Annotated in this window: 50 protein-coding genes (1 of these 50 running past the window's edge); 30 read left to right on the top strand and 20 right to left on the bottom strand. The window is 70.0% G+C overall.

The genetic code is table 11. From position 1 onward, the window contains the following. The 4 genes in view from QH470_RS37585 to QH470_RS37570 are tightly spaced (each overlapping or abutting the next) and all read right to left on the bottom strand, a layout consistent with a single transcriptional unit that may run on beyond the window. Positions 1-959 carry the 5' portion of a VWA domain-containing protein gene (locus tag QH470_RS37585; protein WP_280277156.1) on the bottom strand. It extends 229 nt beyond the left edge of the window, so 959 of the gene's 1,188 nt are visible here — the first part of the coding sequence; it begins with the start codon at positions 957-959; the stop codon falls past the left edge of the window. Beyond that, entirely contained in the window at positions 956-3,145 is a 2,190-nt protein-coding gene (locus QH470_RS37580) for a DUF5682 family protein (protein WP_280277155.1), read from the bottom strand. The genes QH470_RS37585 and QH470_RS37580 overlap by 4 nt, the downstream gene beginning before the upstream one ends. Further along, positions 3,142-4,245, bottom strand: a complete 1,104-nt coding sequence (locus QH470_RS37575) for an ATP-binding protein (protein ID WP_280277154.1) — start codon at positions 4,243-4,245, stop codon at positions 3,142-3,144. The genes QH470_RS37580 and QH470_RS37575 overlap by 4 nt, the downstream gene beginning before the upstream one ends. After that, positions 4,242-7,148 carry an SWIM zinc finger family protein gene (locus QH470_RS37570; RefSeq protein ID WP_280277153.1) on the bottom strand — a complete coding sequence of 969 codons (2,907 nt, stop codon included), beginning with the start codon at positions 7,146-7,148 and terminating at the stop codon, positions 4,242-4,244. Before QH470_RS37570 ends, QH470_RS37575 begins: the two co-directional genes overlap by 4 nt. 98 nt (positions 7,149-7,246) lie before the next feature. Here QH470_RS37570 and QH470_RS37565 point away from each other — a divergent pair, with 98 nt between their 5' ends. From QH470_RS37565 to QH470_RS37540, 6 genes are all read left to right on the top strand, one after another. Continuing rightward, entirely contained in the window at positions 7,247-7,765 is a 519-nt protein-coding gene (locus QH470_RS37565) for a DinB family protein (protein ID WP_280277152.1), read from the top strand. A gap of 333 nt (positions 7,766-8,098) precedes the next feature. Next, on the top strand, positions 8,099-10,519 hold the full coding sequence (locus QH470_RS37560; RefSeq protein ID WP_425302854.1) for an AAA family ATPase: 2,421 nt from the start codon (positions 8,099-8,101) through the stop codon (positions 10,517-10,519). After that, the gene (locus tag QH470_RS37555) at positions 10,504-10,914 is read left to right on the top strand and encodes a hypothetical protein (RefSeq protein ID WP_280277150.1); all 411 of its coding nucleotides are present in this window, start codon (positions 10,504-10,506) and stop codon (positions 10,912-10,914) included. Before QH470_RS37560 ends, QH470_RS37555 begins: the two co-directional genes overlap by 16 nt. A 7-nt stretch (positions 10,915-10,921) precedes the next feature. Then, positions 10,922-11,323, top strand: a complete 402-nt coding sequence (locus QH470_RS37550) for a YchJ family protein (RefSeq protein ID WP_280277149.1) — start codon at positions 10,922-10,924, stop codon at positions 11,321-11,323. A 19-nt stretch (positions 11,324-11,342) separates the two neighbouring features. Continuing rightward, positions 11,343-11,615 (top strand): Rdx family protein, encoded by a 273-nt coding sequence (locus tag QH470_RS37545; RefSeq protein WP_280277148.1) that lies wholly within the window; start codon positions 11,343-11,345, stop codon positions 11,613-11,615. Between the two features lie 80 nt (positions 11,616-11,695). Beyond that, positions 11,696-13,270 (top strand): carboxylesterase/lipase family protein, encoded by a 1,575-nt coding sequence (locus QH470_RS37540; RefSeq protein WP_280277147.1) that lies wholly within the window; start codon positions 11,696-11,698, stop codon positions 13,268-13,270. On the opposite strand, the gene QH470_RS37535 is transcribed toward QH470_RS37540, so the two are convergent. The 3 genes from QH470_RS37535 to QH470_RS37525 all read right to left on the bottom strand — a co-directional run bounded on the left by QH470_RS37535 (position 13,263) and on the right by QH470_RS37525 (position 16,795). After that, the gene (locus QH470_RS37535; protein ID WP_280277165.1) at positions 13,263-14,564 is read right to left on the bottom strand and encodes a cytochrome P450; all 1,302 of its coding nucleotides are present in this window, start codon (positions 14,562-14,564) and stop codon (positions 13,263-13,265) included. The two genes, QH470_RS37540 and QH470_RS37535, sit on opposite strands and share 8 nt — an antisense overlap. 108 nt (positions 14,565-14,672) lie before the next feature. Then, positions 14,673-15,389, bottom strand: a complete 717-nt coding sequence (locus QH470_RS37530) for a TIGR03089 family protein (RefSeq protein ID WP_280277146.1) — start codon at positions 15,387-15,389, stop codon at positions 14,673-14,675. Next, positions 15,377-16,795 carry an LCP family protein gene (locus QH470_RS37525; protein WP_280277164.1) on the bottom strand — a complete coding sequence of 473 codons (1,419 nt, stop codon included), beginning with the start codon at positions 16,793-16,795 and terminating at the stop codon, positions 15,377-15,379. Before QH470_RS37525 ends, QH470_RS37530 begins: the two co-directional genes overlap by 13 nt. Positions 16,796-17,052: 257 nt before the next feature. On the opposite strand from QH470_RS37525, the gene rfbD reads away from it, so the two are divergent. From rfbD to QH470_RS37500, 5 genes are read left to right on the top strand one after another with little or no spacing between them, the layout of a single operon-like run. After that, entirely contained in the window at positions 17,053-17,928 is an 876-nt protein-coding gene (gene rfbD / locus QH470_RS37520) for a dTDP-4-dehydrorhamnose reductase (protein ID WP_425302856.1), read from the top strand. Between the two features lie 11 nt (positions 17,929-17,939). Next, a complete protein-coding gene (locus tag QH470_RS37515; protein ID WP_280277144.1) occupies positions 17,940-18,839 on the top strand; it encodes a glycosyltransferase family 2 protein in 900 nt (299 codons plus the stop codon). A 57-nt stretch (positions 18,840-18,896) separates the two neighbouring features. Beyond that, complete coding sequence (gene manB, locus QH470_RS37510) at positions 18,897-19,967, top strand: mannose-1-phosphate guanylyltransferase (protein ID WP_280277143.1); 1,071 nt, start codon at positions 18,897-18,899, stop codon at positions 19,965-19,967. Between the two features lie 57 nt (positions 19,968-20,024). Further along, positions 20,025-20,603 carry a TetR/AcrR family transcriptional regulator gene (locus tag QH470_RS37505; RefSeq protein ID WP_280277142.1) on the top strand — a complete coding sequence of 193 codons (579 nt, stop codon included), beginning with the start codon at positions 20,025-20,027 and terminating at the stop codon, positions 20,601-20,603. Between the two features lie 21 nt (positions 20,604-20,624). After that, on the top strand, positions 20,625-22,097 hold the full coding sequence (locus QH470_RS37500) for a phytoene desaturase family protein (protein WP_280277141.1): 1,473 nt from the start codon (positions 20,625-20,627) through the stop codon (positions 22,095-22,097). Positions 22,098-22,110: 13 nt separating this feature from the next. On the opposite strand, the gene QH470_RS37495 is transcribed toward QH470_RS37500, so the two are convergent. From QH470_RS37495 to QH470_RS37475, 5 genes are all read right to left on the bottom strand, one after another. Further along, positions 22,111-23,031 (bottom strand): cation diffusion facilitator family transporter, encoded by a 921-nt coding sequence (locus QH470_RS37495; protein WP_280277140.1) that lies wholly within the window; start codon positions 23,029-23,031, stop codon positions 22,111-22,113. Between the two features lie 133 nt (positions 23,032-23,164). Next, positions 23,165-24,424, bottom strand: a complete 1,260-nt coding sequence (gene manA, locus QH470_RS37490; protein WP_280277139.1) for a mannose-6-phosphate isomerase, class I — start codon at positions 24,422-24,424, stop codon at positions 23,165-23,167. After that, the gene (locus QH470_RS37485) at positions 24,424-25,620 is read right to left on the bottom strand and encodes a tobH protein (protein ID WP_280277138.1); all 1,197 of its coding nucleotides are present in this window, start codon (positions 25,618-25,620) and stop codon (positions 24,424-24,426) included. The genes manA and QH470_RS37485 overlap by 1 nt, the downstream gene beginning before the upstream one ends. A 103-nt stretch (positions 25,621-25,723) precedes the next feature. Beyond that, positions 25,724-27,115, bottom strand: a complete 1,392-nt coding sequence (locus tag QH470_RS37480) for a phosphomannomutase/phosphoglucomutase (RefSeq protein ID WP_280277137.1) — start codon at positions 27,113-27,115, stop codon at positions 25,724-25,726. A gap of 180 nt (positions 27,116-27,295) precedes the next feature. Next, positions 27,296-27,688: a DUF3499 domain-containing protein gene (locus tag QH470_RS37475; protein WP_425302855.1), complete on the bottom strand. Its 393-nt coding sequence runs from the start codon at positions 27,686-27,688 to the stop codon at positions 27,296-27,298. A gap of 116 nt (positions 27,689-27,804) precedes the next feature. Between QH470_RS37475 and QH470_RS37470 the strand changes: the two genes are divergently transcribed. Next, positions 27,805-28,281, top strand: coding sequence for a metallopeptidase family protein (locus QH470_RS37470; RefSeq protein ID WP_280277135.1), 477 nt, complete (start codon positions 27,805-27,807; stop codon positions 28,279-28,281). Between the two features lie 53 nt (positions 28,282-28,334). Here QH470_RS37470 and QH470_RS37465 read toward each other — a convergent pair whose 3' ends face one another. Next, positions 28,335-28,568: a WhiB family transcriptional regulator gene (locus QH470_RS37465; RefSeq protein WP_024799873.1), complete on the bottom strand. Its 234-nt coding sequence runs from the start codon at positions 28,566-28,568 to the stop codon at positions 28,335-28,337. Between the two features lie 446 nt (positions 28,569-29,014). Here QH470_RS37465 and cofD point away from each other — a divergent pair, with 446 nt between their 5' ends. Genes cofD through QH470_RS37450 form a run of 3 tightly spaced genes read left to right on the top strand, consistent with a single transcriptional unit; the run spans position 29,015 to position 32,033 of the window. Continuing rightward, positions 29,015-30,148, top strand: coding sequence for a 2-phospho-L-lactate transferase (cofD, locus tag QH470_RS37460; RefSeq protein ID WP_280277134.1), 1,134 nt, complete (start codon positions 29,015-29,017; stop codon positions 30,146-30,148). Continuing rightward, entirely contained in the window at positions 30,145-31,500 is a 1,356-nt protein-coding gene (locus tag QH470_RS37455; protein ID WP_280277133.1) for a coenzyme F420-0:L-glutamate ligase, read from the top strand. The genes cofD and QH470_RS37455 overlap by 4 nt, the downstream gene beginning before the upstream one ends. 14 nt (positions 31,501-31,514) lie before the next feature. After that, positions 31,515-32,033 (top strand): NUDIX hydrolase, encoded by a 519-nt coding sequence (locus tag QH470_RS37450; RefSeq protein WP_280277132.1) that lies wholly within the window; start codon positions 31,515-31,517, stop codon positions 32,031-32,033. A gap of 100 nt (positions 32,034-32,133) precedes the next feature. Here QH470_RS37450 and QH470_RS37445 read toward each other — a convergent pair whose 3' ends face one another. Beyond that, complete coding sequence (locus QH470_RS37445) at positions 32,134-33,486, bottom strand: cation:dicarboxylate symporter family transporter (RefSeq protein ID WP_280277131.1); 1,353 nt, start codon at positions 33,484-33,486, stop codon at positions 32,134-32,136. 198 nt (positions 33,487-33,684) lie between these two features. On the opposite strand from QH470_RS37445, the gene QH470_RS37440 reads away from it, so the two are divergent. The 15 genes from QH470_RS37440 (at position 33,685) to QH470_RS37375 (ending at position 50,326) form a co-directional block, all read left to right on the top strand. Beyond that, positions 33,685-35,211, top strand: a complete 1,527-nt coding sequence (locus tag QH470_RS37440) for a sensor histidine kinase (RefSeq protein ID WP_280277163.1) — start codon at positions 33,685-33,687, stop codon at positions 35,209-35,211. After that, positions 35,208-35,903 carry a response regulator gene (locus QH470_RS37435; protein WP_280277130.1) on the top strand — a complete coding sequence of 232 codons (696 nt, stop codon included), beginning with the start codon at positions 35,208-35,210 and terminating at the stop codon, positions 35,901-35,903. Before QH470_RS37440 ends, QH470_RS37435 begins: the two co-directional genes overlap by 4 nt. Positions 35,904-36,277: 374 nt before the next feature. Beyond that, positions 36,278-37,387, top strand: coding sequence for an alkane 1-monooxygenase (locus tag QH470_RS37430; RefSeq protein WP_280277162.1), 1,110 nt, complete (start codon positions 36,278-36,280; stop codon positions 37,385-37,387). Between the two features lie 101 nt (positions 37,388-37,488). Next, positions 37,489-38,964, top strand: a complete 1,476-nt coding sequence (gene ahcY, locus QH470_RS37425; RefSeq protein WP_280277129.1) for an adenosylhomocysteinase — start codon at positions 37,489-37,491, stop codon at positions 38,962-38,964. 210 nt (positions 38,965-39,174) lie between these two features. Beyond that, a complete protein-coding gene (locus tag QH470_RS37420) occupies positions 39,175-39,822 on the top strand; it encodes a dTMP kinase (protein WP_280277128.1) in 648 nt (215 codons plus the stop codon). Between the two features lie 78 nt (positions 39,823-39,900). Then, complete coding sequence (gene mtrA / locus QH470_RS37415; RefSeq protein WP_228824209.1) at positions 39,901-40,578, top strand: MtrAB system response regulator MtrA; 678 nt, start codon at positions 39,901-39,903, stop codon at positions 40,576-40,578. Between the two features lie 29 nt (positions 40,579-40,607). Continuing rightward, entirely contained in the window at positions 40,608-42,521 is a 1,914-nt protein-coding gene (mtrB, locus tag QH470_RS37410; RefSeq protein WP_425302853.1) for an MtrAB system histidine kinase MtrB, read from the top strand. Next, positions 42,518-44,371 carry an MtrAB system accessory lipoprotein LpqB gene (gene lpqB, locus QH470_RS37405; protein WP_280277127.1) on the top strand — a complete coding sequence of 618 codons (1,854 nt, stop codon included), beginning with the start codon at positions 42,518-42,520 and terminating at the stop codon, positions 44,369-44,371. Before mtrB ends, lpqB begins: the two co-directional genes overlap by 4 nt. 34 nt (positions 44,372-44,405) lie before the next feature. Continuing rightward, on the top strand, positions 44,406-45,050 hold the full coding sequence (locus QH470_RS37400; protein WP_280277126.1) for a ComF family protein: 645 nt from the start codon (positions 44,406-44,408) through the stop codon (positions 45,048-45,050). Positions 45,051-45,311: 261 nt separating this feature from the next. Then, positions 45,312-45,992, top strand: a complete 681-nt coding sequence (gene hpf / locus QH470_RS37395; RefSeq protein WP_280277125.1) for a ribosome hibernation-promoting factor, HPF/YfiA family — start codon at positions 45,312-45,314, stop codon at positions 45,990-45,992. 248 nt (positions 45,993-46,240) lie between these two features. Further along, positions 46,241-46,378: a keywimysin-related RiPP gene (locus tag QH470_RS38415; RefSeq protein ID WP_425302852.1), complete on the top strand. Its 138-nt coding sequence runs from the start codon at positions 46,241-46,243 to the stop codon at positions 46,376-46,378. Between the two features lie 105 nt (positions 46,379-46,483). Further along, positions 46,484-48,268 (top strand): asparagine synthase-related protein, encoded by a 1,785-nt coding sequence (locus tag QH470_RS37390; RefSeq protein WP_280277160.1) that lies wholly within the window; start codon positions 46,484-46,486, stop codon positions 48,266-48,268. Then, positions 48,265-48,546, top strand: coding sequence for a lasso peptide biosynthesis PqqD family chaperone (locus QH470_RS37385; RefSeq protein ID WP_280277124.1), 282 nt, complete (start codon positions 48,265-48,267; stop codon positions 48,544-48,546). The genes QH470_RS37390 and QH470_RS37385 overlap by 4 nt, the downstream gene beginning before the upstream one ends. Then, complete coding sequence (locus QH470_RS37380) at positions 48,543-48,962, top strand: lasso peptide biosynthesis B2 protein (RefSeq protein WP_280277123.1); 420 nt, start codon at positions 48,543-48,545, stop codon at positions 48,960-48,962. The genes QH470_RS37385 and QH470_RS37380 overlap by 4 nt, the downstream gene beginning before the upstream one ends. A gap of 71 nt (positions 48,963-49,033) precedes the next feature. Further along, the gene (locus QH470_RS37375) at positions 49,034-50,326 is read left to right on the top strand and encodes an acetyl-CoA C-acyltransferase (RefSeq protein WP_280277122.1); all 1,293 of its coding nucleotides are present in this window, start codon (positions 49,034-49,036) and stop codon (positions 50,324-50,326) included. Positions 50,327-50,410: 84 nt separating this feature from the next. Here QH470_RS37375 and bluB read toward each other — a convergent pair whose 3' ends face one another. The 6 genes from bluB to QH470_RS37345 all read right to left on the bottom strand — a co-directional run bounded on the left by bluB (position 50,411) and on the right by QH470_RS37345 (position 57,267). Then, entirely contained in the window at positions 50,411-51,040 is a 630-nt protein-coding gene (gene bluB / locus QH470_RS37370) for a 5,6-dimethylbenzimidazole synthase (protein ID WP_280277159.1), read from the bottom strand. Between the two features lie 122 nt (positions 51,041-51,162). Then, on the bottom strand, positions 51,163-52,413 hold the full coding sequence (locus QH470_RS37365) for a fatty acid desaturase family protein (RefSeq protein ID WP_280277121.1): 1,251 nt from the start codon (positions 52,411-52,413) through the stop codon (positions 51,163-51,165). 97 nt (positions 52,414-52,510) lie between these two features. Next, complete coding sequence (locus tag QH470_RS37360; RefSeq protein ID WP_280277120.1) at positions 52,511-53,911, bottom strand: fatty acid desaturase family protein; 1,401 nt, start codon at positions 53,909-53,911, stop codon at positions 52,511-52,513. A gap of 127 nt (positions 53,912-54,038) precedes the next feature. After that, positions 54,039-55,202, bottom strand: coding sequence for a ferredoxin reductase (locus QH470_RS37355; protein WP_400179695.1), 1,164 nt, complete (start codon positions 55,200-55,202; stop codon positions 54,039-54,041). A gap of 84 nt (positions 55,203-55,286) precedes the next feature. Next, positions 55,287-55,799 (bottom strand): DUF6912 family protein, encoded by a 513-nt coding sequence (locus QH470_RS37350; protein ID WP_280277157.1) that lies wholly within the window; start codon positions 55,797-55,799, stop codon positions 55,287-55,289. A gap of 58 nt (positions 55,800-55,857) precedes the next feature. Then, positions 55,858-57,267, bottom strand: coding sequence for a WS/DGAT/MGAT family O-acyltransferase (locus QH470_RS37345; protein ID WP_280277119.1), 1,410 nt, complete (start codon positions 57,265-57,267; stop codon positions 55,858-55,860). Positions 57,268-57,671: the final 404 nt, after the last annotated feature.

Genomic DNA, 57,671 nt, shown 5'->3' with positions numbered 1-57,671 from the left:
ATCTCGTCGCGGATGCCGCCCTCGTACAGATCGGAGATCAGTACGAACAGGGTGTCCGCCGGCCGCGTGATCAGTTGACCGCAGTAGGCGAGGGCGCGATTGATGTCGGTGCCGCCGCCGAGCTGGGTGCCGAACAGCACGTCGACCGGGTCGGTGAGTTGTTCGGTGAGGTCGACGACGGCGGTGTCGAAGACCACCAGCGAGGTCTTCAGTGATCGCATCGAGGCGAGCACGGCCGCGAACACGGAGGCGTACACCACGCTCGAGGCCATCGAGCCGGACTGGTCGACGGCCAGCACCACGTCGCGGCGCACCGCCTGCGCCCTGCGCCCGTAGCCCACGAGCCGCTGCGGGACCACGGTGCGGTGTTCGGGCAGGTAGTGCGCGAGGTTGCGGCGGATGGTGCGGTCCCAGTCGATATCGCGCAGCCGCGGGCGGGACACGCGCGCGGCCCGGTTCAGCGCACCCGATACGGCGGCCACGGTGCGGTCGGCGATGCGGCGCTCGATCTCACGGACCACCTTCTCCACCACCATGCGGGCGGTGGACCTGGTCGATTCCGGCATCACCCGGTTCAGGCTCAGCAGCGTGCCCACCAGGTGCACGTCCGGCTCGACCGCCTCCAGCAGCTCCGGTTCCAGCAGCAGCCGGGTGAGGTTCAGGCGCTGCACGGCGTCGCGCTGCATCACCTCCACCACGGTCGACGGGAAGTAGGTGCGGATGTCGCCGAGCCATCTGGCGACCTTCGGCGCCGAGTCGCCGAGTCCGGACGACCGCTTCTCGGCCGTCGACTGCTCGTCGGCGTTGTACAGCGCCGACAGCGCACGATCCATCGCGGCGTCGGTCGCCGATGCCAGCCCGCCCAGGCCCTCCTCGGCCGGTGCGCCGAGCACCAAACGCCAACGGCGGGCCTGTGTTTCGTCCGGAAGCGGCAGGTCCGGCGCGGGGTCCGCGGTCATACGGCTACCTCCAGGATCTCGGTGATCGCCGACAGGGCGAGCGTGCCCCGGTACGGGTCTGTGGCCGCGACGCCGGGACCGGTGGCGGCCGGTGCGCCGTCCCGGACGGCGTGTGCGATCGCTTGCCGCTCACCGGTTTCGAAGGCGCCGAAGGTGCGGCGGAGCAGCGGCAGGGTGGTGACGAACTGCTCCTCGCCGAGCCCGCGCAGCCAGGTGTCGACCAGGCGCAGCAGCTCGCGGTCGTGCACCAGCAGCAGACCGCGGCCGCCGAGAAAGCCGTCGATCCAGGCCGCCTTCTCGGCCGGGGTGTGCCCGACCGAGAGCGCGGCGGACAGCCGGTCGGAGGCGACGGAATCGTCGAAAACGCCTGCGTCGCAGAGTAGTCGGACGACGCGGCCGATCAGTGTGCCGTGCACGTCGTCCCGGTCGGCCAGGGTACGCAGGGCGGCGAGCCACGCGGCGGTCGTCCGGGGATCGTCTCGGGTGGCGATAGCCAGATGGGCGGCCTCGAGCAGCGCTCGCATCCGGTCGGCCGCATCGGTATCGAGCCCGGTGACCGCGCTCGGCAGCCCGGCACAGATGCGCACGAGCAGGCCGTCGGCGACGCGGGTGAGTGCCGCGGTATCGGTGCCTCGCACATTGCCGTAGCGCAGCGTGCGGATCAGGCCGGGGAGGGCGTCGAGCAGATGGGTGACGTCGTGATCCAGTGCCGCCACCGACTCCAGCCGCGACACCAGGCCGTCGATGGCGCCGCCGAGATCCGCCAGTAGCGCCCGTTCCAGCGCCGTGCTCAGATCGGCGACGGTGACCTCCGCGGCGGAGGCGGTGTCGAGCAATCGCGCCTGCGCGGCCGTGCGGATGGTGGTGCCCCAGCGGGAGGCCTCGATGACGGCGACGGACAGTTCCGGCTCCCATCGCAGCGTCCAGCTCTCCCGGAAGGTGCCGGTGTTGCGCACCTCGCCGGTGATCGGTGTGCCCCAATCGATTCCGAGCAGCCGCAGCCGGTGCAGCAGATGGGAGCGTTCGACGTCGAGGTCGCGGCGCAGGTCGAGATCGAGTTGCCGGTCACCGGCCTCCGGTTTCAGCCGCAGCGACCGGGACCGGGCGCGCAGGTCGGCGTCGAGCGGCACCGCGGGCGTGCTGTCGGGCACCGAGCCCAGCGTCTCGCCCACCACCAGTTCCGCGACGACCAGCCGGAGCATGGTCTCGTCGCCCTCGCACAGCACGGCGCGGGTGGCGTCGGTGACCTCCGACAATCCCGGCAGCGGTCGCCCGCGCAACGCGGCCAGCGTGTCGGCCAGCCGGACGGCTTCGATGATGTGCGCGCTCGACACCGGCAGATCGTGGGCGCGCAGCGTCGCGGCCACCTTGGTCAGCCAGCGCACGATCGGCTGCTCGGTTTCGGTGAACAGGTGGTGGTACCAGCCCGGCGAGGTGATGCCCGCGCCGTACCCGGACGACCCCGCCAGGCGCGAGTGCGTCCACGGCACCCAGGTGAGTGTGGCCTTGGCCTTCGGCATGCCCTTGAGCAGCCGGGCATCCGGGGCCGCCGGGCCCAGCCTGCCCGTCAGGGCGGGTGCGTGCCACGCGCCGCACACCACCGCGAGCCGTTTCGCCCCGTCCTTCAACGTTTTTCGCATCACTTGGCGCATATACGCCTCGCGGCGGAGGGTGTGCGGGTCGACGGGAGCGATCTCCGCGGACTCGCGCAGGGCGGCCATAGCCTCGGTCACAGCCTCGAAAGTGTCGGCGTCGGCGCCGGATTCGATGACCGCGTCCCACCAGCGTTCCGGATCGTCGTAACCGGCCGCGGCGGCCAGCTCGGCGAGCGGGTCGGACCGATCGCCCGGTTCGGTGTCGTGGGCCAGCACTTGGGTGGCGGGGAGGTCGCAAAACCCCACGGCCACATCGTGTTCCACGGCGTAACGCAATGCCTGCCATTCGGGTGAGAACCTGGCGAACGGCCAGAACGCCGCGCGGGACGGAGCGTCCGGCACATAGGCCAGCAGCGCGATCGGCGGCCGCATCTCCGCACACGAGACATAGGCGACCAACGGGTCGGCGTCGGCAGGGCCCTCGATCAGGATCGCGTCCGGCTCGAATCGTGCCAACGCCAACCGCAACGACCGAGCCGAACCCGGCCCATGGTGCCGAATCCCGAAAACGCGGGTCTCGGGGACGGTCATCCGTGGACCTCGCGGCAGGCTCGGTAGAAGTCGGCCCAGTCCGGGCGTTCGCGTACCACGGCTTCCAGGTATTCCGTCCAGACCACCGTGTCGGCGACCGGGTCCTTGACGACCGCGCCCAGTACCGCGCCCGCCACATCGGCCGCGCGCAGGACGCCGTCGCCGAAGTGGGCCGACAGGGCGAGGCCGTTGGTGATGACCGAGATGGCTTCCGCGGTGGACAGGGTGGCGGAGGGGGATTTCAGTTTGGTCCGGCCGTCGGCGGTGAGGCCCGAGCGCAGTTCGCGGAACACTCGCACCACCCGCCGCACCTCCTCGGCCGCGGCGGGCACGGCGGGCAATTCCAGTGCGGCGCCGAGCTGTTCGACGCGCCGGACGACGATGGCGACCTCTTCGTCCTCGTCCGACGGCAGCGGCAGCACGACCGTGTTGAAGCGGCGGCGCAGCGCGGAGGACAACTCGTTGACGCCGCGGTCGCGGTCGTTGGCGGTCGCGATGACATTGAAGCCCTTGGCCGCCTGCACCTCGGTGCCCAGTTCGGGGACCGGCAGCGTCTTCTCCGACAGCACCGTGATCAGCGCGTCCTGCACGTCGGAGGGGATGCGGGTGAGTTCCTCGACGCGGGCGATCGCCCCGGCCCGCATGGCCGTCATGATCGGGGAGGACACGAGTGCGCCGGTGCTCGGCCCCTCGGCCAGCAGCCGCGCGTAGTTCCAGCCGTAGCGGATGGCCTCCTCCGCGGTGCCGGAGGTGCCCTGCACCAGCAGCGTGGACGTACCGCAGATCGCTGCCGAAAGATGTTCCGACACCCAGGTTTTCGCGGTTCCCGGCACGCCGAGCAGCAACAGCGCGCGGTCGGTGGCGAGGGTCGCCACCGCCACCTCCATCAGCCGGCGCGGTCCGACGTACTTCGGGCTGATCACGGTGCCGTCGGACAGGGTGCCGCCGAGCAGATACGTCACGACCGCCCAGGGCGACATCCGCCACGACGGCGGGCGGGGGCGGTCGTCGGCCGCGGCGAGGAGGCGCAGTTCCTCGGCGAAGGCCTGTTCGGCGTGCGGGCGCAGCAGGTCGTCGCGGGGAGATTCGGTCGTGGTCACTGCAGCTCCTCGAGCATCGTCGTGCGTTCGGTCAGGTCGTGAGCGAGTTGTTCGAAGGTGCGCTGCCAGTGCGCATCACCGCAGCGGCGCGCGGCGACGGTGACGACCGCGCCGGCCTCGACGGGGAAGTGCGCGGCCGCGGTCCGGAACAGGGTGCGGTACGAGGCGGGCGACAGGCCGGGCGCGCCCGGCCGTGCCGCCGCCAGCTGCGCACGATCGAGCAGCAGCCGGACCAGATGTTCGGCCAGCGGCATCGGCCACGGCCGCGGCACCGCCCCCACCAGCAACTCCACCTCCGCCAGCCAACTGCTGTCCAGCCGCCGCAGATACCGGACCCGCTCGTGCAGCGGCAGCAGCGCGAACAGATCGCGGCGCAGGTCGAGGTCGGCGCCCAGGGTCGGGGTCGCGGTCAGGATCTCGAACAACGTTGCGGCCCAGCGGCTGTCGCGTTGTGCCAGGGCCGCCTCGGCCCAGCCGGTGAACATGGGGCCGAGCAGTTCCTCGGCCATGCGCGTCCGGACGGCCCGGTCGGGCGCGGCGAACAGCGCCTCCCAATGCCGCAGCGGGGTGGCGGCCACGGTGCGGCGCAGCCATTCGGCGGCCACGTCGGGCGCGCCGTCCACTCGGTACGCCGTGGTGCCGGGGCGGTCGGCGATGCCGTCGCGGCGGTCGGCGTCGCCGAGCGCGCGGGGGAGACGAGCGACGAGGCGGTTCTGTTCCAGCGTGAGCCAGCTCGCCGCCCGCCGCTCCATGCGCCGGGCGAATGCCGAATCGGGAAGGCGGGCAAGGAGATCCGCGGCGAGGCGGCGCACCTCGGCCCGCGAGTCGTCGAGCGCCGACTCCAGCAGCGGCTCGTCGGCGAGGTCCAGCCCGTCGGCCAGGACGGTGAGCAATTCGGCTCGCGCGGCGGCGGGCTCGGTGCGCCAGCCGGCGGTCAGTGTCTCCCGCGCGGCCTGAGGATCGTGCGCGCGCAATGCGGCCAGCCAGGCCCGGCGTTCCGCGGGGCGGCCGTGCGTCCACACGTCGGCGGATTCCAGCCCGGGGCTCGCCAGCTTCCGCCATTGCGGATTGTGCCGCGCGAGCCAGCTGCCGCGCACCCCGGCCAGGCGCAGCAGCGGTTCCCGCAGTGCGGCTTGGGTTCTGGCCTGTTCGAGCAGCAGCGCGCAGAGTGCGTCGGGCGCGCGATAGTCGCGCGGCGCGACGGCCTCGAACCATTCGTCGAGAAACGGCGAGCGCTCGGTCACCATCCGCGCGAGGCGCGTCGCGGCGAGTGGCGGCAGCGTCGGCCGGTCGTCCTCGGCGGCGGGAGCGGGCAACTCCGCGGTGCCGGGAACCACCCCGCCCCGCTCGAAAAGATCCTGTAGACAGGCGGTTTCGAGCAGCACGGCGGCCGGATCGCCACGCAATCGCGCGGCCGTGTCGGCAATGGCGGCGGGCAGCCGGGCCGGATCCAGCGCGCGCCGCGCGGTGCCCAGCAGCGCCGCCGACGTCAGCTCACCGGTCGGCGCGCTGACGGCCCTGCCCACGGGCTCCCCGCCGACGTCGGTGATATCGCCCGCGGTGAACGCCGACAGCGGCACCAGCCCATCGGCGGTCCACTCACCGATCACCGTCACCGGATGCCCGCCGGACAACCCCAGCAACCGCCACGGCGGCTCCGCGAGCAACGCCATCGGCACCGCGCCCCCATCGACTTCGGCCACCCACCACCCATCCTCCCCAGCCACCGGCACCACTTCCGCCAACACCACCGGCCACGCCCGCAACCACGGATCCGCCCCCAGCGCCCGAGCATGTCCCTCCAGCGCCCCCGCGATACTCCCGGGCCGGACCGCATCGTCTCCGCCTGCGGTGCTGGGGGTTTCGGGGGGCGGGGGTGGGGTTGAGGGGATGGTGGTGAACGGTGTGGGGGTGCCGTGTCGGGTGCCCCAGAGGGCGCGTAGGGGGGCGGCGGCGGGGTAGAAGTGCAGGTCCGCGTCTATGAGGGTGCCGGGGGTGGGCATGTCGGCGGGGAAGGTGGGGGTGCCGTAGTTGTGGTCGATGATCTTGGCCCAGCGGGCGGTGTGGCGGCCGCGCAGCCATACTCGGCGGGTGTACAGGCGCTCCTCCTCGGTGATGCGGCGGGCCAGCACCATCCAGTGGTCGCGGATCGGGGGCTCGCCGCGCACTGTCTCCGCGGGCATGGGGTATCCGAGGTGGGCGCGGGTGGCGGCGGCCAAGGCGGGTGGCAGCTCGTCCAAGCGTCGGTGTGCCGCGGCCAGGAGATGCAGTCGGCCGTATTCGCGTAGCAGCAGGGTCGGCCAATCCTCGCGCAGCACGACATTGCGAGGAAGTTGCCGTAGAGCCGATGCCGCTCCGGGCGCCTGGGCGTCCACCATGCGCGCGGCGACCGACTCGAAGGTTTCGAACGAGCGCTCCGCCTGCGCCAGCCCCGTTCGCACCTGATCGCACAGCCAGACGTCCAGCTCCTCGAGCCCCGCTGTCACGCGGGTTCGGCGCTGCTGCGTCGTCGCGGCGCGGGCGGTCTTCTTCGCCGCGGCGGCGGGGGCGGCGGCCGCGCGGGCCCCGATCCACTCGGCCGCGAAATCGGCCGGTTCGCCGACCTCGCGGACTTCCCCCTCGGACCAGGTCAGCAGCAGTGACAGCGCGTGCTTGCACGGGAACTTCCGGCTCGGGCACGAACACTTGTAGGCCGGGCCGGACAGGTCCACGATCGTCCGGTACGGCGTGGCCCCGCTGCCCTGGCACCGGCCCCACAACGCCGCCCCGTGCCACCCTGTGTCCTGCCACCGATGCCGCAGCTTGCGGGCGGCGGTGAGCGCGGCGGCATCGGGCGCCAGCGCGGCCACCTGCTCCGCCGTCCAGCGCACGGGCTGCGCCCCCACCTGCGTCGTCGTCCTCATCGGCCATCCCCCGTTCGCTCGCCTGCCCGGATTTGTACTCCATCCCACCGACAAGAAATTCCCGATCGCCGCGGGCCGAGTTGTGCGATCATCGCCCGATGTCCGTCTCCCGCTGTGACCTGCTGCGCTGGCAATTCGATATGACCTGGGCGCTGCTCGACCTGCACCTGCAAGCACTCGTCGCCGAGGACTACCTTTGGGAGCCGGCACCGCTGGTCTGGACGGTACGCCCCGGCCCGGACGGGTCGTGGATGCCGGACTGGTCCGACATCGAACCGGACCCCATCCCGGTACCCACGATCGCGTGGCTCACCTGGCATATCGGCTGGTGGTGGTCGGTCACGCTGGACCACGCCGAGGGCCGCCCGGCCCGCGATCGCGTCGACATCCACTGGCCCGGCGCGGATCAGGTCGTCGAGTGGCTGTCCGGCCTGCGCGACCGCTGGCGGCGGGTGCTGGATGCCTACACCGACGCCGACCTCGATCGGCCCGCCGCCTTCCCCTGGGGCGACACGCCCGAACGGACCGCCGCGCACACCGCCGGTTGGGTGAACGCCGAGCTGATGAAGAACGCCGCCGAAATCGGCCAGCTCCGGCTCGTCCGCGCTGCCCGGTAGGTTCGCTGGCCGGTAGCGAACTCAATTACGGTGCCGCAGAGGACGATTCCGGCGTCAAGAGCGCTTGCGCGGCCCGCACAGTTCTGGCATTCTGATCTGTTCGGTTGATCCGAGCCACCCGAGATTCGGGTGAAACCCGTGGAACTGCCCGGCCGGGACGGCCGAGGGGTGGACATCGGCCGGATCGAACCGTATCGATGACCATTGCGTCCCGCCGGGACGGTTCGCCCGGATGTACTGTCGCGGGGGCGGATTCGTCGGCTGTCCGGTAGCGTTCGACACGGCTGTGGGTTCTCGCCGGGCCCGCGGAGCAGGTGGCCGAACGTCGAGGGAGTGGCTTTGGGGGAAGGACCGCAGGATGTCGCGCCGCGCCTGATCGAGCTTGTGTCGCGCCGTCTGGATTCCGACCCGGCCATCACACCCGAAGTCGCTCGCGCCGTGCTGGACGCACTCGGCGCCGAGCCGGACCGCTCCCGATCCGAACCCGGCCCCAGCGGAATCTTCTTGCGCGCCATCCGAGTTCGCGGCTTCCGCGGCATCGGGCCGGTGGCCGCGCTGGAATTGCGGCCCGGCCCCGGCCTCACCCTGGTGGTGGGCCGCAACGGATCCGGCAAATCGAGCTTCGCCGAGGCCGCCGAACTGGCGCTCACCGGGGTCAACCGCCGCTGGGAGGGCCGCTCCGCGGTCTGGCGCGAGGGCTGGCGCAACCTGCACGAGGGCGCCGTCTGCCGCGTCGACCTGGAACTGACCACGGCGGGGTCCGACGGCGAACTCACCATCACCCGGGAGTGGCCGGAGGGCGCCGACCTCGCCGGCGGCACCTGGACTCAGCAGCGAAAAGAGCAGCCCCCCACCGAGTTTCACGCCGAGGACTGGGCCCGCGCGCTGGAACTGTACCGGCCGTTCCTGTCCTACAGCGAGCTCGGCGCCCTGGTCGACGGCCGCCCCAGCGACCTGTTCGACGCCCTGCATCAACTCCTCGGCCTGGACGATCTCACCGCGGCGCAGGAACGCACCCGCGTCCGCAGGCTCGAACTGGAACGGGCCGCGCGGCAATCCCGCGACGAACGCAACGCACTGCTGGTGGCGTTGTCCACCGTGGCCGACGAGCGCGCGGGTCGCGTGGCCGAGCTACTGCGCAGCACGCCACCGGATCTGGTCGGCATCGGCCGCGAGCTGGCGGGCGCGCGGCACGATCCGACCGGTGCGGCGGCCCTGCAGTCCATCCTGCGCCTACGCCTGCCGGAGTCGGCCGAGGTCGATGCCGCCGCCGTCGAGGTGGACAGGTGCGCCGCCGAACTCGCTGCCCGCTCCACCGGCGATACGGAATCGGAACTGCGCGTGCTGGACCTGCTGCGCCGCGCCCGCACCCACAGCGACGCGGCCGGGGACTGCGCGTGCCCGGTCTGCGGCCGCGGCACGCTGGACCTGGCCTGGCAACGCGAGACCGATGCGCAGATCGCCCGCCTGACCGATCGCGCCGCCGCGCTCACCGCCGCCCGCGTCGCCCTGGACCAGGCCGTGCGGCAGGCCCGGCAGTTGGTGAAACCCGTTCCGGCGGAGCTGGATCCGCCGCCGCCGGAGGCGCCGAACGTCGACACCGGCCCGGCCCGCCGCACCTGGACGGCGTGGGCCGCACTCGCCGACGCGGACGAGGGGGAGCTGGCCGATCGGCTGCGCCTCGCGCACACCGACGCGATTCGCGGCCTGGAGACCCTGCGCCGCTCGGCCCGCAAGGAACTGGACCGGCTCGACGCGGTCTGGACCCCGCTGGTGCCCCGCATCGCCGCGTGGCTGCAGGAGGCGAAGCTGGTCGCCGCCGCCGATCCCGAACTGCGCACCGTGCGCCGGGCCGAGGACTGGCTGAAATCGGCCGCCGCGGGGCTGCGCGACGAGCGGATGGGGCCGCTGGCCGACCACGCTCGCCAGATCTGGCGCGGCCTGCGCCAGCAGAGCAATGTGGACCTCGGCGCGATTCGCCTGCAGGGCAACGCGGGAGCCACCCGCAAGGTCCTGCTGGACGTCACCGTCGACGACACCGGCGGCACCGCGCTCGGCGTGATGAGCCAGGGCGAACTGCACGCGCTGGGGCTGGCGCTGTTCCTGCCGCGCGCGACCGTGCCGGAGAGCCCGTTCGGTTTCGTCGTGATCGACGATCCGGTGCAGGCGATGGATCCGGCCAAGGTGGACGGTCTGGCGCGGGTGCTGTCGGCCGCGGCCCGCAGCGGGCGGCAGGTCGTGGTGTTCACGCACGACGAGCGCCTGGCCGAGGCGGTGCGCCGGCTGCGCCTGGACGCCACCGTGCTGGACGTGCAGCGCCGGGAGCGTTCGACGGTCGAACTGCGGGTCGCCGAGGATCCGGTGCGCCGCTATCTCAGCGACGCCAACGCCCTGCTGCGCACCAGACAGCTGCCCCGCGCCATCGCCGCCGAACTGGTCATCACGTGCTGCCGCTCGGCGATCGAGGCGGCGGCCCTGGCCCGCGCGCGCCGCACCCTGCTCGGCGCGGGCGTCGATCATCGGGAGGTGCAGCGGCGCGTGGACGCCGCCCGGACCACGTGGGAAAAGGTGTCGCTGGCGGTGTTCGGCGACCCGGACCGCGTGGACGACCTGAACGCCCAGCTGGATCGCGAGGCGCCTTGGGCGCGATCGGTATTGCGCGATGCGGCCGCGGGCGCCCACATCCGCATCGGACGCAACGGCGGCGAATTGATCTCCGGCACCAGGAAAGTCGTCAAGTGGCTGAATCCGTGACGCCGACCGTGGCGCAGCGGCTGGCCGCCGCCGACGAACTGCTGCGCGGCTCGGTGACCGATGCCGGCGGGCTCTGGTCGCGCGCCACGGTGTGGATTCTGCGGATCGTGCTCGAGCAGTCCATGGATCAGCTGTGGTCGCGAGTCGCCCCGCCGGTGGCGCGGTGCAGCATGCGAGCCCAGCTGCTGGCGCTGGCGCCATACGCCGGTGAAGACACGGCCGCCCGGATCGCCACGCTGTGGGCGGCGTTGTCGCGGGCGGGCCACCACCAGGATTACGAACTGGCGCCGACGGTGGACGAGTTGCGCGGCTGGTACGACGAAGCCACCTGTCTCGCAGACGAATTGGCGATGCTCGGCGAGGGGGAGGAGACGCCGGCCGCCCGCCACGGATAATCGTCGAATGCCCGACAACTCGACCGGTTCCGCGCCGTGCCCCTGCCGCAGCGGCGAGACGCTCACCGACTGCTGCGGCCCGCGGCTGGACGGAACCCGCCCGGCGCCCACGGCGGAGGCGCTGATGCGGTCGCGCTACACGGCATTCGCCGTCGGTGATGTGGACTACCTACTGCGGTCCTGGCATCCGCGGACCCGGCCGCGACGGCTGACGCTGGATCCGGAACAGCGCTGGCTGTATCTGGAGATCGAACGGACCGAGCACGGCGGTCCCTTCGACGACAGCGGCGTGGTCGAGTTCCGCGCTCACTACCGATCGGACGGAAAACGCGCGGCACTGCACGAGTGCAGCCGATTCACGCGCGTCGCGGGCGCGTGGGTCTACGTGGACGGTGACATCGCGCCCTGATGTCTTACTGTGTCCGGGTATGCCACATATCGCGATCGAGTACTGCACCCAGTGTCGCTGGCTGCTGCGGGCGGGCTGGATGGCCCAGGAGCTACTGAGTACCTTCGGCACCGAATTGACACAGGTCGCGCTGGTTCCCGGGGAGGGCGGCGTCTTCCGGATCACCCTCGACGGCGAGCAGATCTGGGAACGAAAGGCCGACGGCGGCTTTCCCGAGATCGCGGTACTCAAGCAGCGGGTTCGCGACCGCATCGATCCCGATCGCGATCTGGGCCACATCGATCGGGCCTGACGGCGTCGCCGGGTCGATTACGCGGGAAGAAATGATCTCCGACGTACTCTCGATATCAGGGAAGTACGAGGAGGTGCGAGATGAGCACGCAATTCTTCGAGCCGGCCCCGAGTGTGGCCGAGCCGGGCCCCGCCCCTGTTGCCCGGACGACCGCGGGCGATGTGCGGGGTGTGCGGGAGGGCCGGGTCCACGTGTGGCGCAGCATTCCGTATGCCGCCGCGCCCGCGGGCCCGAAGCGTTTCCGCCGGCCCGAGCCGCCGCGGCCGTGGGAGGGCGTGCGCGACTGCACCGCTTTCGGCGAGATCGCCCCGCAGTCCATGGGCGCCATGGTGCCGGTGGATTCCGGGTTGCGCATGGGCGAGGACTGCCTGTGGGTGAACATCTGGGCGCCCGCCGCGACCTCCGACGAACCCCGCCCGGTGCTGGTCTGGCTGCACGGCGGCGCCTACTGCCTGGGAACCGCGGCGCAGGGCATCTACGACGGCCGCAAGCTCGCGGAGACCGGCGGCGTCGTGGTGGTCGGGGTGAACTACCGGCTCGGTGCGCTCGGCTTCCTGGACCTGTCCTCGCTCGGTGACGACTTCGTGCCCAACCTCGGCCTGCACGACCAGATCGCCGCCCTGCAATGGGTGCGCGACAACATCGCCGCCTTCGGGGGCGATCCCGGCAAGGTCACCGTGTTCGGGGAGTCCTCGGGCGCGGGTTGCGTGACCGCGCTGCTCACCTCGCCGTCGGCGGCCGGACTGTTTCATCGCGCGATCGCGCAGAGCCCGCCCGCGACGACGGTCTTCGGGCTGGAGCGGGCCGCGGGCGTGGCACGGCGGTTCCTGGAACTGCTGGAGTTGCCGCCCGAGCGGGCGCGCGAATTGCTGGAATGCCCGATCGAGCGGATCACCGACGCCGCCGGCATCCTGCTCGACGAGGTGCCGCTGCAATCGCCGGGCCGGCTCGCGGCCGCGCCGGTGGTCGACGGGGACCTGCTACCGGGGTACCCGACCGATCGCTTCCAGGAGGGCCGCTCGCACCGGGTGCCGTTGATCATCGGCACCAACAAGGAGGAGTCCTCGCTGTTCCGGTTGTTCCGCTCGCCGATCATGCCGGTCACGCCGGACGCGGTGAACGCCATGCTCAACGCCGTCGCCGCCGACCACCCGGAGCTGCCGGCCGAACGGATCGCCGAGATCACCTCCGCCTACCCGGACCTCGCCAAGACCCGTGGCGCCCTGGCGATGTCCACCGACGCCGCCTTCCGGATGCCGGCGCACTGGGTCGCCGACGCGCATTCCCGGCACACCCGCACCTGGATGTACCGCTTCGACCACGCCACACCGATGCTCAAGGCCGCCCGGGTCGGAGCGGGCCACGCCACCGAATTGCCTTACGTCTTCGGCAATTTCGGCACCCTGAACCACGATCCGACCTTCTGGCTGGGCGGTCGCAAGATCGCGACGGAGGTGTCGGGGCGGATGATGCGCCGCTGGCTGGCGTTCGCCGAGCACGGCGTGCCCGCAGCGCTCGACGGGTCCAAGCACTGGCCGCCCTACCACGAGTCCACCCGCACCACCCTCGTCATCGATGCCGTCGACCGCGTTCTCGACGACCCCGATCACGACCTGCACACCGCCTGGGGCGATCGGGTGGTCGGATTCAGCTGACGGCCGCAGGGTGTCCGGCGCGATCGCCGAGCAATACCGGCAGATGGGCATAGCCGTGCAGGGTGAACAGCGGCCGGTGCTGTGGTTCGCCCGCCAGCTGTAGATCCGGGAAGCTCTCGAACAGCGACCGTAGCGCGTAGGCGCCCTCCATCCGGGCCAGGCTGGCGCCGAGGCAGACATGGATGCCCGACGAGAACGTCAGGTGGTCTTTGGCATTGGGCCGGGTGATGTCGAAGCTGTCTGGATTCTCGAAGACCGCCGGGTCGCGGTTGGCGCCTGCGAGCAACAGGACGACGGTGTTACCCGCGCGCACCGGCGCGCCACCGAATTCGGCGTCACGACCGGCGATGCGGGCGGTGCTCTGGACCGGGGCGTCGAAGCGGAGGATCTCCTCGACGGCGTTCGGCCACAGCTCCGGCTCCGCTCGCAGCCGGGCCAGCTGCTCGGGATGGCGCAGCAACTGGACGACGCCGTTGCCGATCAGGTTCACCGTGGTCTCGAAACCCGCGCCCATCAGCAGCGTGGCCGACGCCTTCAGCTCGCGGTCGTCCAGATCGCCCGCGCTCACCAGGCCGGAGAGGATGTCCTCGCCCGGCTCGCGGCGTAACCGGGCGATGTGTTCGTCGAGGTAGCCGTCCATCTCCAGCAGGGCGGCCGAGGCGGCCCGCGTGGTGCGCCAGCTGGTACCCACGTCGAGCAGCGGTGAGGCGGCATCGCCCCAGGCGAGGAACCGCTCGCGCTCGGAATCGGGGAAGCCGAGCATCTCGGAGATGATCGCGATCGGCACCTGGGAGGCGTAGGCGGCGATCAGGTCCGCCGAGCCGCCGGCGGGCAGCGCGTCCAGCAGCTCCGCGGTCACCGATTCGACGCGGTCGCGCAGCCGGGCGATCGCGCGCGGGGTGAACGCCGACGCCACCGGCTTGCGCATCCGGGTGTGCTCCGGCGGGTCGATCACCAGCATGGACGGCGGGCTGACCGGGTTCGGCGGCAGCTCGGCGAACTCCATCAGCCGCCGCAGCGGCCGCGGCACGAAGCCCTCGGCGGCCGCGACGCCGAAGGTGTTGTCGCGCAGGATGGTTCGGCACAGCTCGTGGTCGGTGGTCGCCCAGCCCAGCGGAGTGCGCACCATTCGGCCCTGGACGCGCAGTGAAGCCAGTAGCGGTATCGGATCGTCGGCCGCGTCGGGCGCGGACATCAGTCGGGAGAGCGTGTCGCCGCGGCGCGAGTAGGTCTGCAAGACCAGGCGCGGCGCGCCCTGCACCACCAGCCAGCGGAACCAGTACCTAGGCTTCATCGCCATCCCCGTTCGTCGTCAGATCCTGCTCCAACCGTACGGAAAGACGCCTCGCCGTGAAACGTGCCGCGGGCGGACCGCCATGACCTACCGCGGTAGGACCGCGCCTCAGGCGCGGGTGGTCGTGACCCGTTCGGACCGGACGCGGTCGGCGCGCTTGGCCGGGTCGGGATTGACGACCTGGACCAGCGACGCGCCCGCGGCGTAGACGGCGAGCAGGCCGTCGACGAGTTCGGCCGGGGTGTCCCAGGTGGACTCCGACAGCACCCGGTCCTCGGCCGAAAAACCCTGTCCCGCAGCAGATTTCCGGGCGCCGGCGAGAACCTCGGCGACCGGCATGCCGGCCAGCGCGACGCCGACGCCGCCGGGCAGGAACTGGTCGCCGTGGACGCGCACCGAGGTCGCGAAGTCGGTGACGCCGACCGGCAGCTCGCGCACCGGGGCGCCCAGCGCGTCGAGCGACAGCGCCGCCACCTCCGGCACGTTCTCGACCTCGGCCAGGCGACCGGCCGTCACCAGCGCCAGTTCCGCGTCGTCGTCCGGCCGCAGCACCACCTCGGCGCCGGCCCACCAGCAGCCCAGCAGCACCGCGGCGGTCTGCCAGTGCGCGGGCAGCAGCACCGCCACCCGGCCGCCGGGCGTGATGCCGAACTCGTCGCGAATCAGGTTGGCGGTCTTGGCCGCCCAGTTCGCCAGCGTCAGCGCGGACAGCTCGATGCGGGCGCCGGTGGCATCGTCGTAATAGGTGATCCGGGGACCGGCGGGGTCGCGGGCAAGGATGGGGTCGAGCAGCGCCTCGGTGACGGTCTGGTTCAGTTCACGCATTTCGGTCCGTTCTGGCCTGCGGTGATGGGTGGCGCGGGCGGCACCGGGGTCGCCGTCTCCGAGGAGGACCCGGACAGGTCGAACAGGCTGCCCGCCGCCGAACCCGGACCAGAGTAGTCACCGGCGAGCACCACGCGCACCGCCCCCTCGGGCAGTCCCGGTTCGGCCACCACCGGCAGCCCGCCCAGTGCCTGGGCGACCGCCTTCGCCTTCGCGTCGGAGGTGTCGGCGGCCAGCACGCGGCTGGCCGGTACCCGCCCGCCGATCCAGTTGTCGACCGTGCCGGTGCGGAAACCCTTGCCCACCAACGCCTGCGCCACTTGGCCCGCCAGGCCGGGAGTGCCGCTGGCGTTGTACACGTCCGCGGTGACCGTCGCCGGGGCGGCCGCGCCGGACTCCTTGTCCTGCGGCTTGTCGCCGACCATCCCGGCGACGTACGACTTCACCGCCGAGGTGTCCACCTTCACCACCGATTCGCCGTCGGCCGTGCTGCCGTTGAGGTCCTTGACCGGAATCGTCTCGAACCGCACCTGCCCGCCGGACAGATCCTTCAGCTGTTGCAGGAACTGCACGACGTTCCAGTCCTCGTCGAGCACGATGGTCCGCCCGACCGCATCGGTGAGCTGTTGCAGCTTGCCGGGATTGGCGAGCATCTTCGCGCTCAGCGTCTGCTGCACCAGCCCGGCCATGAACACCTGCTGACGCACGATCCGGTCCAGATCCCCGCGCGGCAGATCGTGCCGCTGACGCACGAAACTCAGTGCCTGCGGTCCCCGGAGGCGCTGCTCGCCGGCGGGGAACTCGGCCCCGGACAGCGGCTCGTCGACCGCGTTGTTCAGGCAGACGTCCACGCCGCCGACCGCGTCGGTGAGCAGCACGAACCCGAGCAGGCTGACCTCGGCGTAGTGGTCGACGGAGATGCCGGTGAGATTGGCGACCGACTTGATCAGCGTCTGCCGCCCGGCCTGGGTGGACTGCTTCTCGGCCTCGGCGTCGGATTTGCCCTGGGCGAGCAGTTTTTCGCGCGCCGCCTCCTTGCTGGTGCCGTATGCCGAATTGATCTTGCCCATGCCGATGCCGGGAATGTCGACATAGGAGTCGCGGGGGATGGACACCGCGGTGGCGGAGCGGCCGTCGTTGGGCACCCGGACCAGCACGATCGTGTCGGTGTTGGTGCCGACCTCGTCCCCGGCGTGCAGCATGGCCCGTTCGTCGGCGGACAGCGGGTTGCCGCGGGCGTCGGTGCGACTGTCGATGCCGACCATCAGGATGTCGGTGGCGCCGTCGCGGGCGCCGCCCAGACCGAGATTGCCGATTCGCTGGATTCCCGAGATCAGGCTGTCGACGCTGTGCCAGCCGAAGGCGGTGACGAGGAACACGAGCACGGCGGCCGCCGCGGCCAGCATCCGCCCGGAACGATTCGGGGGTGGCCCGGCGGGCCGCCGGGTGCCGCGGAGCGGTGGCAAACCGGCGCTGCGCGGCCGCGACAGCTCCGATTCACTTCTGCTTCGCGACACCTGTATTCCTTTCGACGATTCCCCCAAACCCCCGGCCCGACGGCCTCGTCCCGCACGTCCGCCCTGGGATGAGGCTAACCAACGGTTCGGCGTCGAGGGGTCAACCGCTGATAGCGCGGCGTGCCAGACTGGCCCGCGTGACCGATGTGCCCCCCTCCGATCCCGACGGCGACCGCCCGCGACTGGTCGTCACCGGTGCGCACGGCCAGTTGGGCCGTGCCGTGCTCGCCCGGGAACCCGCTGCTCTAGCGCTTGGCCGCCACGATCTGGACATCACCGACGCCGCCGCGGTGCGCGCGGTGCTGCGGCCGGGCGACGTGCTGCTCAACTGCGCCGCGTATACCGCCGTGGACGCCGCCGAGTCCGAACCCGAGGCCGCGTTCGCGGGCAACGCCACCGGACCGGCCGTGCTGGCGGCGGCGTGCCGGGCGGCGGGGGCCGACCTGGTGCACGTCTCCACCGACTACGTCTTCGACGGCACGGCGGACCGGCCCTACGAGCCCGCCGACCCGACCGGACCGACCAGCGCGTACGGGCGTTCCAAGCTGGCCGGCGAACACGAGGTGCTGCGGCTGGCGCCGGCGGCGCACATCGTGCGCACCGCCTGGGTGTACACCGGTGATCGGGGTGATTTCGTCGCCACCATGCGCCGGTTGGAACGCGAGCGGGACACCGTCTCGGTCGTCGACGACCAGGTCGGTTCGCCGACCTTCGCGCCGGATCTGGCCGCCGCCCTCCTGGAACTGATCGGTCGGCTGTCTTCGGGGGCCGCGCTGCCGCCGATCCTGCACGCCACCAACGCGGGCCGCGCGACCTGGTACGAGGTCGCCCGCGCGGTTTTCGCGGGTGTCGGCGCCGATCCGGACCGCGTGCGGCCGTGCACCAGCGCCGAATTCCCCAGTCCCGTACGGCGCCCGGCATATTCGGTGCTGTCGGATCGAGCGTGGCGCGATGCGGGCCTCACACCACTGCGGAACTGGCGAGACGCACTGGGGGACGCGCTGGATCGCGTCGGCGACTAGGCTGCATCGTCGTGAACGCCTCGGATTCAGTCGTACGGCCGGACGTGGCCGTTGTCACGGTGACCTACTCGCCCGGTGAGCACCTCGAGCACTTCATCAGCACGCTCGCCACCGCCACCAGCGAGAAACCGCAGGTCGTCCTCGCCGACAACGGCTCGACCGACGGCACCCCGGAATTGGCGGCCGAGGCGAACGAGCACGTTCGCCTGCTGCGCACCGGGGGCAACATCGGCTACGGCGGCGCCATCAATCGTGCTGTCGCCGAACTCGATCCGGCGATCGAGTTCATCGTCATCGCCAACCCGGACATCCGCTGGAGCACCGACTCCATCGACAAGCTGCTCGCCGCCGCCGAGCGCTGGCCCCGCGCCGGGGCGCTGGGCCCGCTGGTGCGCGAGCCCGACGGCAGCCTCTACCCGTCGGCGCGCTCGGTGCCGACCCTGCTGGACGGCGCCGGGCACGCGGTGCTCGGCACGGTCTGGCCCGGCAACCCCTGGACCCGCCGCTACCGCCAGGAGAACGAGGAGATCTCCGAGCGCACCGTCGGCTGGCTGTCGGGTTCGTGCCTGCTGGTGCGCCGCGCCGCCTTCGACGCCATCGACGGCTTCGACTCCCGCTACTTCATGTACATGGAGGATGTGGACTTCGGCGACCGCATGGGACGGGCCGGCTGGCACAATGTGTATGTGCCGTCGGCGGAGGTCACGCACGCCAAGGGGCATGCGGCCGGGCGCAATCCGGAGGCCATGCTGCCCGCCCATCACGCCTCCGCGTACCGCTTCCAGGCCGACCGGCATCCGCACTGGTGGCAGGCGCCGCTGCGGCTGGCGCTGCGCGCCGGACTTGCGGTCCGCTGCAAGCTTGCGGTTCGATCTGCGCTGCGCGAGCGCGATCGCGCGGCGCAGCAGTAGAGCGCGACGATCGTCGAACCACGTCTCGCGTGGACCGAACCTGAACAGGGGAGACATATGCCGGACACCGATGCCGTGATCCTGGTCGGCGGCCAGGGGACGCGGCTGCGCCCGTTGACGCTGTCGGCGCCCAAGCCGATGCTGCCGGTGGCCGGCCTGCCGTTCCTGCACCACCTGCTCGCCCGCATCGCCGACGCGGGAATCACCCACGTCGTACTGGGCACCTCGTTCCAGGCCGAGGTGTTCGAGGAGCACTTCGGCGACGGGGCGGAGCTGGGCCTGGACCTCGAATACGTCACCGAGACCGAGCCGCTGGGCACCGGCGGCGGCATCCGCAACGTGCTGCCCAAGCTGCGCGCCGACAACGTGCTGGTCTTCAACGGCGACGTGCTCGGCGGCGCGGATCTGGGCGCGGTGCTCGATACGCACGTCTCCACCGGCGCCGATGTGACGCTGCATCTGGTGCGGGTCAGCGATCCCCGCGCGTTCGGCTGCGTGCCCACCGACGAGAACGGCCGCGTGACGGCCTTCCTGGAGAAGACCCAGGATCCGCCGACCGACCAGATCAATGCCGGTTGCTACGTGTTCCGGCGTGAGTACATCGAGAAGATCCCGTCCGGGCGCCCGGTGTCGGTGGAGCGCGAGGTGTTCCCGTCGCTGCTGGCCGAGGGCGCGCACGTCCAGGGCCACGTGGACGTCTCGTACTGGCGCGACATGGGCACCCCGGAGGACTTCGTGCGCGGCTCGGCGGATCTGGTGCGGGGCATCGCGCCCTCGCCCGCGCTGCCGGGCCAGCGCGGGGAGTCGCTGGTGCACAGCGGCGCCGGAGTCGCGCCGGGCGCGTTGCTGATCGGCGGCACGGTGGTCGGCCGGGGCGCCGAGGTCGGCGCGGGCGCCCGGCTGGACGGCGCGGTGCTGTTCGACGGCGCCCGCGTGGAAGCCGGTGCCACCGTGGAACGTTCGATCATCGGGTTCGGCGCCCGGATCGGTCCGCGGGCACTGGTCCGCGACGCTGTGATCGGTGACGGCGCCAGCGTCGGCGCCCGCTGCGAGCTGCTGCGCGGCGCCCGCATCTGGCCGGGCGTGGAGCTTCCCGACGGCGGTATCCGGTTCTCCACCGACGTCTGAGGACCCGAGCCGGATCCATGCGTGGCTATCTTGTCTAGCGGTGCTAGAATTTTGTCGATGGGCACGCAGACACGAAAAGAGCGCCAACGCGCCGAGCGGCACCGCCTGATCATCGACACCGCCCGCGAGATAGCCGAGACGCAGGGCTGGGACGCGGTGACCGTGCGGCGGCTGGCCGATGCGATCGAATACAGCCAGCCGGTGCTCTACAGCCATTTCGCGGGCAAGGACGCGATCGTGGCCGCGGTCGCCGAACAGGGCATCGCGGAACTGGCGATCGAGTTCGCGCGCTGGCGCGCGGCCGCCGAGTCGCCGGAGCAGGCGCTCACCGCGCTGGCCCGGGGCTACCTGGACTTCGCGCGGCAGCGGCCCGCGTTGTACCTCGCGATGTTCGGGCTCGACGTGGACCTGAAGTTCGGCGCGGACGCGCCGCAGGCGCTGCGCGACGCCTTCGGCGAACTCGCCGCAGTCTTCGGCCCCTTCGCCGGCGACGACGACGTGGAGACCTTCACCGAGGTGGCCTGGAGCGCCCTGCACGGCCTGGCGACCCTGGAACGGGACGGCCGGCTGCGGCCCGGCTTTCGGGACCAGCGCCTGGCCATTCTCGTGCGGCACTGGACCCGTGGCACGTCGTAGCCGCCGCCTACAGTGGTGATCATGGCGGATGCGGTCGTGGTCGGATCGGGGCCCAACGGGCTTGCTGCTGCGGTGATTCTGGCTCGGGCCGGGCTCGAGGTGGAGGTCCACGAGGCCGCCGATACGGTCGGCGGCGGCTCCCGGACGGCCGAACTCACTCTGCCCGGGTATCGGCACGACGTCTGCGCGGGCGCGCATCCCCTCGCCTGGGCCTCGCCGTTCCTGCGGGCCTTCGACCTCGCCGCGCACGGGGTGGAACTGCTGACTCCCGAGGCGTCCTTCGCGCACCCGCTGGACGGCGGCGTCGCGGGCGTGGCGTGGCGCGATCTGGACCGCACGGTCGCGGGCCTGGGCCGCGACGGCGCGGCGTGGCGGCGGCTGTTCGGCCCGCTGGTGCGGCACTGGGACAGCCTCGTCGAGCTGGCCATGTCCGACCTGCGGCATCCGCCGCTGGAGGTGGTCACCGGCGTGCGGTTCGCGCGGCGACTACTGGAACAGGCGACGCCGCTGTGGAATCTGCGTTTCCGCGAGGACGCCGCCCCGGCCATGTTCACCGGCGTGAGCGCGCACGCCATCATCCCGCCGCGGGCGTTCTCGGCCACGGGTGTGGCCTTGCTGCTCGCGAGCCTGGCGCACGCCGGAAGCGGCTGGCCGGTCCCGCGCGGCGGCAGTCAGGCCATCGTCGACGCGCTGGCGGCGGATGTCGAGCGGCACGGCGGGCGCATCGTCACCGGGCACAAGGTCGACTCACTCGCCGAATTCGACGGTGCGCGAGCGGTTCTGCTCGACACCGCCCCCACCGAACTCCTGCGCCTGGCCCCCGACCGGCTGCCGCCCCGATACGCGCGGCGGCTGCGGAAATTCCGCTACGGCGGGGCTGCCTGCAAGGTCGACTTCGCGCTGTCGGGCCCGGTGCCGTGGCAGGCCGAGGGCTGCGACCGGGCGGGCACCCTGCACCTGGTCGGCACCCGCGCGGAATCGGTCGCGGTCGAAAAGGCCGTCGCCGCGGGCGAATACTCCGAGCGCCCGTTCGTGCTGGCGATCCAGCCCGGCGTGGTGGACGATTCGCGCGCCCCGGCGGGCGGCCACACGCTCTACGCGTACGCGCATGTACCCAACGGCTCCACGCGCGACGTGAGCGCCGAGATCATCGCCCAGATCGAGCGCTTCGCACCGGGTTTCCGCGACCTGATCCTGGACCGGCACGTGCGCACCGCCGCGGCCATGCCCGCCTACAACGCCAACTACGTCGGCGGGGACATCGCCGCGGGCGCGATGGACCTGCGCCAGACCGTGCTGCGTCCCACTCCGCGCTGGAATCCGTACGGCACCCCGCTGCCGGGCGTCTACTTCTGTTCCTCCGCGACTCCGCCCGGCCCCGGCGTGCACGGCATGTGCGGCCTGCACGCCGTCGGCCACGCCCTGCGTGACCGGTTCGGCATCACCACCGACCCGCTCGCGCTACTGCGCGACGAATCGCCGCGCGCCCACTGAGCCCTCGAACCGCTCAGACGGGCTGGGTGCGGTACAGGTCCGGTTCGATGTACATGACCCGGGCAAGGGGTACGGCCGCGCGCACCCGGGCCTCCGCGTCATCGATCGCCTGGGCGATGTCGGTGATCTCGAGGCCCGGCACGATGGAAACCTTTGCCGCCACCAGCATCTCGTCGGGACCCAGGTATTCGGTGCGCAGGTGGATGACGCGGTCGATGTGGGTACCGTCGACCAGGTTCTCGCGGATTTCGCGGTCCTGGTCCGGGGTCGCGCCCTCCCCGATCAGCAGGCTCTTCATCTCCACGATCAGCACGATCGCGATGACACCGAGCAGCACGCCGATCCCGAGGGTGCCGATGCCGTCCCAGATCGGGTTGCCGGTCACCATGGTCATCAGCACCGCCACCAGCGCGAACGCCAGTCCGACCAGTGCGCCCGTGTCCTCGAGCAAGACCACCGGCAGCTCCGGGCTGCGCGAATTGCGGATGAATCGCCACCAGCTCGCCCCCGCGCGCAGCGGCGCCGATTCGCGCATGGCGGTGATGAAGCTGTAGGTCTCCAGTCCGATCGCGATGACCAGAATCGTGACCGCGACGAGCGGCGACGTCAGCTCCTCGGGATGCTGGACCTTGTGGATGCCCTCGTACATCGAGAACATCGACCCGAGCGAGAACAGCACCAGCGCCACCACGAACGAGTAGAAATAGCGGTTGCGACCGTAACCGAACGGGTGCAGTGCGTCGGCCTCCTGCTCGGCCCGCTTCTGCCCCAGTAGCAGTAGCCCCTGATTCCCGGTGTCGGCCACCGAGTGCACCCCTTCGGCCAGCATCGACGCTGAGCCTGTGATCGCCGCACCGACGAACTTCGCGACCGCGATCCCGAAGTTCGCGGTCAGCGCCGCGAGGATCGCCTTCTTACCACCACTGGCAGACATGGTGCAGCTCGGTCCTTTCATCGTTGCGTCACGCCCGCGCCGGGCGGTTCTCGGCCGGACACCTGGCGTGTCCGATTCGTCGGAATAACTTACCCGCCCGGCCCCGGCGTGCCGACCCTGCGGACGGGGACGTTCACTCGCCGCCGACACAGGCGCAGAACAGCTGTGCCGCACCGTCGACCGCCTGCGCACGGATATCCGTGTCGGCCGCCGAGATCCACGCGGCGCCGCCGGGCGTGATCCGCAGCTCGTCCGCGCCCTGCAGCAGCCGCACCGTCCCGGCCGTGCACAACACGATGCCGGGTCCGGTGCGCGGCACCGGCGCCGGCTCGGCGTCGGCCGCCAATTCGAAGCGACGCAGCGCGAATTCGGGTGCGGGCGTGCGATACCGGAACGAGGCGGACTCGCCGAGCGGATCCCCGGTGGGCTCGGGTTCCACGATCGGCAGCTCCAGCGGCTCGAAGTCGAGCACCCGCAGCAGTTCCGGGACGTCGACGTGTTTGGGCGTGAGCCCGCCGCGCAGCACGTTGTCGGAGCTGGCCATGATCTCGACCCCGACCCCGCGCAGGTACGCGTGCAGGTTCCCGGCCGCCATGAACAATCCCTGGCCGGGTTCCAGCGTGATGCGGTTCAGCAGCAGCGCCGCCAGCACCCCGGCATCGCCGGGATAGGCCTCCGCCAGCTCGAGTGTGGTGCGGGCCTCGGCCACGAACTCCTTGCCCGGGCTCGTCTCGCCGTTGTCGGTGGAGTTCTTGTCGGACAGATAGCGCACGCAGCCGTCGAGGACCTGCGGCAGCAGGCGCTCGAGCAACGCCTGCGGCAGCGTGATCCAGGTGGTGAACAGCGTCCGCAGTCCGGCCGAATCCGGTTGCGCGGCCAGCAGTTCGGCGTAGTTGACCAGCTCCGGGACCGCCAGCGCGCGCAACAGCGCGACGGTGCGGCGCGGATCGCGGAAACCGGCCAGCGCCTCGAATCGTTCCAGCGCCACCACCAGTTCGGGCTTGTGGCTGTCGTCGCGGTAGTTGCGCATCGGCGAATCCAGCGGCACCCGGGTCCGGTTTTCTCGCTCGAAACCGACGCGGGCCTGATCGGCGCTGGGGTGGGCCTGCAGCGACAGCGGTTCCTCGGCGGCGAGGATCTTCAGCAGGAAGGGCAGCCGTCCGTCGAATGCCGGTGCCACCGCGCCCAATTCGTGGCGCGGGTCGGCGCTCACGACCTCCAGCAGCGATCTGCTGCGGCCGTCGACCGACAGCTGGGCGGGATCGGCGGGGTGGGCGCCGAACCAGAGTTCGGCCTCGGGATGGGCGGAGGGGACCGGCCGGCCGCACAGCTGAGCGAGTGCGGTGCGAGAACCCCAGGCGTAGGAACGCAACGCACCGACGAGTTCGTGCACTAGTAGTGTCCCCCGTCGTACCGCGTGGGACGGTCGTCGGCGGGCGGGGAACCGAGCAGGCGCAGATACGCGGCCGCCATCTCCAGCCGAAGTACCAGCACCGCAAGCCTTTCCAGTTGGCTGCCGCCGCCGACGCCGGGTGGGCGCTCCGCCGGGTCGGCCGCGCGCCGCGCGCCCGCCTCGGTGCTCGGCGGCTCCGAATCGGCGTTCACGAGATCGGCGTCGACGAGACCGGAACTCGCGCCGAACACCGCCAGCCGCCGTCGCGCCGCCACCTGATCGACCTCGGAACTCACCACGAACACGCGCACCCGCTCCACCGGCGCGGGGCCGTCGAGCTGCTCGTCGTGGAACAGCGGATCGAAGCCCGGCGCCGCCGTACCGGCGGATTCGACCATGCGGGCGTTGGCGGCCACGGCGTCGGCCAGGTCGGTGGCGGCGGCGATCCGGCCCGTCGCCGGCAGCAGCACCTCGGCGGCGTGCGCGGCCACCTGGGTCGCGGCGGGGGAGTCACCGGCCAGCACGATGCGGCGCTCGACCATGCGGGCGGCGAGGGCCTTGGCGGGATTGTGGAAGACCTCGTTCTGGGGGCCGTCGCGCAGCGCCTCGGCGTCGAGCGCGTCGGCGAGCTGGTTCAGGTCCGGCGTCAACGGCCCGATCCGCAGGGGGTCGACCGCGCGCAGCGCCGCCGCGCCGACGGCCAGGTAGCGCAACAGCCGGTTGTGGTCGAGCACGCGCACCCGGGGCGGCAGCAGCGCGGCCCGACCGGCGGCCGCGGCGCGCATCGGGCCCTCGTCGGGCGCGGCCACGATCACTTCGGCGCCGCGGCGCAGCGCGCGGTCCACGGCCTCGATCAGCCGCGGGTCGCCCGCGTCGTCCCCGGCCACCAGGACCGCGTCCAGCGGGCCCACCCACTGCGGGATGGCGGTGGCGGGCACGATCGGCAGGCCGGCCCGGTCGCCGAGCGCGGCGACCAGCAGCATGGCGGCGCGGTCGGCCCGTCCGGCGCCGGAGACCAGCACCAGGCTGCGGGGACTCATACCGCTCAGCCGGGCGAGCGCGTTCTCGTCGACGGCCGCCGCGGTGGCGCGCACCTGAGCGCCGGCCGACGCCGCCGAACGCAATGTTCCTCCGGAGTCGGCGGCCTCCAGCGAGGCGACGTCATCGAGATCGAGTATCGGTGTCCCAGCGATCATCGGGCGTTGCCACCTCCCCTCAATCGGGTCACCAGGCCGGGTGAGCGCCCGGGTGAAGCTTTAACTGCGAACGAATTCGCACCTTGTGATTCCACTATTCCAGTCAGCCGCGGACGATGCTCAGGATCTCGGTCACGAGTGCGTCTACTTCCTCCTGAGATCGGGCCTCGACGTTCAGACGCAACAGCGGTTCGGTGTTGGAGGCGCGCAGGTTGAACCAGGCGTCCTCGGGCAGTTGGACCGTGACGCCGTCCATCCGGTCGACCGATCGGGCCCGCCCCTCGAACGCCGCGAGCACCGCGCGGGTGTGGTCCTGCGCGTCGTCCACCGTGGAGTTGATCTCGCCGGAGGCGGCGTAGGTCGCGTACGCGGCCGCCAGTTCCGACATCGTCGACGCGGTACCCGACCCGTCCTTCTCGCCGAGTGCCGCCAGCACGTGCAGCGCCGCGAGCATGCCCGAGTCGGCGCCCCAGAAGTCCCGGAAGTAGTAGTGCGCGGAGTGCTCGCCGCCGAAAATGGCGCCGGTGGCGGCCATCTGCTGCTTGATGAAGGAGTGCCCGACGCGGGTGCGCACGGGCGTGCCGCCCAGCTCGGTCACCAGGTCGGGCACCGTCCGCGAGGTGATGAGGTTGTGGATGATGGTGGCGCCCGGCTCCTTGGCCAGCTCGCGCTCGGCCACCAGCGCGGTCACCGCCGAGGGCGGGACCGGCTCGCCGCGCTCGTCCACCACGAAGCAGCGGTCGGCGTCGCCGTCGAAGGCCAGCCCGATATCGGCTCCGGTCTCGCGGACGAAACGCTGCAGATCCACCAGATTCTTCGGGTCCAGCGGGTTGGCCTCGTGGTTGGGGAAGGTGCCGTCCAGTTCGAAGTACAGCGGTGCGACGGTCAGCTGCGGGACGGGACCGAGGACGGCGGGAACGGTGTAGCCGCCCATGCCGTTGCCGGCGTCGACGGCGACCTTCAGCGACCGGATGCCGCTCAAATCGACCAGCCCGCGCAGGAATTCGGCGTACCCGTCGAGCAGATTCTGCTCGGTCGCGGCGCCGCGGGCGCCGTCGTAGCCGGGCACGCCGTCGGTCAGTTCCGCGGTGATGGTGGCCAGGCCGGTGTCCTGGCCGACCGGGAGCGCGTTGGCCCGGCACAGCTTGATGCCGTTGTAGCGGGCGGGGTTGTGGCTCGCGGTGAACATGGCGCCCGGACAGCCCAGCCGACCGGAGGCGAAGTACAACTCGTCGGTGGAGGCGAGGCCGATGTGCACGATGTCCAGGCCCTGCGCCAGCACGCCGTCGGCGAAGGCCTCGGCCAGTCCCGGCGACGACTCCCGCATGTCGTGCCCGACGACGACCCGCGTCGCGTCCTCGCCGCGCATCAGCCGGGCGAAGGAGGCGCCCACGTCCCGGACGAAGTCCGCGTCGATCTGCTCCCCGACCACACCGCGCACGTCGTAGGCCTTGACAACTGCTTTCACGGACTCGGCAGACCGGGCGACTGTCATGGGCAACACCCTAGTGGGCCGACGGTGTGGAACGTATTCGGTACGCCTGTGGGTGTTCCGAGAACACCCCTACTTCGCCGTAGGCGAACAGCCGCGGCGCGTGCGGGAAACGCCGCATCGGCGCGATGGTCGTGGGGAGCGCTACACATGGCGGTGGCTCGTGGCCGGGGGAGTCGCGGCTCAGCTGGGCGGGTCGGGAAGCACGCGCAGATGCCCGCGGCGGCCCGTGCGCGCGGGGCGGCCGGGACGGGTGGGCCGCGGGGGAGCGGGAGGATTGTCGGCGTAGCCGCGGTTGTCCGGCTCCGGGGACCGGCGGCGCATCCCGGCTTCCCGGACGGCCTCGGCCAGCGCGGTCAGGTCGTCCTCGTCCGGGGCGGAGAAGCCGCCCTCGTGGCGGACCATGTCCCAGCCCTTGGGTGCGGTGATCCGGGAGGCGTGGGTGTCGCAGAGATCCCAGGAGTGCGGTTCGGCGACGGTGGCCAGGGGGCCGACGACGGCCGTCGAGTCCGAGTACACATAGGTGAGCGTCGCGACGGCCGGATTCTTGCAGCCGGGTCGACAGCAACGACGCATGGGAATCACGCCAAGGAGAGTAACTCTCCGCGCGCCGTCGTGCGGTGAGACACGCGAGGATGCGGCCGGGTTCACTGGGTTTCGGGCCGCAATCCCCGGAGTACTAGATTCGACGCATGACCCGTTCACGCAAGCGACCGCCCACCGCGCGGTCGGTGATCCGTCGTGGGCGTGGGGTGCGGGGGCCCATGCTGCCACCGACCGTGCCCGCGTGGCGCACCCGGGGGCAGCAGTTCGACCGGCTGGTGCTCGAGGCGTTCGCGCCGCTGGACAGCCGGTGGCACGACCGGCTCACCAAACTGGACATCGCGGTCGACGACGTGCCCAAGATCCGCCCGCTGCACCCGGACTCGGTGACCTGGCCGGACGAGGTGGTGGCCGACGGCCCGGTGCCGCTGTCGCGCCTGGTCCCGGCCGGTGTGGACCGGCACGGCGCGGCGACCCGGGCCCGGGTCGTCCTGTTCCGCAAGCCACTGGAGTTGCGCGCGGGCGACCCCGACGACCTGGTGGATCTCCTCCGCGAGGTCCTCGTCCAGCAGATCGCCACCTACCTGGGCGTCGATCCGGACATCATCGATCCGGAAGAGGACTGAACAGCGGGGAATGAAAAAACTTGGGGGCCAAGGCGTTTCCCTGACCCCCGAGTTCAGCTGATGCCGCGCTTGAGGCGGCGGCGCTCTCGCTCCGAGAGACCGCCCCAGATGCCGAAGCGCTCGTCGTGCGCGAGTGCGTACTCCAGGCACTCGTCACGGACCTCGCAGCCCATGCAGATCCGCTTCGCCTCCCGCGTCGAGCCGCCCTTCTCGGGGAAGAACGCCTCCGGATCCGTCTGGGCGCACAGTGCCCGTTCCTGCCACTGTTCCTCGATGCTGTCGAACATCGCATCGAAGTCGGTGACGATGAGGCTCAGTGTCGGTGGTTCGGGCGCTTGCTGCGTCCGTGCCCACTGGCCTCCCTGCTGCGCTCGGTTTCCCGAGCCCTCCCCGGCAGTCACCGTGGCTCCCCCCTCTCGTTCGTCGTTCCGGCTTTCAGTGCAGGCGCCAGGTGCTGCGCCTGCTGTGGAATCGGTTTGCGATACACCGCCCGGATTGCCCGACGGGGCCACGTCCTCGGCCATCGCTCCGCCTCCTCACTGTGTGTTAGCGCAGAATGATTATCCGTCGGAACCGATCTGCCCACCGACGGCCCAACACCGCGACGTTGTCCCGCGGACATCCCCGAGCGCGTCATCCCGGTACGAACGGGTGTTCGAAAAATGGTCAGCGCCTTGAACTCTCGCGCCGACCCGGAATGACATGTCTGTGATTAGACACGCCGGACGCGGCGATGGTCAAGCTGCCGACACAATTCCGTTACTATCCGCCGCCCTCTTCGACGCGGTTCGGTAACCGCCCAGTAGCAAATGATCAGCAAATATGCTCCGGAGCATGCCGTTCCGAGCACCGCATAGGCTGTGCGGATGTGACTGGAGAACAAGCGGACATCGCGCCCGGAACCGGACCGCGCATTGCCGTGCTGGTCGGCGGAGTCGGTGGCGCACGCTTCCTGCTGGGGGTGCGCGAACTGCTGCCGGAGGCCGATGTTTCGGCCATCGTCAATGTCGGCGATGACGTCTGGATGCACGGGCTGCGGATCTGTCCCGACCTGGACACCTGCATGTATACCCTCGGTGACGGCATAGATCCCGAGCGCGGCTGGGGCCGGCGCGGGGAAACCTGGCACGCGAAGGAGGAGCTGGCGAAATACCGTGCCCAACCGGATTGGTTCGGGCTCGGCGATCGAGATATCGCCACGCATCTGGTTCGCAGTGAAATGTTGCGTGCCGGGTACCCGCTCTCGGCGGTCACCGAGGCCCTGTGCAATCGGTGGCAGCCCGGCGTGAAACTTGTACCGGCAACCGACGACAGATGTGAAACGCATGTTGTCATCAGCGACTCGGAGAAGCCTGGCGAACGTCGCGCGATTCATTTCCAGGAGTGGTGGGTACGCTATCGCGCGAGCGTTGAGACCCATGGATTCGTCACAATCGGGGCGGATCAGGCCAAACCTGCCCCTAATGTGACGGAAATCATAGCTGCCGCTGATGTGGTGCTGCTGGCCCCCTCGAACCCCGTGGTGAGCATCGGCGCGATCCTCGCGGTGCCGGGTATTCGCGGGGCCCTGCGCACCACGCGCGCGCGGGTCATCGGCCTGTCGCCGGTGATCGATGGAAAACCGTTGCGCGGCATGGCCGACGAGTGCCTGTCCGTGATCGGCGTGGAGACCTCCGCCGAGGCGGTCGGCCGTCACTACGGGGCCCGGTCCGACACCGGCATCCTGGACGGCTGGCTGGTGCATTCGACCGATACCGCCGAGGTCCCGGGCGTGGAGGTGCGCAGCGTGCCGCTGTTGATGACCGACCCGGCCGCCACCGCCGAAATGGTCCGGGAGGCATTGGATATCGCGGGGGTGAAGCCGTGAACGCACCGCGGGTGACCGACCACGCGCCCGGCGGCGAACTGCGGATCATGCCCGTGACCGGTCTCCCGGAGTTCCGCCCCGGCGACGATCTCGCCGAACACCTTGCGGCGCAGGCGCCCTGGCTGCGGGACGGTGACGTGCTGGTGGTCACCAGCAAGATCGTCGCCAAGGTGGAGGGCCGGGTGGTGGCCGCGCCGCTGGACCCTGACGAGCGGGACACGCTGCGGCGCAAGCTGGTCCGCGAGGAGGCGGTGCGCGTGCTGGCGCAGAAGGGCCGGACGCTGATCACCGAGAACAAGATCGGCATCGTGCAGGCGGCCTCCGGCATCGACGGGTCCAACGTCGAACAGGGCGAACTGGTGCTGCTGCCCGCCGACCCCGACGGCAGCGCGAAGGCGTTGCGGGCCGCGCTGTCCGCGCGGCTCGGCGTCGACGTCGCGGTGGTGATCACCGACACCATGGGCCGCGCGTGGCGGATCGGTCAGACCGACGCCGCGATCGGCGCGGCCGGGCTGCGAGTGGTGCACGACTACGCCGGCGCGATCGACGGGCAGGGCAACGAACTCCACGTCACCCAGGTCGCGGTCGCCGACGAGCTGGCCGCCGCCGCCGATCTGGTGAAGGGCAAGCTGGGCGGCGTCCCGGTCGCGGTGGTGCGCGGCTGGACTCCTTACGACGACGGTTCCACCGCCGCGGCGCTGCTGCGGCGCGGGGACGAGGACCTGTTCTGGCTGGGCACCGCCGAGGCGCTCGAGCGCGGTCGCGCGGAAGCGGTGCTGCTGCGGCGCTCGGTGCGGCAATTCGCCGACACCCCGGTCGATCCCGAGCTGATCCGGTCCGCGGTCGCGGTGGCGCTCACGGCGCCCGCGCCGCACCACACCCGGCCGGTGCGCTTCGTGTGGCTGCGCCGGGACGGCGTACGCGAACGGCTGCTCACGGCGATGGCCGACAAGTGGCGGGCCGACCTGACCGCGGACGGGCTGGCGCCGGACCGGGTGGAGCGCCGGATCGCCCGCGGCCGCATCCTGTTCGACGCGCCCGAGGTGATCATCCCGTTCTGCGTGCCCGACGGCGCGCACGACTATCCGGACGAGCGCCGCCGCGCGGCCGAATCCACGATGTTCACCGTGGCGGTCGGCGCGGCCGTGCAGGGCCTGCTGGTCGCGCTGGCCACCGCGGGCGTCGGCAGCTGTTGGATCGGGTCCACCATCTTCGCCCCCGAGATCACCCGCGAGGTGCTGGGGCTGGAGCCGGACTGGAAGCCGTTGGGCGGCATCGCGATCGGCTATCCGACCGAGGAGCTGACCCCGCGCGAGCCCCGGCAGCCGGGGACCGGTCTGATCGAACTGTGAACCGGAAGGAATAGATGAGCGCGGAATCCCTGCACCGATCGGCCACCGACCTGCTCGAAACCTGGTCTCCGGCAACGGGAGCCGAGCAGTCGCTGCGTCAGGCGATGCTGGCGTTCCTGGGCGCGTCGCCGCGCTGCTGCCTGCGTGAGCACGCGCCGGGGCACATCACCGCCTCGGCCATGGTGTTCTCGCACGACGAGCGGGAGGTGCTGCTGACCCTGCATCCGCGGGTGGGGCTGTGGATCCAACTCGGCGGGCACTGCGAGGAATTCGACGCCACCGTGCCCGCCGCCGCCCTGCGCGAGGCCACCGAGGAGTCGGGGATCGACGGCCTGTCCCTCGAACCCGGGCTCTACGGCGTCCAGGCCCATCCGATCACCTGCTCGCTGGGCGTGCCCACGCGTCACCTGGATCTGGTGTTCAAGATCAAGGCACCGAAAGGCGCTGTGCCGGTGAAGAGTTCGGAATCCACCGACCTGCGCTGGTGGCCGGTCGGGGCGCTGCCGTCGGACACCGACCTGATCCTGCGCTGACCGTGCCGGGACCCTCCGGACGTGGAAGCGCCGGCGCACTCACACTCGGGGGGAAGTGGAGTACGCCGGCGCGCTGGTCCCGGCCCGGGAACAAGGCGGGTTAGGCCGGGACCAGGTCTCTGTGTTGTTGTGGCGTGTCCGCGGTGTCGTCGTCGACCATGCTGGTCTCGTCGAACGGCACCTCGCGGTCCAGCACCGAGCGCACCCGCTCGGCGTCGATGGTCTTGGTCCAGGTGCCGATGAGCACGGTGGCGACGGCGTTGCCCGAGAAGTTGGTGACGGCCCGGGCCTCGGACATGAACCGGTCGATGCCGACGATCAGCCCGACGCCGTCCAGCAGTTCGGGCCGGTGGCTCTGCAACCCGCCGGCCAGGGTCGCCAGGCCCGCGCCGGTCACGCCCGCCGCGCCCTTGGACGCCACGATCATGAACAACAGCAGGCCCAACTGCTCGGCCCAGGACAGCGGCTTGCCCATCGCGTCGGCGATGAACAGCGTCGCCATCGTCAGGTAGATCGCCGTGCCGTCGAGATTGAAGGAGTAGCCGGTCGGCACCACGATGCCGACGGTGCTCCGCTCCACCCCCAGATGCTCCATCTTCGCGATCAGCCGCGGCAGCGCCGACTCCGACGACGAGGTGGACACGATGAGCAGATACTCCCGCGCCAGATACCGGACCAGCTTGAAGATCGACACGCCGGACGTGGCCCTCATCAACACGCCCAGCACGCCGAACACGAACACCACGCAGGTCAGGTAGAACGCGACCATCAGCAGCGCCAGCTGCTGCACCGCCGCCAGCCCCGTCGACGCCACCACATTGGCGATCGCGCCGAACGCGCCGATCGGCGCCAGCCACAGGATCATCGTCAGGATCCGGAACACCAATTTCTGAATCAGCCCGACCGCGCGCAGGATCGGCTCACCGGTGCGGCCCATGGCCTGGATGCCGAAGCCGACCAGCAGCGCCACGAACAGCGTCTGCAGCACGCTGCCCGCCGTCAGCGCGGACAGCAGCGAGGTCGGGATGATGCTCTCCAGGAACTGCCACGTGCCGCCCGCGCCCTCGGCCTGCTTCACGTACTTGGCGGCATCCGTCGCGTGACTCGCGATGTTCAGCCCGCTGCCCGGTTCCAGCAGATTGCCGACCACCAGTCCGATCGCCAGCGCGATGGTCGACATGACCAGGAAGTAGCCGATCGCCAGTCCGCCGACCTTGCCCACTCGCGAGGCGGCGCGCACCGAGCCGATGCCGAGCACGATGGTGCAGAAGATGACCGGCGAGATCATCATCTTGATCAGGTTGACGAACATGGTGCCCAGCTCGCCGACCGACTTGCCGAACCCGGGCGCCAGCCAGCCGACGAATACGCCGGCCACCACCGCCACGATGACGGCGAGGTAGAGCCAGTGGGTCCGGTCGCGTCGTCGCGACGGCGTCGTCTGTTCCGACATGGGTTGTGTTTCCTCCGGTACTGCGGTGTCCCTCGGTCGCCCGCGCGGGGTCGCCGCTTCCCGGGCCGGACGCGCGCTGCGCTGGTGAGCCGGGCTACGCGTCCTGTCGACAATGGTGGCGGCTACCGTGATCGAGGTCACTATTTCGTACATTTCGTTCACCGGGAGGTGCTGGTGAAACGTCGCGATCCGCGCGGGATGACGCTGGCGGGCCAGGTTTTCCTCGTGCAGCTGGTCGTCCTGGTGGCCGTCGTCGCGGTCGGGGTGGCGCTGACCGTGTGGGAGCTGCGCCGCGACCAGGACGAGGCGACGGCACGGCGGGTCACCGGCATCGCGGTGGCCCTCGCGCAGGCGCCCTCGACCGCGGCCGCGGTGGACGATCCGGACCCGACCGCGCGGCTGCAACCGGTGACCGAGCGGATCCGCCGCGAGACCGGCGTGGATTTCATCGTCGTGATGGCGCTCGACCGCACCCGCTACACCCATACCGAACCGGACCGGATCGGAAAGCCGTTCAGCGGCAACATAGATCGCGCGCTGGCGGGACAGACGTTCACCGAGATCTACACCGGCTCACTCGGCCCGTCCATCCGCGTGGTGACTCCGGTGCACGCCGACGGCCGCATCGTCGCCTTGGTCTCGGCGGGCGTGACGCGGGCGCGCATCGGCGATCAGGTGCGGCAGCAGTTGCCGTTGATCCTCGGCGCCGCGGGCTCGGGCCTGCTGCTGGCGGTGCTCGGCTCGCTGCTGCTGCGGCGGCGACTGCTGCGCCAGACCCACGGTCTCGCACCGGGCGAACTGCGCAGCCTCTACGAGCATCACGACGCCGTGCTGCACTCGATCCACGAGGGGCTGGTGGTGTTCGATCGGGACGCGGAGACCGCCGCGGTCGTCAACGATCAGGCGCGGCTGCTGCTGGAGTTGCCGGACGGACCGGTCCGCCGCACCGATCTGCCGATCTCGTTGCGCCGCATGGATCTCCAGGTGGTGCGCGACGAGATGCACGTGACCGCCGAGCGCGTGCTGGTGGTGAACCAGGACGTCGTGCGCTGGTCGGGCCGGCCGCTGGGCACGGTGCTCACCGTGCGCGACCACACCGAGCTGCGCGACATGATGGGGGAATTGGATTCGGTTCGGGGACTGGCGGACTCGCTGCGCTCGCAGGCGCACGAGGCCGCCAACCGGCTGCACACCGTCGTCACCATGGTCGAGCTGGGCCGCTATCGGGAGGCCGTGGAGTTCGCCACGGCCGAGCTGCGCTTGTCGCAGGCCCTGATCGACCGGCTGACCGGCGCGGTCCGGGAACCGGCCCTGGTGGCGCTGCTGCTCGGTAAGGTCGACCAGGCGATCGAGCGCGGTGTGGAGCTGACCGTCGCGGACGATACGGTGCTGGATACCGCGGCCCCGCTGACCGCGCAGGAAATGGTGACCCTGGTGGGCAATCTGGTCGACAATGCCCTCGACGCGGTCGCGCAGACCCCCGACGCCTGGGTGGAGGTGACCGTGCGGCACGAGGAGACCGGGCTCTATCTCCGGATCGCGGACAGCGGGCCGGGCATGTCCGAGGAGGTGTTCGCCCGAGCCATGGAGCGGGGCTATTCGACCAAGACCGATCACCAGGGCCTCGGTCTGGCGTTGGTGCGGCGGTTGGTGGCGCGGCACGGCGGCGCCCTGCGCGCCGAGCGGTCCGCCGAATCGGCTGTCGTGGTGCGGATTCCGCGATGACCGTCCGGGTGCTGATCGTGGAGGACGAGTCGCAGATCGCCGCCGCCCACCGTGCGTATCTGGAGCGGATGACGGGGTTCACGGTCGCGGCGGTCGCCGGTACCGGCCGCGACGCCCTGCGCACGGCGTCCCGGGCGGCCGAGTCGGACGCGCCGATCGAATTGGTGCTGCTGGACATCGGCCTGCCCGACATCGGCGGCCTGGAGGTGGCCGCGGCGCTGGCCCGGCTGCGCCCGCGGCCCGACGTCATCGCGATCACCTCGGCCCGCGATCTGGAGATGGTTCGTTCCGCCGTCGCGCACGGCGTCGCGCTGTATCTGTTGAAGCCGTTCACATTCGCGGCGTTCCGGGAGAAGCTCGATCGCTATCTGGAGTATCGCGCGGCCCTGACGGCCGGCGCGTCCACCGTCACCCAGCACGATATCGACCGGGCGTTCAGCGCCCTGCGCACCGCCGACCCGAAGACCACGGCGCCCAAGGGCATCGCGCCGCACACCCTGGAGGAGGTGTCGCGGGCGGTCCGCGCGGCGAGCGACGGCCTGTCTGCCACGGAAACAGGCCGCGCGGTAGGGGTTTCGCGGGTCACCGCCTGGCGCTACCTGGAACGGCTGGCCGAGGACGGGGTGGTGGACCGGCGCAGCGACTACGGTCGGGCGGGACGTCCGCAGGTGCGCTATGTGTGGCGGCGCTGACTAGGGCCGCTGTGCTCGAAACATCTTGTGTTATATAACAATCACTTCACACCCCTATTGTGGAATCTCGCCGTCGGCTGGCAAGGTTTCCGGCTGTCGAGAGCAGTCGGCGACGCGCGAGTCGCGGCATGAGGTGTGCGAGCACCTCCGGTGTTTGCCTGCGGTGTGCGGTGTCGGATATCACCTGAGTGAAGACTTAAGAAAGTACTGCGAGGTATGTAACGGTGGTCACCCTTCCCGGCTTTGGTGAGGTGTAACAGTAGAGATGGGCGTACATATCTACAAGCAACAGTTCCAGGGTCTTCTTTAGCGGGGCGAAAGTGCAAACGGTCGGCAAACGCTCGGGTTCGCCTGATCCGAAGCGGTATCTGTGGGTGCTCGGCTTGGTGGCTCCCAGCTGCGCGTTATTGCCTTCGCAACTGGTATTGCACACCGGGTACCCCGTGTTCTGGTGGCTCGGGCCGATCGTCGTGCTGATCGTCATTCCGGTGCTGGACTGGGTGGTGGGCGAGGACGGGAACAACCCGCACGACGAGGACTACGAACGGCTGTCCAACGACCGGTACTACCGGTGGTGCACCTATCTGTTCCTGCCCATCCAGCTGATCGGCCTGTTCGTGGCCTCTTACCTGTGGGCCGACGACGGGCTGCGCGTCGTCGACAAGCTCGGCCTGGCCGCGACCCTGGGCTTCATGAGCGGCATCGGCATCAACGCCGCGCACGAACTCGGGCACCGGGTCGAGCACCTGGAGCGGTGGCTGGCGAAAGTCGCACTGGCGCAGTCCGGGTACGGGCACTTCTATGTCGAGCACAACAAGGGCCACCACGCGCGGGTCGCGACGCCGGAGGATCCGGCCAGTGGCCGGTTGGGCGAGTCTCTGTGGGAGTTCTTGCCCCGCAGTGTGATCGGCGGTTTCCGCTCCGGTATCCGGCTCGAGCACGAGCGGCTGCGGCGCCGGAACCTGGGCTGGTGGAGCGTGCACAACAACATCCTGCAGGCGTGGTCGATGACGGTCATGCTCTACGGTGCGCTGCTGCTCGCGTTCGGCCCGAAGATGCTGCCGTACCTGCTGCTGCAGGCGGTGCTGGCGGCCGGACTGCTGGAGACGGTGAACTATGTCGAGCACTACGGGCTGATGCGGAGCAAGCGGCCGAACGGCATGTGGGCGCGCTGCTCACCCGCCGACAGCTGGAACTCCGACCGCCTGGTGACCAACATCTTCCTGTTCCATCTGCAGCGGCACAGCGACCACCACGCCAACCCCGGCCGCCGGTACCAGACGCTGCGCAGTTCGCAAGAGGCGCCGCAACTTCCGGCCGGCTACGCCTCGATGATCCTGCTCGCGGCCATCCCGCCGCTGTGGCGCCGCGTGATGGATCCGCGCGTGCTCGCCCACTACCGCGGCGACATCATGCGCGCCAACATCTCACCGCGCAAACGGGGCCGGATCCTGGCGGTCTACGGTTCGGCCGCTCCCGCATAGGGGCGCTACCCCTGCCGCGGGCGCTCCCCGACTCCCTTGCGTATCGCGTACGCATGGAAGCGGCTAGCCTTTCCTGAGTACACGCCGACCAGGAGAGGCAGATGACGACCGCAGTGAGCAGCAAGATGACTGCCGACCACCGCAACGGGATCGATTACAAGGTGGCGGACCTGTCCTTGGCCGAGTTCGGCCGCAAGGAAATTCGGCTGGCGGAGCACGAGATGCCGGGCCTGATGACATTGCGGCGCGAGTACGCGGAGGTACAGCCGCTGAAGGGGGTGCGGATTTCGGGATCGCTGCACATGACCGTGCAGACGGCGGTGCTGATCGAGACGCTGGTCGACCTGGGCGCGCAGGTGCGCTGGGCGTCCTGCAACATCTTCTCCACCCAGGACCACGCCGCCGCGGCCGTGGTGGTCGGCCCGCACGGCACCATCGACGAGCCCAAGGGCACCCCGGTATTCGCCTGGAAGGGCGAGTCCCTGGAGGAGTACTGGTGGGCCGCCGAGCAGATGCTGACCTGGCCGGGCGAGCCCGCCAACATGATCCTCGACGACGGCGGCGACGCCACCATGCTGGTGCTGCGCGGCGCCCAGTACGAGAAGGCCGGAGTGGTGCCCCCGCCGGACGAGGACCACTCCGCCGAGTTCACCGTCTTCTTGAACCTGCTGCGCGAGCGGTTCGAGACCGACAAGGGCAAGTGGACCCGGATCGCCGAGAGCGTCCAGGGCGTCACCGAGGAGACCACCACGGGCGTGCTGCGGCTCTACCAGTTCGCGGCCGCGGGTGAGCTGTCGTTCCCGGCGATCAACGTCAACGACTCGGTCACCAAGTCCAAGTTCGACAACAAGTACGGCACCCGGCACTCGCTCATCGACGGCATCAACCGCGGCACCGATGTGCTGATCGGCGGCAAGAAGGTGCTGATCTGCGGTTACGGCGACGTCGGCAAGGGCTGCGCGGAATCGCTGGCCGGCCAGGGCGCGCGCGTGCAGGTCACCGAGATCGACCCGATCAACGCGCTGCAGGCGCTGATGGACGGCTACGACGTCGTCACCGTCGAGCAGGCCATCGGCTCGGCCGACATCGTGGTCACCTCCACCGGCAACAAGGACATCATCACCCTCGACCACATGAAGGCGATGAAGGACCAGGCCATCCTGGGCAACATCGGCCACTTCGACAACGAGATCGACATGGCCGCGCTGGAGCGTTCCGGCGCCGACCGGCTCAATATCAAGCCGCAGGTCGACCTGTGGACCTTCAAGGAGTCCGGCAAGTCCATCATCGTGCTGTCCGAGGGCCGCCTGCTGAACCTGGGCAACGCCACCGGACACCCGTCGTTCGTGATGTCCAACAGCTTCTCCAACCAGGTGATCGCGCAGATCGAGCTGTGGACCAAGCCGGAGGAGTACGACAACGAGGTCTACCGGCTGCCCAAGCATCTGGACGAGAAGGTGGCCCGCATCCACGTCGAGGCGCTGGGCGGAACGCTCACCAAGCTGACCAAGGATCAGGCGGAGTACATCGGGGTGGATGTGGAGGGGCCGTACAAGCCGGACCACTACCGGTACTGAATTTTTGGCCTTCGCTTCGCTTCGGCGTGTTCGCGGCCCCTGAGTCTCGCGGCTGGGCCCCGTGTCGGGTACTCGTTCCTCGCACCCGCCACGCGTCCCAGCCGCGAGACGGGCCGCGAACCTTGGGGGTGTGCGAGTTGGGCGAGGTGAACCCGGATCGGTTCAGCACCCGGGTGAGGTTGATGGTTGTGAGGGTCTAACCTGCAACGCATGGGTGCGTTGGTTGCGGTGGAAGGCCTCGATGGGGCCGGTAAGCGCACGTTGATCGAGGCGGTCGCCGGTGGGCTGCGGGAGCGGGGGGTGCGGGTGGGCACCCTCGCGTTCCCGCGCTACGGGCGGTCGGTGCATGCCGATCTCGCGGCCGAGGCGCTGCGCGGGCGGCACGGGGACGTGGCCGCCTCGGTCAACGCGATGGCGCTGTTGTTCGCGCTCGATCGCGCCGACGCCCGGGACGAGCTGTCGAAGTTGTTGGCCGACAACGACATCGTGCTGCTCGATCGCTATGTCGCGTCCAATGCCGCCTACAATGCCGCGCGGACCGGTCAGTCCGCCGACGGTGAAATCGCTTCGTGGGTGGCGGAATTGGAATTCGGCCGGTTCGAATTGCCGGTACCCGATGTACAGGTACTGCTGGACGTGCCGATCGAAGTGGCCGCCGAACGTGCCCGCCGCCGTGGCGAACTCGACCGCACCCGCGACCTGGATGCGTACGAACGCGACAAAAGGCTGCAGGAACGTACGGCGGCGGTTTATCGTGTGCTGGCCGAATCGCATTGGCACGGACCCTGGTGGGTCCATGCGCCGCATGACGATCCGGCAACACTCGCCGCGCGCCTCTCGGAAAAGGTTGCCCGATAGGGTTGGATGTGCGTCGGTAATGTACCAGTGTTGGCGTGGTTGCCCGTTCCGAGCCGGAGAGATGACAACATAGTAGTTATGAAGCCGAAGATTCTGGTCGTCGACGACGATATGGCGCTCGCGGAGATGCTCACGATCGTCTTGCGCGGCGAGGGTTTCGACCCTCACGTCGTCGGCGACGGCACCCAGGCGCTCACCGCGGTCCGGGAGCTACGCCCCGACCTGGTGCTGCTCGATCTGATGCTGCCCGGCATGAACGGCATCGACGTATGCCGCGTGCTGCGCGCCGATTCCGGCGTGCCGATCGTGATGCTGACGGCGAAAACCGACACGGTCGACGTCGTGCTGGGCCTGGAATCGGGGGCCGACGATTACATCGTCAAGCCGTTCAAGCCGAAGGAACTCGTCGCTCGGGTGCGGGCTCGCCTGCGCCGCACCGAGGAGGAGCCGGCGGAGCTGCTGTCGATCGCGGACATCGTCATCGACGTGCCGGCCCACAAGGTCACCCGGAGCGGTCAGCAGATCTCGCTGACCCCGCTGGAGTTCGATCTGCTGGTGGCCCTGGCTCGCAAACCACGTCAGGTCTTCACCCGTGAGGTGCTGCTCGAACAGGTCTGGGGCTACCGGCACGCCGCCGACACCCGCCTGGTCAACGTGCATGTGCAGCGGCTGCGCGCCAAGGTCGAGAAGGACCCGGAGAATCCCGAGATCGTGCTGACCGTGCGGGGTGTCGGCTACAAGGCCGGACCACCGTGATCGATGGCTCCAGAGACCGCGTTCAGCGGTTGCTGGCAGCTCTGGTGGACTGGTTCAAATCCGTCGGAGAAGCACTGGGCCATGTGTGGCGGCGCTCGTTGCAGTTGCGCGTCGTGGTGTCCACACTCACCCTGTCGCTGATCGTGATCACGATCCTCGGTGTCGTGCTGACCAGTCAGATCACCGACCGGCTGCTGCAGGCCAAGCAGAACGCGGGACTCGAGGAGATGGGCCGGGCGCGCAATACCGTCGAGGCCCAGCTGACCGTCGCGAACGATTCGAGTAGCCAGGCGATTCGCCTGCAGGACGCGCTGCGCGCGCTGACCTCGGGGAGCAGTTCGCAATCGGTCGGCGCCGCGGGCAGTTACGAGGCGGCGCTGGTGATGGTGGGTGACGGCCAGCAGGAGATTCCGGCGGGCCCGATCCAGGAGGTGCCGGCCGAACTGCGCCGGTTCGTCCAGCAGAACCAGGTCAGCTACCAGTTCACGACGGTGTCGGATTCGGATCGCTATCGCGGACCGGCGCTGATCATCGGCAGTCCCAGCCTCGAGGTCCCGACGCTCGAGATCTACCTGATCTTCCCGCTCACCAACGAGCATCGCAGCCGGGACCTGATGACCGGCACCATGCTGATCGGCGGCCTCGTGCTCCTGGTCCTGCTGGCCGCGATCACGGCGCTGGTGACCAGGCAGGTGGTGCTGCCGATCCGCTCGGCCGCGCGCATCGCCAGCCGTTTCGCCGACGGCCGGCTCAAGGAGCGGATGCTGGTCCGGGGCGAGGACGACATGGCCCGGCTGGCCATGTCGTTCAACGAGATGGCCGAGAGCCTTTCCAACCAGATCACCCAGCTCGAGGAGTTCGGCAATCTGCAACGCCGGTTCACCTCCGACGTCAGCCACGAACTGCGCACCCCGCTGACCACCGTCCGGATGGCCGCCGACCTGATCCACGGCTCCAGCGACGAACTGGATCCCGCGCTGGCCCGCAGCGCCGAACTGCTGGTCACCGAGCTGGACCGGTTCGAGGGCCTGCTCAACGATCTGCTGGAGATCAGCCGCCACGATGCGGGCGTCGCCGAATTGCAGGTGGAGTCGCTGGACGTGCGGATGTGCGCGCGGGCGGCCATCTCCACCGTGCGGCATCTGGCCAAGGAGACCGGCGTCGAACTGGTGGTGGATCTGCCGGAGGATCCGCTGGTGGCCGAGGTGGACCCGCGGCGCGTCGAGCGCGTGCTGCGCAACCTGCTCGCCAATGCCATCGACCACAGCGAGGGCAAGCCGGTCATGATCCGGATGCGCGGCGATGTCGAGGCCAACGCTGTCGGCATCGTGGTCCGCGACCAGGGTGTGGGCCTGCGGCCGGGCGAGGAGAAGCTGGTGTTCAACCGGTTCTGGCGCTCGGATCCCTCGCGTATGCGCCGTTCCGGTGGCACCGGTCTGGGCCTGTCGATCAGCGTGGAGGACGCGAACCTGCACGACGGCCGGTTGGAGGCCTGGGGCGAACCGGGTCAGGGCGCGAGCTTCCGGCTCACGCTGCCGCTGGTCCGAGGCCGTAAGCTCGGGGTCAGCCCGCTCTCGCTGGAACCACCCAAACGCAAGCTGCTGACGGCGGAAGCCGCTGCGCTGCAAGAGGCTTCGGATGCCGGTGCGGAGCCGGACGCACCGGAACAACCGGGCTCCACCGACGCGGGGGCAACTGAATCGCCGGGAACCGGTGCGGCGCAGCACGCGGATGATGCCGCCGCGACGACGGAGCCGACCGACCCCGATGGTGCGGCACAGTCCGGTGGCGCATCGGCTCTGCCCGGCTCCGCACTCGAGGCGGGCGCCGATTCGCCCGGGGGAGAAAAGAATTCGCCGCCGACTCGACGGACGTCCGCCGACTCCGGCAACGGGGCCGGGTCCGCGGACATGCTCACCGACTCCGGAGATCCGACGATATGAGCCTGTGGACCGCAATACAGCGATGGCCCGCGCCACGACCGTCCGAACGCCGCGCGTCCTGGGCGCGCGCGACTCTCGGTGTGGTGCTGGCCGGTCTCCTCGCTCTCCCGGGGTGCGCCAATCTCCCCGATTCGTCGGCCCCCCAGGCGCTGGGCACCATCGACCGCGAGCCCACCACCGCCGGTCCGCCGCCGCCGAGCACCGGCCGCGACCCGGACCTACTGCTGCGCGATTTCCTGCAGGCCACCGCGGACCCCTCCAACCGCCACCAGACCGCCCGCCAGTACCTGACCCCCGCCGCCGCGGCGACGTGGGACGACACCGCCCGCATCACCATCGTCGAAAAGCCCGACACCCTGCGCGAATCCAGGTCCGGCGATACGGCGACCTATCAGATCCGGGCGCACAAGATCGGCGAACTCGAAGCCGACGGGTCGTACCGGGTGGTGGACAACACGCTCGAGAACCACATCGAGATGACCAAGGTCGGCACCGAGTGGCGGATCGATGAGTTACAGCCGGGCGTGGTGGTGGACTCCAACGCGTTCGCCAAGTTCTACCGGCGCTATGCGTTGAATTTCGCGAATACGCCTGGTACGGCGATGGTTCCGGATCTGCGCTGGGTCTCGGTGCGCAAGGAGCAACTCGCGCAGCGCTTGCTGTCGCTGCTCGCCGAGGGGCCGCAACCGGCGCTCGCGCCCGCGGTGCGCAATGTGCTGTCCGGCCCGGTGACGATCCGCGGCGGCATCACCAAACCCAACGGAGACACCGACGGGGTGGGCGTCGGGTTGGGCGGCGTACAAGTGGATTTCGCCGGTGCGTCGGCGCTCGATCAGCGCGCCAAGGAGTTACTGGCGGCGCAGGTCGTGCTGACATTGGCCGACGCCGGCGTGCTGGGGCCCTACTTCCTGCTGGGCGACGGCAAGCCGCTCGACGAGCGCTACGCGACCACGGGCTGGTCGGTGCCCGACGTCAGCGCGCTGAGCCCATCGGCCAACTCGCACAACAAGATCGGCCTGCACGCCGTGCGCGACGGCGCGCTGGTGCGGGTCAAGGACGGCGGAATATCCCCGGTGCCAGGGTATTTCGGCACCGCGCGCAATCTGCAGTCGGTGGGCATGACGCCGGACGGTCAGCTGGTGGCCGCGGTCGCGGACAGCGGCAGACCCGCCCCGGAGCCCGCCCGCACCCTGGTGATCGGCGGCAACGACAACAATGCGCTGGCGGTCGCCGAGGGCAATACCTTCACCCGGCCGTCCTGGACCGCCGACGGCAGTTCGGCCTGGTCGGTGGTCGACGGGGACCGGGTCGTCCGGGCCGCGCACGACCGCAGCACCGGCAACCTGTCGGTGCAGGACGTCGACACCTCGGCCCTGTTCTCGACGCCGACCTCGACCTCCGAGCCCATGCCCCGCACGCCGATCACCGAATTGCGCATGTCGCGGACCGGCGCCCGCGCGGCGATCGTCGCGGGCGGCAAGGCGTACGTGGTCGTGGTGGTCCCGCAGGCGGACGGAAAGTACGCGCTGACCTCGCCGCTGCCCATCGCCTTGAGCCTGAGCACCGCGGTGGTGTCGCTGGACTGGTTCAGGGAGGACACGATCATGCTGGCGCGCGAGGGCAACGTCGACCCGGTGAAGACGGTGCTGATCGACGGCTCCGAGTCCGATCCGGTGACCAGCCAGAACCTGACGCCACCGGTCCGGACGCTCAGCGCCTCGCCCGACACCCAGTACATCGCCGATTCGCGCGCGGTGATGCAGCTGCAGTCCGACGAGCCGGGCCGCGAGCGCTTCTGGCGTGAGGTGAAGCCGCTCGGCGCGAACGCGGTCCCGGTGCTGCCGGGGTGAGAATTCTGTCGGTGGTCACCGGCACACTGGGGCGATGCGAACGCTGCTGGATCTGATCCTGCCGCAGGCATGTGGGGGATGCGGGGTAGCCGGCACCGGATGGTGCGCGAGCTGTGCGGGTTGTCTGGCGGGGCCGCCGCGGCGCGTGCGGCCGCGCACCGATCCGGGTGTGCCGTGCTGGGCGCTGGGGCCGTACTCGGGTCCGCCGCGGCGGGCGGTGCTGGCGGCCAAGGAACGGGGGCGTCGCGATCTGGCGGCGCCGCTCGGACTGGCGCTGGCGAGGGGCCTGGATGGGCTGCGGTCCCGCGACCGTCCGCTGCTGCTGGTGCCGGCGCCGAGCCGGCGGGTAGCCGCCCGGCGGCGCGGTGGCGACCCGGTCGCCCGAGCAGCGCGGGTGGCTACCGGTTGGCTGTCCGATAGCCGTTGCGCTCCCGTGCTGGCCACCCGGCCAGGCGTGCGCGATTCGGTCGGTCTGGGCCCGCTCGACCGGCGGCGCAACCTCCGCGACGGCATCCGCGCCACCGGCGATTCGCTGCTCGCCCTGCTGCGCTGCCCGAACGTCGAGGTAGTGCTGGTGGACGATGTCCTCACGACCGGCGCCACGGCCCGCGAATCGGTGCGCGCGCTGGCGCGCGCCGGTGTGTCCGCACATGGCGTGTTGGTGACATGTGCTGCTTGAAGCTTTGAAATTCGTGTGAACACTGGCGGTCGGAACGCTGTCGTAATAGCGTTGCTGACAGAGCGATCTGACACCCGAACCAGAGAGTTTGGAGGTGGCACCTCGGACGACTTCGTGCCGAGTTCCCCGGCATCCGCCTCGACTCGGCGCGGTTGAATCCCGCCGCACATGCATCGGTTGTGCGGCCAGATCCGGGAGGTACGCGTGACGACTTCACGACCTTCAGTGAAAGCAGCAGATCCCTCGGCCCGTGACGGCTCTGTGTTCGAGTTCGAACGCAACGGCGCCGAGCAGCCTGCAGCGGACCGGCCCAGAAGCCCTCGAGCGGACGTCGTGGTGAAGGGCCGCAACGTCGAGGTTCCCGATCATTTCCGAATCCACGTGGAGGAGAAGCTCTCCCGACTCGAGCGTTTCGATCCGTCGATCCACCTGTTCGACGTCGAACTGTTCCACGAACGCAATCGCCGCCAGCGCAAGAACTGCCAGCGCCTCGAGATCACCGTGCGCGGCAAGGGACCGGTGGCCCGGTCCGAGGCCTGTGCGGACAGCTTCTACGCCGCGCTCGAGTCGGCCGTGGAGAAACTGGAGAGCCGCCTGCGCCGCAGCAAGGATCGGCGGCGCGTGCACTACGGGGAGAAGACCCCCCTCTCGGTGGCCGAGGCCACGGCCACGCTGATCGATGAGGCGGTACCGGCCCCGGCCAACGGGACCGTCACCCACGAACATCGGTCCGAGGACACGGAATCCGGCGAATACGCCGGGCCGGGCCACATCGTCCGGACCAAGGTGCATCCGGCGAATCCCATGTCGGTCGACGACGCGCTCTACCAGATGGAACTCGTCGGCCACGATTTCTTCCTCTTCCACGACCGCGACACCGACCGACCGTCGGTCGTCTATCGCCGCCACGCCTTCGACTACGGCCTGATCCGGCTCGCGTAGCGGCATCCGATTCGCGCACGGGGCCGATGGTTTCCGCCTTCGGCCCCTCGTCGCCAGGCTGTCCGGTCCGGACAGCGAGCAGGGGGAATTGCAGCGCCGGTGCCTTATCATAGGTATTGAACGGCCCTGTGACCGACGGGAGGGGAATTCAATCGGCGCACCCGTGGGGGGGCGCTTTCGATTTAGCATTGTGGATTCTGCCGGACAATCGAGTTCGAATACTTCGACTCGGTGTATTCGGCGTGCTCATGAAATCGAGGAACGACATTATGCTGGCGTACGAACGACCGACTCTGGTCCGAATCGGCTCTTTCCAGGAGGTTACGGAAGGCTTCTCCAGCTTCCTGCCCGAGTTCCCCTTCGGGGACCAGAACTGGCCGAACTGAACGCGTCGGGCCGCGGCTCGGCCGGTGCGCCGACGCGGAGTCGCGGCTCGTCCGGATTCGGCTGATTTCGCCGAATCGAACCGAATTCAGGGGGGAACATTGGCTGTGCTGTCGAGCGCGCCGTCATGGTTTCTGGTTCTAGCCGACGGGCCGGGTGCGGAAATCGTCGACGATCGGGTGCGTGCCGAATACGGAAGCGTGCGGGAAATATCTCATCCGAGTGGCCGCCCGTGGATCATCGGGCATTGGGAGGAATCCGAAGTCGCCGTGTACCGAGGCCGCGACGAGGCCTGTGCGGCCATCGGCGAGCACGATATGCCGCCCGGCAGGCTCGCCGGTCTCGGCGCCGAACTCTTCGGCCGGGCGACGGCCTCGGCCCCCGGCAGCTTCCATGTGATCGGCTCCCGTCCCGGCCGAGTACGCGTGCGCGGCACGGCCTCCGGGTTGCGGCGGGTCTTCCATGCCGTGGTGGACGGCGTCCGAGTCGCGAGCGACCGCGCCGATGTCCTCGCCACGCTGGCCCGAGCCGAGATCGACCGGCAGCAACTCGCGCTCCTGCTGCTGTACGTCGTGCCCTGGCCGCTGCCGTTCCGGTCCGTCTGGTCCGGCATCGAGGTGGTATGGCCCGGCCACACGCTCGAGATCGACCACCACGGCCACGCCGCGCAGCACCGGTGGTGGCAGCCGCCGGCCGCCGAACTCACGCTGGCAGAGGGCGCCGAATTGCTCCGAGCCCGCCTGCGCGAGGCCGTCGAACTGAGAACCGCGGGCAAGCGCCGCGTGGCGTCCGATCTGGGCGGCGTGGATTCGACGGCGCTCTGTTCCCTCGCCGCCCGCAGCGGCGCCGAGGTCGTGGCCATCACCGCGACCAGCCCCGACGACCTGGACGACGACATCCGCTGGGCCCGCGACACCGTGGCCGGGCTGGGCTCGGTCGAACATGTCGTGGTCGGCGCCGACGAACTACCCCTGACCTACGACGGGATCTGCACCACCGACGACCGCTTCGACGAGCCGTGCATCGTCCAGGTCAACAAGGCCAAACTGGAGGCGGTCTGCCATCGCAGCGTCGACCTGGACACGCAGATCCGGTTCGTGGGATTCGGTGGCGACGAAATTCTCCGGGTGAGCTGGGGGTGGCTGCACGCGACCGTCCGACGGGATCCGCTGACGGCCATCCGCACGGCGCGGCGCTGGTCGGCGAAGCACAAGTATCCGCTGTGGCGGGTCGGAATGCAGATGGCCGGAAACAAATCGTACCGAGAACATCTAACTGATATCGCCGACAATATTGTGTCGACCCCGGCCTGGGCGCCCGATCCGGCGATAAATTGGGGCCTCGGCATCATATCTCCGCCGTGGCTCACCACCGGCGCATCGGAAACGGTGCGCGACGCGATACGCGAATGCGCGAAAGACGCCGAACCCTTGGCCCAGGATCGCGGGCTGCATCAAACGCTGGAACAGCTGCACGGTGTCGCGCGCGGCGCTCGATTATGCCAGCAATTCGCCAGAAGAATAGGCGTGCCCATCGCGGCGCCCTATCTCGACGATTCGGTGGTGGGGGCCGCCTTATCGGTGCGCCCGCCGGAGCGGGTCGACACCGGTCGATACAAGCCGCTGCTGGCCGAGGCTATGGCCGGAATCGTTCCGGAAACGTCCCGTCATCGCGGCACCAAAGCCAATACTTCGGCGGGCGTCGCGCGCGGTCTGCGGCGGCACCGCGGGGATATTCTTGCGTTGCTGGAGAATTCCCGGCTCGCCGAACTCGGAATAATCGACTCGGCGGCGGTCCGAGATCTGTGCGCCCAACCTCTGCTGATCGATAAGCACCGCGCCTCGCTCGACCTGACCATCGCCGCGGAGGCGTGGCTACGGGGGGAATCATGAATTCACTGTTCCTGGACAAGGTTTCGCTGGCCGAGACCGATTACGGCGTCATGGTGCTCGACGAGCGCAGCGGCGTCTACTGGGGTCTCAACGGCTCGGCCGCCGTGGCGCTGCGGGAGTTCGCGGAGTCGCGCAGTCTCACCGCGGCGGTGGCGGCCGTCACGGCGAAGTACGACGTAGCCGAGCAGCAGGCATTGGACGACATCCGCGCGCTGCTCGGCGAACTGCGGTCCGCCGGCCTGATCGGCGACTGGGAAACCACCTCGGAGTTGTCGTGACAACGCACCATCCGCTGTTCCACGACCCCGGCGTGACGTCCCTGCGGGCGCGGATCCTCATCCATGTCCTGGTGGCCGTCGCCCGCGTCCTGGCGAAGGCGAAACCGGCACGAATCCGAGCGATCCTGGCGATACTCCGGATCGGCGCCGCGCCCGCCACATTCGAGGCCGCGAGCGTCGCGCACGAGCAGGTCACGGCGGTCAGCTACGCGTGTGTCGGGCCGCGCTCGTGCCTGCTGCGCTCGATCGTGATCACCCTGCTGTGCCGGACCAGAGGCCAATGGCCGACCTGGCGGGTCGGCGTCCGCAGGCTGCCGCCGATGGCCGCGCACGCGTGGGTGGAAGCCGAGGGCGAACCGGTGGGCGAGTCGTTCACCGGTGACTACTACGCCGTCCTGATGTCCGTTTGTCTGTGACACCGTGTCTCGATTTTATTCTTACCTCCGAGTAAGTTTGGTGGCCAGGTGGTTCTCTCGAAAGGATTCCCATGGCAACCCAGGGCGCTCGCCGTGCCGTCATCGTCTCCGGGGCTCGCACACCGTTCGTGCGGGCGTTCACCGACTACACCCGGATGGACTCCATCGACCTGGCCGATGCGGCGGTTGCCGGACTGCTGGAGCGGACCGGGCTGCCCAAGGAGCAGGTGCAGGCGATCGTGTGGGGCGGGGTCATCCTGCCCAGCGCGGCCCCGAACATCGCCCGCGAGATCGCCCTGGACCTGAAGCTCGACCCGGGCTGCGAGGGCCACACCGTGACCCGGGCCTGTGCGTCCGGACTGCAGGCGGTCACCACGGCGGCGGCGGCCATCGAGCGCGGCGAGTACGACATCATGATCGCCGGCGGCAGCGACTCGACCAGCAACGCCGAGGTCAAGTTGCCGCAGAAGATGGTGCATGCGGCGGCGCCGCTGGCGCTGGGCAAGCCGAAACCCAAGGACTATCTGTCGGCGGTGGCGCAGCTGGCGCCGTTCACCGATCTCCTGCCGCGCCGGCCGAAGATCGAGGAGCGCACCACCGGCGAGGTGATGGGGGAGTCGGCGGAGAAGATGGCCGGTATCCACGGTGTCACCCGCGTCGCGCAGGACGAGTTCGCCGCCCGCTCGCACCACCGGTCCGCCGCGGCCATCGAGTCCGGCCGCTTCGACCGCGAGGTGCTGGAAGTCGTGACGCCGGAAGGGAAGTCGGTCACCCGCGACGGCTTGGTGCGGGCGAACACCAGCGTCGAGAAGTTGTCGGCCTTGGCTCCGGTGTTCGCGAAGGACGGCACCGTCACCGCCGGCAACGCCAGCCCGCTCACCGACGGGGCCGCGGCGGTGCTGCTGATGAGCGAGGAGAAGGCCCGCGAGCTGGGCCTGCAACCGCTGGCCGCGTTCCGCTCCTGGAGCTACGTCAGCGTCGACCCGCGTGATCAGGTGCTGATCGGCCCGGCCATCTCCATGCCGCGTGCCCTCGACAAGGCCGGAATGTCGCTCGCCGACGTCGATTTCGTCGATATCCACGAGGCGTTCGCCGCCCAGACCCTGTCGGTGCTGGCCGCGCTGGCCAGCGACGACTGGGCCGAGAACCGCCTGGGTCGAGACTCGGCCGTCGGCGAGATCGACCCGGCGATCCTGAACGTGCACGGCGGCTCGGTCTCCCTCGGGCACCCCTTCGGTGCCACGGGCGCCCGCATGGTCACCACCATGGCCAACGAACTCGCGCTGTCCGGCAAGAGCGCCGCCCTGCTGGGCATCTGCGCGGCGGGCGGCATCGGCGCGTCGGCGGTCCTGGAACGCGTCTGAGCCGCGACGGTTTACCGCCCACGTACAGGCGACGGTTCATCTATATCTGGCGGTGCGGGGAAAGCAGCTGGCGCGCAGCGATACTCAGGTCCGGAAGCGTTCCCAGTGGATCGCGTGCTCGAGCGGACGCCGGGCGCGCCAGCCGAAGCGCTCCAGATCCGGCGTCTGCTGGAATTCGTGCACCGGCCCGACACACAGCCACGCGATCGGACGGATACCCGGCGGCAACTCGATCAGGTCGGTGAGGAACGGGCTGTCGTAGAAGCTCACCCAGCCGACGCCGACGCCCTCGGCGGTGGCCGCCAGCCACAGGTTCTGAATGGCGAGAACCGTGGAGTAGAGCCCGGTTTCGGGGACGGTGGCCCGCCCGAGCACCTGCGGCCCGCCGCGGCTGTCGTCGTGGGTGACGACGATGCCGGTGCCGCTCTCGGTGATGCCCTCGATCTTGATCGGATCGAAGACCCGCGCCCGCTCGGGCGGCAGCGCATCCCGGAATTCGGTGCGCTTCCGCGCGACGTGCGCGGCGAACCGCGCCAGCCGCTGCCGGTCTCGCACGACGACGAAATCCCACGGCTGCGAATTGCCGACGCTGGGCGCGCGGTGCGCGGCGTCGAGGATCCGCAGCAGCGTCTCGTCGTCGACCAGTTCCCCGGTGAACTCCGCGCGCACGTCGCGCCGCTGTCGAATCACGTCGTAGATACCGGGTTGAGCCAACACGTGCCTCAGTCAATCAGGCGGGGCGACATCGGTCCGCCGCACCCCGGGAAACCACCTACACAAAGGCGCACCCCGTATCGGTGAGGGGAACCGATACGGGGTGCGTGAATACGGGAAGCTCAGGCGACGGCCGCCGCGGCCCGGCGGGCGATCCGGCGACGGCCCTCCTGCAGCGCGGTGCGCAGCCCACGGCGGCGACCGGTGGCCGGGTCGATCGTGGACGCGCCGCCGAAGGCGCGCTCGGACCTGGTCTCCGGGGCGTCGTCGGTGCTGCGACGCAGGTACTTGTTCGGCAGCGACAGCTTGATGATGGTGCGCCACGACTTGGCGTACTGCACCGGCAGCGAGCCGGTGGTGTAGGGCAGGTCGTACTTGTCGCACAGTTCACGCACCCGCACCGCGATCGCGGCGAGCCGGTTGCTCGGCAGGTCCGGGAACAGGTGATGCTCGATCTGGTGCGAGAGGTTGCCGGTCATGAAGTGCAGCAGCGGGCCACCGGAGATGTTGGCGCTGCCCAGCATCTGCCGCAGGTACCACTGGCCCTGGGTCTCGCCGTCGATGTCGGCCTTGGTGAATTTCTCGGCGCCGTCGGGGAAGTGGCCGCAGAAGATGACCGCGTTGGTCCACACGTTGCGCACCACATTGGCGGTGATGTTGGCCGTCAGTGTGGAGAAGAACGCCGGACCGGTCAGCAGCGGGAAGATCAGGTAATCCTTGGCGACCTGCTTGCCGACCTTCTTCAGCACCAGGCGGCGGTCCGCCTCGAACTGCTTGCGCTCCGGGCTGTCGGCGGCCCACTTCTTCTTGGCGACCTTGCCCAGCTCCAGATGCTGGATCGCGACGCCGTATTCGAAGAACATCTGCAGCAGCAGGTTGTACACCGGCTGGCCGAGATAGAACGGCGCCCAGCGCTGGTCGCGGGTGACGCGCAGCAGGCCGTAGCCGATGTCGTCGTCCATGCCCAGCACGTTGGTGTACTTGTGGTGCAGGAAGTTGTGCGTGATCTTCCAGTGCTCGGACGGGCCGACATTGTCCCACTCCCACGTCGCGGAGTGGACCTCGGGATCGTTCATCCAATCCCACTGGCCGTGCATGACGTTGTGGCCGATCTCCATGTTCTCGATGATCTTGGCGGTGCTCAGCAGCGCCGTGCCGGCCAGCCAGGCCGGCGGCAGGAAGCTCGCGAACAGCACCGCGCGGCCGGAGATCTCGAGCGCGCGCTGTAGCCGGATCACATTACGGATGTACTTGGCGTCGCGCTCGCCACGGGACGCCTCGATCTCGCGCCGGATCGAATCCAGCTCGGCACCGATGGCCTCCACATCCTCGGGAGTGAGGTGGGCGTATTCCTTGACATCCGAGATCGCCATGCCGGTTACACTACCGTAGGTTACGGCTCCGTAGGTTGTGGCTTTATCGATTCACAACTGTGGCGTACGCCGCATTGTGATCGAGACCAACATGTGCTTAATTGGACCGCTGACGTCGGCGTACCCGTCGAATCGCGCGCTCGCGCAACGCCCGCTGCCGCAACACCTTCTTCTCCTGGCGAGCCTTGTCCTGCAGGGCCAGTTTGGCCTCGTGCAGCGACTCCTTCTCGTGGCGCGCCTTCTCCTTCAGCGCCACCTTGGCCTCGGCCAGCGCCGAGCGCAACCCGCGGCGCTGCCCGGTCACCGGATCCACCGGCCAGTGGTTCTCGGCCCACTGCTCGGTGCTCGGCAACGCGGGCAGGGTCAGCCCGGCGAACTTGCGCTCCGAGGAGGTCTCGGGGGCGTCGTCGGCCGTGCGCCGCAGGAACCGGTCCGGCAGCGCCAGCTTGTGGATGGTGCGGAAGGCGAGCAGATACTGCTTGCCCAGCGAGCCCGTGGTGTAGGGCAGGTCGTATTTGTCGCACAGCTCCCGCACTCGGCGGGCGACCTCGGGATAGCGGTTGCTCGGCAGGTCGGGGAACAGATGGTGCTCGATCTGATAGCACAGGTTCCCGCTCATGAACGCCATCACGGGGCCCGCGGAGAAGTTCGCGCTGCCGAGCATCTGCCGCAGATACCACTCGCCGCGGGTCTCACCCTCCAACTGCTCGATGGTGAATTTCTCCGCGCCGTCGGGGAAGTGGCCGCAGAAGATGACCGCGTATGCCCACAGGTTGCGGACCAGGTTGGCGGCCGCGTTCGCCTCGAGCGTCGATTTCCAGCCGGGACCGGTGAGTGCCGGGTAGATCACGAAGTCCTTGGCGACCTGCCGGGCGATCTTGCGTCCGAACGCCCGGTTCGGCTCGGACATCACCTGCCAGCGCGGAGTGTCGGACAATTCCCTGTCGATGCTCCAGTCGTGCAGGGCTATACCCCACTCGAAGGTCGCGGCCAGCACCAGATTCGCCGCGGGCTGCGCCAGGTGTACCGGTCGCCACTCCTCGTCGCGGGTCATCCGCAGGATCCCGAAACCGAGGTCCTCGTCCTTGCCGAGCACGTTGGTGTAGGTGTGGTGCGAGTAGTTGTGCGCCCGCCGCCACTGCGCCGACGGCCCGGTCATATCCCACTCCCAGGTGGTGGAGTGGATTTCCGGGTCGTTCATCCAGTCCCACTGCCCGTGGCTGATGTTGTGCCCGAGTTCCATGTTCTCGATGATCTTGGCGACCGAGAGCATCGCGGTGCCGGCCACCCAGGCCCACCGGTTCCGCCCGGCGAACAGCGTCGCGCGGGCTGCCGCCTCCAGCATGCGCTGAGCGCGGATGGTGCGCCGGATGTAGGTCGCGTCGCGTTCGCCGAGCGATAGCTCCACGTCCCGGCGGATCGTGTCCAGTTCTTGACCCAGGGTCTCGATATCGGCCGCCGTCAGATGGGCGAACCCCTTGATATCGGTGATTGCCACCGCGTCTCCTGCTCCCTGTGCTCGGTGCCGTGCCTTCGGTACGGCGTGTTCGCGGCCCGGAGGCTCGACTACCCTCGAGGGTATCGGGTTTCGGTGAACCCGCGGCCGCGGATGATGGTCCCCTCGGCTATACGTCGAGGGTGCAGTCGCCGGCAGCGGCCGAGATGCAGGTCTGGATCTTCTCTCCCGCTTGATGTTCCGTGCCGTTGCGCAGATCGCGCACGTGGCCGTCGGTGAGAGACACGACACAGGTCTGGCAGATGCCCATGCGGCAGCCGAACGGCATCTGCACGCCGGCGTCCTCACCGGCCTGCATCAGCGTGGTGGCGCCGTCTACGGTCGCGGTGCGCCCGCTGCGGCCGAAGGTGACGGTGCCGCCCTGCCCGACCGCGGAGCGTTCCACCTCGAACCGCTCGATGTGCAGCTTGTCGCTGAGCCCCGCTGCTGCCCAGTGCTTTTCGATGTCGTCGAGCATTCCCAGCGGGCCGCAGGCCCAGGTCTCGCGCTCGCGCCAGTCCGGGAACAGCGCATCGAGGCGATCCAGCGTGAACTTGCCCTGCTCGCCGGTCAGGTGCCGGTGCGAGGTGAAACTCGGATGCCGGTCGTGCAACTCGCTCAACTCGGCGCCGAACAACACGTCGTCGGCGGAGCGGGCGGAGTGCACGTGCACCACGTCGGGCCAGCTGCCGCGGCGATCCATGGTGCGCAGCATGGCCATCACGGGGGTGATGCCGCTGCCCGCGGTCAGGAACAGCACCTTCGCCGGCGGCGGCTCCGGCAGCACGAACCCGCCCTGCGGTGCGGCCAGCCGCACGATGGTCCCCTCGGGGACCCCGTTGACAAGGTGGCTGGACAGAAAACCTTCCGGCATCGCCTTGACCGCGATGGAGATCAGGCGCTTGGACCGGCTGTCGGGATCGGTCCAGTCCGGCGGGCAGGTCAGCGAGTAGGACCGCCAGTGCCAGCGGCCTCCGACCAGCACGCCGATGCCGATGTACTGACCGGGCGTGAACTTGAAATCGAAGCCCCAGCCCGGCTTGATGACCAGCGTGACCGCGTCGGTGGTCTCCTTGCGCACCGACACGATGCGCCCGCGCAGCTCGCGCGCCGACCAGAGCGGATTGATCAGATGCAGATAGTCGTCCGGTAGCAGCGGAGTGGTGACCCGGGCGGCCGCGCCGCGGAGCGCGTTCAGCCGCGTCCGGCCGGACATCTTCGCCTCGGCGACCGGTGCCTCCAACCATTCTCGGACGCCTTGTACCGATTTCAGGACCATCGTGCGGATGCTCATTTCACTGTGTTGAACGATGCCGGCGCGCTCCACCGCGCGCTCTCCCGGTGCCAGGTTACGGCATCGTAGGTTACCGCGGCACGCTCACATCAGATCCAGCAGGAACGGCAGCTCCTGGGTGGCGTACCAGGCCAGTTGATAGTCCTCGGCGTCGCCCAGCACGAACTCGGCGTCCTCGTCGCCCAGGTCGGCGGCGTCGACGACGTCCACGGCCTTGGCCACGGCCGGCTCCGCCTCGGCCAGGTCGACGTGCACCGACGCGATCCGGTTGAAGGTGATCGGGCCGGACAGCCGGACCACCGCGTCGTCCAGGTCGGGGCGCAGCGCGGCGCCGGTGACGTCGGCGGCGATCACCGCGCGGCGGTAGACCGGACCGGAATAGGGGTGCTCGGGGTCGTCGTCACCGGCGTGCAGGCCCGCCGCCTCGCGCTCCTCGGCGAGCAGGCGCAGCGCCGCGCGCGCGGCCTCGCCCATCGCCACCTCGGCCAGTTCCTCGTCGTCGCCGGAGGCGTAGGCCTCGCGCAGCGCCGGGGTCACCGCGAACGCCGTGTCGTTGATCGCGCGGAGTTCCCGGTCGGCCACCAGCTCGCGCAGCATCGGAACGGTCGCCGGAACGTAGACGCGTAGCTTCCGGTCGCCCGCGGGCTTGCCGGACTCACTGGACGCAGGCACCGAGCATCTCCTCCATGGATTCGTGCACCGCCGCGGACAGTACTCCGATATCGGCCATCGCATCGCGGTCGGCATTCAGACCGTAGAACACGCGGCCGTCGTAGGACGTGATGCCGATGCTCGAGGCCTGGTTGCGCAGCAGCGGCGACACCGGATACATCTCCAGCATCCGCGCGCCGCCGATGTACATCGGCCGTTGCGGACCCGGCGCGTTGGTGATCACCAGATCGAACGTGTGCTCTGCGAACGTACTCGCCGCGCGCACGCTCATGGCGTGCAGGCTCGCCGGGGCGAACCCGGCCATGTGCACCAGGGTGCGGGCCCGCACGCCGCGCCGGTGCCGGGCGTGCGCCTCGGTCGCGTGCGAGATGTGCGAGAGCCGCATCACCGGATTCGCCTCGCCTACCGGCAGATCGATCACGAACGACGACACCTCGCTGGCCGGTTTCATCCGGTCGCCGTGCTGCCCCTCGATGTACACCGACATCGGGACCACCGTCCGCAGCACCGCGGACTCGGTGAGCACCTCGTCGCGCGACTGCAGGAAGATGCGCAGCGCGCCGGTCACCACGGCCAGGATCACGTCGTTGATGGAGCAGTCGAAGCGCCGCCGGATCTTGCGGTAGTCCTCCAGATCGGTCCGGACCACGTCGAAGCGGCGGTTGCGGGAGGTGCGGGCGTGGAACGGGCCGTCGCGGCCGGGCGCGGTGCCGCGCAGCAGCGACACGGCCTTCTCCAACGCGCGCCCGCCGGCCAGCCCGAAGGCGTCGCCGCCGGCCTGCCGCAGCACCTCGAACGCCTCGCGCGGCTGCCCGGCCAGCTCGACCAGCGCCATCGCCAGCAGTTCGACCTCGCCGGGCTCGCGCACCGCGATCCAGGCGTCGTCGGCGACCTCGCGCGGCGACGGTCCGGCGTCGAGGATGACGTGCCCGATCTCCAGCGCGGTGCCGCCGTCGACCAGCGCGGAATGCGTCTTGGTGAACACCGCGCGGCGGCCGCCCGACAGCCCCTCGATCAGGTACATCTCCCACAGCGGACGGGTGGGGTCCAGCGGCCGCGAGGCCAGCCGGGCCACCAGGTCGTGCAACTGCGCGTCCGTGCCCGGACCGGGCAGCGCGGAGCGGCGCACGTGATAGGTGATGTCGAACCGGCCGTCGTCCACCCACACCGGGCGGCCCAGGCCGAAGGGAATCTCACGCACCTTGCGGCGATAGCGCGGGACCAGGGCGAGCCGCTGCTCCACCAGGTCGACGAGACCGTCGTAGTCCAGCGACGCCCCGCCGGAGTCGCCGGCGCCATCGCGCACGATCGCGAGGGAGCCGATGTGCATCGGATTGCTGCTCGACTCGAGCCGGTGGAACGACGCGTCCTGCGGCGTCAGTCTCGTGATCACGCTGCCGGGTGCTCCTTCCGATACCCGCTCCATTGTGATGTCACACAAACCGTTCGCGCCCCGGCGTGTGGGACATGTCGCGATACCGGGGGAAAGCCTTTGCGCTCGGCGGTCCCCATGGCATGCTGGTCCGATTCGTGTCAGGGGGAGACGACTACGAGGGGGAATCCGTGGGCAGCCGACGCCGGTCTCTGTCACGCGCGCCGAGTTTCGAGCCGCCGCTGGAGGGCGCCGGTGATTCCGGCGATCCGATGCGGCACGGTGGTCCGGCGAGCCGAGCCACGCTGCCCTGCCATCGTGCGTCCGCTCGTGGACCGGCGGCCGGCGCCCCCGGGCCGGCGCCCCGCCCCGCGCCGCCCGCCCGGCGGGCGACAACGGTCGCGTGCCCGGGGGGAAACGGATGC

It is taken from the genome of Nocardia wallacei (assembly GCF_029868745.1).
In the GTDB taxonomy this organism is placed as follows: domain Bacteria; phylum Actinomycetota; class Actinomycetes; order Mycobacteriales; family Mycobacteriaceae; genus Nocardia; species Nocardia wallacei_B.
The sequence above is the reverse complement of the archived record's forward strand: the minus strand, read 5'-3'. Positions and strand labels throughout refer to the sequence as shown.

Bases quoted from the DNA above. Each gene is read 5' to 3' on its own strand.
- QH470_RS37580 (WP_280277155.1), bottom strand. From the start codon at position 3,145: ATGACCGTCCCCGAGACCCGCGTTTTCGGGATTCGGCACCATGGGCCG.
- QH470_RS37570 (WP_280277153.1), bottom strand. From the start codon at position 7,148: ATGAGGACGACGACGCAGGTGGGGGCGCAGCCCGTGCGCTGGACGGCG.
- QH470_RS37565 (WP_280277152.1), top strand. From the start codon at position 7,247: ATGTCCGTCTCCCGCTGTGACCTGCTGCGCTGGCAATTCGATATGACC.
- QH470_RS37550 (WP_280277149.1), top strand. From the start codon at position 10,922: ATGCCCGACAACTCGACCGGTTCCGCGCCGTGCCCCTGCCGCAGCGGC.
- QH470_RS37545 (WP_280277148.1), top strand. From the start codon at position 11,343: ATGCCACATATCGCGATCGAGTACTGCACCCAGTGTCGCTGGCTGCTG.
- QH470_RS37540 (WP_280277147.1), top strand. From the start codon at position 11,696: ATGAGCACGCAATTCTTCGAGCCGGCCCCGAGTGTGGCCGAGCCGGGC.
- QH470_RS37535 (WP_280277165.1), bottom strand. From the start codon at position 14,564: ATGAAGCCTAGGTACTGGTTCCGCTGGCTGGTGGTGCAGGGCGCGCCG.
- QH470_RS37530 (WP_280277146.1), bottom strand. From the start codon at position 15,389: ATGCGTGAACTGAACCAGACCGTCACCGAGGCGCTGCTCGACCCCATC.
- QH470_RS37525 (WP_280277164.1), bottom strand. From the start codon at position 16,795: ATGCTGGCCGCGGCGGCCGCCGTGCTCGTGTTCCTCGTCACCGCCTTC.
- manB (WP_280277143.1), top strand. From the start codon at position 18,897: ATGCCGGACACCGATGCCGTGATCCTGGTCGGCGGCCAGGGGACGCGG.
- QH470_RS37505 (WP_280277142.1), top strand. From the start codon at position 20,025: ATGGGCACGCAGACACGAAAAGAGCGCCAACGCGCCGAGCGGCACCGC.
- QH470_RS37500 (WP_280277141.1), top strand. From the start codon at position 20,625: ATGGCGGATGCGGTCGTGGTCGGATCGGGGCCCAACGGGCTTGCTGCT.
- QH470_RS37495 (WP_280277140.1), bottom strand. From the start codon at position 23,031: ATGTCTGCCAGTGGTGGTAAGAAGGCGATCCTCGCGGCGCTGACCGCG.
- QH470_RS37485 (WP_280277138.1), bottom strand. From the start codon at position 25,620: ATGATCGCTGGGACACCGATACTCGATCTCGATGACGTCGCCTCGCTG.
- QH470_RS37480 (WP_280277137.1), bottom strand. From the start codon at position 27,115: ATGACAGTCGCCCGGTCTGCCGAGTCCGTGAAAGCAGTTGTCAAGGCC.
- QH470_RS37475 (WP_425302855.1), bottom strand. From the start codon at position 27,688: ATGCGTCGTTGCTGTCGACCCGGCTGCAAGAATCCGGCCGTCGCGACG.
- QH470_RS37470 (WP_280277135.1), top strand. From the start codon at position 27,805: ATGACCCGTTCACGCAAGCGACCGCCCACCGCGCGGTCGGTGATCCGT.
- QH470_RS37465 (WP_024799873.1), bottom strand. From the start codon at position 28,568: ATGTTCGACAGCATCGAGGAACAGTGGCAGGAACGGGCACTGTGCGCC.
- cofD (WP_280277134.1), top strand. From the start codon at position 29,015: ATGGTCAAGCTGCCGACACAATTCCGTTACTATCCGCCGCCCTCTTCG.
- QH470_RS37450 (WP_280277132.1), top strand. From the start codon at position 31,515: ATGAGCGCGGAATCCCTGCACCGATCGGCCACCGACCTGCTCGAAACC.
- QH470_RS37445 (WP_280277131.1), bottom strand. From the start codon at position 33,486: ATGTCGGAACAGACGACGCCGTCGCGACGACGCGACCGGACCCACTGG.
- QH470_RS37440 (WP_280277163.1), top strand. From the start codon at position 33,685: ATGACGCTGGCGGGCCAGGTTTTCCTCGTGCAGCTGGTCGTCCTGGTG.
- QH470_RS37435 (WP_280277130.1), top strand. From the start codon at position 35,208: ATGACCGTCCGGGTGCTGATCGTGGAGGACGAGTCGCAGATCGCCGCC.
- ahcY (WP_280277129.1), top strand. From the start codon at position 37,489: ATGACGACCGCAGTGAGCAGCAAGATGACTGCCGACCACCGCAACGGG.
- QH470_RS37420 (WP_280277128.1), top strand. From the start codon at position 39,175: ATGGGTGCGTTGGTTGCGGTGGAAGGCCTCGATGGGGCCGGTAAGCGC.
- mtrA (WP_228824209.1), top strand. From the start codon at position 39,901: ATGAAGCCGAAGATTCTGGTCGTCGACGACGATATGGCGCTCGCGGAG.
- lpqB (WP_280277127.1), top strand. From the start codon at position 42,518: ATGAGCCTGTGGACCGCAATACAGCGATGGCCCGCGCCACGACCGTCC.
- QH470_RS37400 (WP_280277126.1), top strand. From the start codon at position 44,406: ATGCGAACGCTGCTGGATCTGATCCTGCCGCAGGCATGTGGGGGATGC.
- QH470_RS38415 (WP_425302852.1), top strand. From the start codon at position 46,241: ATGAAATCGAGGAACGACATTATGCTGGCGTACGAACGACCGACTCTG.
- QH470_RS37385 (WP_280277124.1), top strand. From the start codon at position 48,265: ATGAATTCACTGTTCCTGGACAAGGTTTCGCTGGCCGAGACCGATTAC.
- QH470_RS37375 (WP_280277122.1), top strand. From the start codon at position 49,034: ATGGCAACCCAGGGCGCTCGCCGTGCCGTCATCGTCTCCGGGGCTCGC.
- QH470_RS37365 (WP_280277121.1), bottom strand. From the start codon at position 52,413: ATGGCGATCTCGGATGTCAAGGAATACGCCCACCTCACTCCCGAGGAT.
- QH470_RS37355 (WP_400179695.1), bottom strand. From the start codon at position 55,202: ATGAGCATCCGCACGATGGTCCTGAAATCGGTACAAGGCGTCCGAGAA.
- QH470_RS37350 (WP_280277157.1), bottom strand. From the start codon at position 55,799: ATGCTGCGCGAGCTGGTGGCCGACCGGGAACTCCGCGCGATCAACGAC.